The sequence below is a fragment of the Bisbaumannia pacifica genome (assembly GCF_007989625.1).
Taxonomy (GTDB): Bacteria; Pseudomonadota; Gammaproteobacteria; order Pseudomonadales; family Halomonadaceae; genus Bisbaumannia; species Bisbaumannia pacifica.
Genome location: NZ_BJUK01000005.1, coordinates 57,370 through 113,352 on the forward strand (window position 1 = coordinate 57,370; position 55,983 = coordinate 113,352).

Annotated in this window: 50 protein-coding genes and 2 tRNA genes (1 of these 52 only partly in view); 17 read left to right on the forward strand and 35 right to left on the reverse strand. The window is 67.6% G+C overall.

Annotation, left to right across the window (positions count from 1 at the left end):
* Positions 1-111: 111 nt before the first annotated feature.
* Genes nagE through HPA02_RS03075 form a run of 5 tightly spaced genes read right to left on the reverse strand, consistent with a single transcriptional unit; the run spans position 112 to position 7,312 of the window.
* Complete coding sequence (gene nagE / locus HPA02_RS03055) at positions 112-1,836, reverse strand: N-acetylglucosamine-specific PTS transporter subunit IIBC (protein ID WP_146801608.1); 1,725 nt, start codon at positions 1,834-1,836, stop codon at positions 112-114.
* A 1-nt stretch (position 1,837) separates the two neighbouring features.
* On the reverse strand, positions 1,838-4,405 hold the full coding sequence (gene ptsP / locus HPA02_RS03060) for a phosphoenolpyruvate--protein phosphotransferase (RefSeq protein ID WP_146801609.1): 2,568 nt from the start codon (positions 4,403-4,405) through the stop codon (positions 1,838-1,840).
* Between the two features lie 29 nt (positions 4,406-4,434).
* The gene (locus tag HPA02_RS03065) at positions 4,435-5,454 is read right to left on the reverse strand and encodes an SIS domain-containing protein (protein ID WP_146801610.1); all 1,020 of its coding nucleotides are present in this window, start codon (positions 5,452-5,454) and stop codon (positions 4,435-4,437) included.
* On the reverse strand, positions 5,445-6,569 hold the full coding sequence (gene nagA / locus HPA02_RS03070; RefSeq protein WP_146801611.1) for an N-acetylglucosamine-6-phosphate deacetylase: 1,125 nt from the start codon (positions 6,567-6,569) through the stop codon (positions 5,445-5,447). The genes HPA02_RS03065 and nagA overlap by 10 nt, the downstream gene beginning before the upstream one ends.
* An 8-nt stretch (positions 6,570-6,577) precedes the next feature.
* On the reverse strand, positions 6,578-7,312 hold the full coding sequence (locus HPA02_RS03075; RefSeq protein WP_146801612.1) for a GntR family transcriptional regulator: 735 nt from the start codon (positions 7,310-7,312) through the stop codon (positions 6,578-6,580).
* A gap of 279 nt (positions 7,313-7,591) precedes the next feature.
* On the opposite strand from HPA02_RS03075, the gene HPA02_RS03080 reads away from it, so the two are divergent.
* The 7 genes from HPA02_RS03080 (at position 7,592) to gpgF (ending at position 15,870) form a co-directional block, all read left to right on the forward strand.
* Entirely contained in the window at positions 7,592-9,532 is a 1,941-nt protein-coding gene (locus HPA02_RS03080) for an exoribonuclease II (protein WP_146801613.1), read from the forward strand.
* Between the two features lie 257 nt (positions 9,533-9,789).
* A complete protein-coding gene (gene siaA / locus HPA02_RS03085) occupies positions 9,790-11,853 on the forward strand; it encodes a biofilm regulation protein phosphatase SiaA (protein ID WP_146801614.1) in 2,064 nt (687 codons plus the stop codon).
* A gap of 13 nt (positions 11,854-11,866) precedes the next feature.
* A complete protein-coding gene (siaB, locus tag HPA02_RS03090; RefSeq protein WP_146801615.1) occupies positions 11,867-12,400 on the forward strand; it encodes a biofilm regulation protein kinase SiaB in 534 nt (177 codons plus the stop codon).
* Positions 12,401-12,408: 8 nt separating this feature from the next.
* Positions 12,409-12,804 (forward strand): biofilm regulation phosphoprotein SiaC, encoded by a 396-nt coding sequence (gene siaC, locus HPA02_RS03095; RefSeq protein WP_276508197.1) that lies wholly within the window; start codon positions 12,409-12,411, stop codon positions 12,802-12,804.
* Positions 12,801-13,583, forward strand: coding sequence for a biofilm regulation diguanylate cyclase SiaD (siaD, locus tag HPA02_RS03100; RefSeq protein ID WP_146801616.1), 783 nt, complete (start codon positions 12,801-12,803; stop codon positions 13,581-13,583). The genes siaC and siaD overlap by 4 nt, the downstream gene beginning before the upstream one ends.
* Before the next feature lie 74 nt (positions 13,584-13,657).
* Positions 13,658-14,782 (forward strand): N-acetylglucosaminyl phosphatidylglycerol synthase, encoded by a 1,125-nt coding sequence (gene gpgS, locus HPA02_RS03105; protein ID WP_146801617.1) that lies wholly within the window; start codon positions 13,658-13,660, stop codon positions 14,780-14,782.
* Positions 14,779-15,870 carry a glucosaminyl phosphatidylglycerol flippase gene (gene gpgF / locus HPA02_RS03110; protein WP_146801618.1) on the forward strand — a complete coding sequence of 364 codons (1,092 nt, stop codon included), beginning with the start codon at positions 14,779-14,781 and terminating at the stop codon, positions 15,868-15,870. The genes gpgS and gpgF overlap by 4 nt, the downstream gene beginning before the upstream one ends.
* 62 nt (positions 15,871-15,932) lie before the next feature.
* Here the strand turns inward: gpgF and sucD are convergent, their stop codons facing one another.
* The 9 genes from sucD to sdhC form a co-directional block, all read right to left on the reverse strand.
* A complete protein-coding gene (gene sucD, locus HPA02_RS03115; protein ID WP_146801619.1) occupies positions 15,933-16,805 on the reverse strand; it encodes a succinate--CoA ligase subunit alpha in 873 nt (290 codons plus the stop codon).
* The gene (gene sucC / locus HPA02_RS03120) at positions 16,805-17,971 is read right to left on the reverse strand and encodes an ADP-forming succinate--CoA ligase subunit beta (RefSeq protein ID WP_146801620.1); all 1,167 of its coding nucleotides are present in this window, start codon (positions 17,969-17,971) and stop codon (positions 16,805-16,807) included. Before sucC ends, sucD begins: the two co-directional genes overlap by 1 nt.
* 137 nt (positions 17,972-18,108) lie before the next feature.
* Positions 18,109-19,545: a dihydrolipoyl dehydrogenase gene (lpdA, locus tag HPA02_RS03125; RefSeq protein ID WP_146801621.1), complete on the reverse strand. Its 1,437-nt coding sequence runs from the start codon at positions 19,543-19,545 to the stop codon at positions 18,109-18,111.
* A gap of 48 nt (positions 19,546-19,593) precedes the next feature.
* Positions 19,594-21,117, reverse strand: a complete 1,524-nt coding sequence (odhB, locus tag HPA02_RS03130) for a 2-oxoglutarate dehydrogenase complex dihydrolipoyllysine-residue succinyltransferase (protein WP_146801622.1) — start codon at positions 21,115-21,117, stop codon at positions 19,594-19,596.
* Between the two features lie 42 nt (positions 21,118-21,159).
* Positions 21,160-23,997: a 2-oxoglutarate dehydrogenase E1 component gene (locus tag HPA02_RS03135; RefSeq protein ID WP_146801623.1), complete on the reverse strand. Its 2,838-nt coding sequence runs from the start codon at positions 23,995-23,997 to the stop codon at positions 21,160-21,162.
* A 276-nt stretch (positions 23,998-24,273) separates the two neighbouring features.
* Entirely contained in the window at positions 24,274-24,978 is a 705-nt protein-coding gene (locus tag HPA02_RS03140) for a succinate dehydrogenase iron-sulfur subunit (RefSeq protein ID WP_146801624.1), read from the reverse strand.
* A 15-nt stretch (positions 24,979-24,993) separates the two neighbouring features.
* Entirely contained in the window at positions 24,994-26,766 is a 1,773-nt protein-coding gene (gene sdhA / locus HPA02_RS03145; RefSeq protein ID WP_146801625.1) for a succinate dehydrogenase flavoprotein subunit, read from the reverse strand.
* 3 nt (positions 26,767-26,769) lie between these two features.
* Positions 26,770-27,117, reverse strand: a complete 348-nt coding sequence (gene sdhD / locus HPA02_RS03150; RefSeq protein ID WP_146801626.1) for a succinate dehydrogenase, hydrophobic membrane anchor protein — start codon at positions 27,115-27,117, stop codon at positions 26,770-26,772.
* Positions 27,111-27,488 (reverse strand): succinate dehydrogenase, cytochrome b556 subunit, encoded by a 378-nt coding sequence (gene sdhC, locus HPA02_RS03155; protein WP_198057509.1) that lies wholly within the window; start codon positions 27,486-27,488, stop codon positions 27,111-27,113. The genes sdhD and sdhC overlap by 7 nt, the downstream gene beginning before the upstream one ends.
* A gap of 399 nt (positions 27,489-27,887) precedes the next feature.
* Between sdhC and gltA the strand changes: the two genes are divergently transcribed.
* Together gltA and HPA02_RS03165 are read left to right on the forward strand one after the other, a co-directional pair.
* On the forward strand, positions 27,888-29,174 hold the full coding sequence (gene gltA, locus HPA02_RS03160; RefSeq protein WP_146801628.1) for a citrate synthase: 1,287 nt from the start codon (positions 27,888-27,890) through the stop codon (positions 29,172-29,174).
* Between the two features lie 86 nt (positions 29,175-29,260).
* Complete coding sequence (locus tag HPA02_RS03165; RefSeq protein ID WP_146801629.1) at positions 29,261-30,142, forward strand: NAD(P)-dependent oxidoreductase; 882 nt, start codon at positions 29,261-29,263, stop codon at positions 30,140-30,142.
* A gap of 467 nt (positions 30,143-30,609) precedes the next feature.
* On the opposite strand, the gene HPA02_RS03170 is transcribed toward HPA02_RS03165, so the two are convergent.
* The 3 genes from HPA02_RS03170 to gltX all read right to left on the reverse strand — a co-directional run bounded on the left by HPA02_RS03170 (position 30,610) and on the right by gltX (position 32,493).
* A tRNA-Glu gene (locus HPA02_RS03170) sits at positions 30,610-30,685 on the reverse strand.
* 24 nt (positions 30,686-30,709) lie between these two features.
* Positions 30,710-30,785 (reverse strand) — tRNA-Ala (locus HPA02_RS03175).
* A 226-nt stretch (positions 30,786-31,011) separates the two neighbouring features.
* Complete coding sequence (gltX, locus tag HPA02_RS03180) at positions 31,012-32,493, reverse strand: glutamate--tRNA ligase (protein ID WP_146801630.1); 1,482 nt, start codon at positions 32,491-32,493, stop codon at positions 31,012-31,014.
* Positions 32,494-32,625: 132 nt separating this feature from the next.
* Between gltX and HPA02_RS03185 the strand changes: the two genes are divergently transcribed.
* The gene (locus tag HPA02_RS03185; RefSeq protein ID WP_146801631.1) at positions 32,626-33,366 is read left to right on the forward strand and encodes an SDR family NAD(P)-dependent oxidoreductase; all 741 of its coding nucleotides are present in this window, start codon (positions 32,626-32,628) and stop codon (positions 33,364-33,366) included.
* Positions 33,367-33,378: 12 nt separating this feature from the next.
* On the opposite strand, the gene HPA02_RS03190 is transcribed toward HPA02_RS03185, so the two are convergent.
* Positions 33,379-34,278: a LysR family transcriptional regulator gene (locus HPA02_RS03190; protein ID WP_146801632.1), complete on the reverse strand. Its 900-nt coding sequence runs from the start codon at positions 34,276-34,278 to the stop codon at positions 33,379-33,381.
* A gap of 419 nt (positions 34,279-34,697) precedes the next feature.
* Here HPA02_RS03190 and HPA02_RS18375 point away from each other — a divergent pair, with 419 nt between their 5' ends.
* The gene (locus HPA02_RS18375; RefSeq protein ID WP_232341026.1) at positions 34,698-35,213 is read left to right on the forward strand and encodes a helix-turn-helix domain-containing protein; all 516 of its coding nucleotides are present in this window, start codon (positions 34,698-34,700) and stop codon (positions 35,211-35,213) included.
* Between the two features lie 9 nt (positions 35,214-35,222).
* On the opposite strand, the gene HPA02_RS03200 is transcribed toward HPA02_RS18375, so the two are convergent.
* From HPA02_RS03200 to HPA02_RS03210, 3 genes are all read right to left on the reverse strand, one after another.
* On the reverse strand, positions 35,223-35,780 hold the full coding sequence (locus tag HPA02_RS03200; RefSeq protein ID WP_146801633.1) for a hypothetical protein: 558 nt from the start codon (positions 35,778-35,780) through the stop codon (positions 35,223-35,225).
* A gap of 90 nt (positions 35,781-35,870) precedes the next feature.
* The gene (locus HPA02_RS03205; protein WP_146801634.1) at positions 35,871-36,182 is read right to left on the reverse strand and encodes a TraR/DksA family transcriptional regulator; all 312 of its coding nucleotides are present in this window, start codon (positions 36,180-36,182) and stop codon (positions 35,871-35,873) included.
* Positions 36,183-36,255: 73 nt separating this feature from the next.
* Positions 36,256-36,450 (reverse strand): hypothetical protein, encoded by a 195-nt coding sequence (locus tag HPA02_RS03210; RefSeq protein ID WP_146801635.1) that lies wholly within the window; start codon positions 36,448-36,450, stop codon positions 36,256-36,258.
* Between the two features lie 230 nt (positions 36,451-36,680).
* Here HPA02_RS03210 and dusA point away from each other — a divergent pair, with 230 nt between their 5' ends.
* Entirely contained in the window at positions 36,681-37,688 is a 1,008-nt protein-coding gene (gene dusA / locus HPA02_RS03215; protein ID WP_146801636.1) for a tRNA dihydrouridine(20/20a) synthase DusA, read from the forward strand.
* Here the strand turns inward: dusA and HPA02_RS03220 are convergent.
* Complete coding sequence (locus HPA02_RS03220) at positions 37,681-38,718, reverse strand: succinylglutamate desuccinylase/aspartoacylase family protein (RefSeq protein WP_146801637.1); 1,038 nt, start codon at positions 38,716-38,718, stop codon at positions 37,681-37,683. The genes dusA and HPA02_RS03220 overlap by 8 nt on opposite strands.
* 166 nt (positions 38,719-38,884) lie before the next feature.
* Between HPA02_RS03220 and HPA02_RS03225 the strand changes: the two genes are divergently transcribed.
* Positions 38,885-39,499 (forward strand): TetR family transcriptional regulator, encoded by a 615-nt coding sequence (locus HPA02_RS03225; RefSeq protein ID WP_146801638.1) that lies wholly within the window; start codon positions 38,885-38,887, stop codon positions 39,497-39,499.
* Positions 39,500-39,506: 7 nt separating this feature from the next.
* Here the strand turns inward: HPA02_RS03225 and HPA02_RS03230 are convergent, their stop codons facing one another.
* The 5 genes from HPA02_RS03230 to HPA02_RS03250 form a co-directional block, all read right to left on the reverse strand.
* Positions 39,507-40,181: a hypothetical protein gene (locus HPA02_RS03230; RefSeq protein WP_146801639.1), complete on the reverse strand. Its 675-nt coding sequence runs from the start codon at positions 40,179-40,181 to the stop codon at positions 39,507-39,509.
* Positions 40,182-40,310: 129 nt separating this feature from the next.
* Positions 40,311-43,487 carry an efflux RND transporter permease subunit gene (locus HPA02_RS03235; RefSeq protein ID WP_146801640.1) on the reverse strand — a complete coding sequence of 1,059 codons (3,177 nt, stop codon included), beginning with the start codon at positions 43,485-43,487 and terminating at the stop codon, positions 40,311-40,313.
* On the reverse strand, positions 43,484-44,668 hold the full coding sequence (locus HPA02_RS03240) for an efflux RND transporter periplasmic adaptor subunit (RefSeq protein ID WP_232341025.1): 1,185 nt from the start codon (positions 44,666-44,668) through the stop codon (positions 43,484-43,486). The genes HPA02_RS03235 and HPA02_RS03240 overlap by 4 nt, the downstream gene beginning before the upstream one ends.
* A 121-nt stretch (positions 44,669-44,789) precedes the next feature.
* Positions 44,790-46,208, reverse strand: coding sequence for a TolC family outer membrane protein (locus HPA02_RS03245; RefSeq protein ID WP_146801642.1), 1,419 nt, complete (start codon positions 46,206-46,208; stop codon positions 44,790-44,792).
* A gap of 218 nt (positions 46,209-46,426) precedes the next feature.
* Entirely contained in the window at positions 46,427-46,927 is a 501-nt protein-coding gene (locus tag HPA02_RS03250; RefSeq protein ID WP_146801643.1) for a fasciclin domain-containing protein, read from the reverse strand.
* A 191-nt stretch (positions 46,928-47,118) separates the two neighbouring features.
* Here HPA02_RS03250 and HPA02_RS03255 point away from each other — a divergent pair, with 191 nt between their 5' ends.
* Positions 47,119-47,430 (forward strand): YqfO family protein, encoded by a 312-nt coding sequence (locus tag HPA02_RS03255; protein WP_146801644.1) that lies wholly within the window; start codon positions 47,119-47,121, stop codon positions 47,428-47,430.
* Positions 47,431-47,465: 35 nt separating this feature from the next.
* Here HPA02_RS03255 and HPA02_RS03260 read toward each other — a convergent pair whose 3' ends face one another.
* From HPA02_RS03260 to HPA02_RS03275, 4 genes are all read right to left on the reverse strand, one after another.
* On the reverse strand, positions 47,466-48,764 hold the full coding sequence (locus HPA02_RS03260) for a TRAP transporter large permease (protein ID WP_146801645.1): 1,299 nt from the start codon (positions 48,762-48,764) through the stop codon (positions 47,466-47,468).
* A complete protein-coding gene (locus HPA02_RS03265; RefSeq protein ID WP_146801646.1) occupies positions 48,764-49,291 on the reverse strand; it encodes a TRAP transporter small permease in 528 nt (175 codons plus the stop codon). The genes HPA02_RS03260 and HPA02_RS03265 overlap by 1 nt, the downstream gene beginning before the upstream one ends.
* Positions 49,292-49,353: 62 nt before the next feature.
* The gene (gene dctP / locus HPA02_RS03270; RefSeq protein WP_146801647.1) at positions 49,354-50,364 is read right to left on the reverse strand and encodes a TRAP transporter substrate-binding protein DctP; all 1,011 of its coding nucleotides are present in this window, start codon (positions 50,362-50,364) and stop codon (positions 49,354-49,356) included.
* Positions 50,365-50,674: 310 nt separating this feature from the next.
* The gene (locus tag HPA02_RS03275) at positions 50,675-51,232 is read right to left on the reverse strand and encodes an NUDIX hydrolase (RefSeq protein WP_146801648.1); all 558 of its coding nucleotides are present in this window, start codon (positions 51,230-51,232) and stop codon (positions 50,675-50,677) included.
* Between the two features lie 101 nt (positions 51,233-51,333).
* Here HPA02_RS03275 and HPA02_RS03280 point away from each other — a divergent pair, with 101 nt between their 5' ends.
* Both HPA02_RS03280 and HPA02_RS03285 read left to right on the forward strand, forming a co-directional pair.
* On the forward strand, positions 51,334-51,957 hold the full coding sequence (locus HPA02_RS03280) for a CoA pyrophosphatase (RefSeq protein WP_146801649.1): 624 nt from the start codon (positions 51,334-51,336) through the stop codon (positions 51,955-51,957).
* Positions 51,954-52,610: a 2OG-Fe(II) oxygenase gene (locus HPA02_RS03285; RefSeq protein WP_146801650.1), complete on the forward strand. Its 657-nt coding sequence runs from the start codon at positions 51,954-51,956 to the stop codon at positions 52,608-52,610. Before HPA02_RS03280 ends, HPA02_RS03285 begins: the two co-directional genes overlap by 4 nt.
* A 95-nt stretch (positions 52,611-52,705) precedes the next feature.
* Here HPA02_RS03285 and HPA02_RS03290 read toward each other — a convergent pair whose 3' ends face one another.
* Positions 52,706-53,152 carry a universal stress protein gene (locus HPA02_RS03290; protein ID WP_146801651.1) on the reverse strand — a complete coding sequence of 149 codons (447 nt, stop codon included), beginning with the start codon at positions 53,150-53,152 and terminating at the stop codon, positions 52,706-52,708.
* A 107-nt stretch (positions 53,153-53,259) separates the two neighbouring features.
* Positions 53,260-54,339 carry an NAD(P)-dependent alcohol dehydrogenase gene (locus tag HPA02_RS03295; RefSeq protein ID WP_146801652.1) on the reverse strand — a complete coding sequence of 360 codons (1,080 nt, stop codon included), beginning with the start codon at positions 54,337-54,339 and terminating at the stop codon, positions 53,260-53,262.
* Positions 54,340-54,491: 152 nt separating this feature from the next.
* Here HPA02_RS03295 and HPA02_RS03300 point away from each other — a divergent pair, with 152 nt between their 5' ends.
* On the forward strand, positions 54,492-54,971 hold the full coding sequence (locus HPA02_RS03300; protein WP_186809910.1) for a nucleoside deaminase: 480 nt from the start codon (positions 54,492-54,494) through the stop codon (positions 54,969-54,971).
* Between the two features lie 39 nt (positions 54,972-55,010).
* Here HPA02_RS03300 and HPA02_RS03305 read toward each other — a convergent pair whose 3' ends face one another.
* Together HPA02_RS03305 and HPA02_RS03310 are read right to left on the reverse strand one after the other, a co-directional pair.
* A complete protein-coding gene (locus tag HPA02_RS03305; protein ID WP_146801653.1) occupies positions 55,011-55,868 on the reverse strand; it encodes a hypothetical protein in 858 nt (285 codons plus the stop codon).
* Positions 55,869-55,952: 84 nt separating this feature from the next.
* Positions 55,953-55,983, reverse strand: partial view of a hypothetical protein gene (locus HPA02_RS03310; protein WP_146801654.1) — the 3' end only. Its footprint extends 290 nt past the window's final position; only the last 31 of its 321 coding nucleotides appear in the window; its start codon lies off the right edge, out of view; the stop codon is at positions 55,953-55,955.

The following is a 55,983-nucleotide window of genomic DNA, read 5'->3' on the forward strand; positions in this document are numbered from 1 at the left end:
TGAATCCCTCCCTGGAAGCTCGACTTTATCGTCCATGATAAAGACGCTTTGCTCCGCCCTGTCCCCAGCGCCCCTCGGCGATAGCTTTGGCGGCGCTGGGGGCAAGCCGACTTAGGCGTTGCCCAGCCCCCGGGCCACGGCGGCGGCCCGTTCGCCCAGTAGCACATGGATCACGCCCCGCTCCAGGCGCTGGATCGCCTGGGCGCCGAGGCCGGCCAGGGCCGCCTCGTCCAGGGCCTGGGCATCGGCCAGCTCCAGGCGTAGCCGGGTGGCGGCCACCGCCGTGGCGCTGCGCAGATTGGCCTCGCCGCCCAGGGCCCGATGCCAGGCCTGACGCGCCTGGGTATCGATGGCCGGGATGGCGTGGGGCCGGGGCGCCGTGGTTTCAGCGGGTGAGGCCTCGGGCGCCGGCGTCGGTGCGGCCACGGGTGTCGTGCCCTGGGCGACCATGGCGGCGCGGATTTCGTCGGCCACCCCATCCGCGATAGGACCGAGGATCACCTGGAGGCCGCCGCCCTTGAGGCGCAGGATACCCCGGGAGCCCAGGGCCTTGAGGGCCGCCTCGTCGATGGCCTCGGGGTGCTCCAGCACCAGGCGCAGCCGGGTGGTGCAGGCGCCGACGCTGCTGAGGTTGCCCGCCCCGCCCAGGGCGGCGACGAAGGCCGGGCCGCGCTCGCCGCTGGCCTGGGTGGCCGCCGGTGCCGCGGTCTCCGGCTCACGGCCCGGGGTCGGCAGGTCGAAGCGCAGGATGGCCCAGCGGAACACCGTGTAGTAGAGGGCGAAGTAGGCCAGGCCCACCGGCAGCATCAGCCAGCCATTAGTGGAGAGCCCATAGGAGAGGGCGAAGTCGAAGGCCCCGGCGGAGAAGGTGAAGCCCAGCTTGACGTCGAGCCAGTGCAGCAACGCCATCGAGACGCCGGTCAGCACCGCATGCAGGCCATAGAGCAGCGGCGCCAGGAACATAAAGGTGAACTCGATGGGCTCGGTGACCCCGGTGAGGAAGGCGGTCAGCGCCAGCGACAGCAAGAGGCCACCCACCTGGGCGCGGCGCCCCTTGGGGGCGGCGTGGTACATGGCCAGGGCCGCCGCCGGCAAACCGAACATCATCACCGGGAAGAAGCCCGCCATGAAACGTCCCGCCTCGGGGTCGCCGGCGAAGAAGCGGTTGAGGTCGCCACTGGCCACCACCCCGGAGGCCGCCTCGAAGCTGCCGAAGACGAACCACACCAGGCTGTTGAGCACATGGTGCAGGCCGGTGACGATCAGCAGGCGGTTGAGGGTGCCATAGACGAACAGGCCCAGCTCGCCGGCGTCGATCAGCCACTGGCCGAGGGCATCGATGCCATGCTGCACCGGCGGCCAGATCACCCCGAAACCTACCCCCAGGGCCACGGCGGCCAGCCCCGTGGCGATGGGCACGAAGCGCCGCCCGCCGAAGAAGGCCAGGTATTCCGGCAGCGCGATCGCGTGGTAGCGGTTATAGAGCAGGCCCGCCACGCTGCCGATGATGATCCCGGCCAGCACCCCCATGTCGATCTCGGGGTTGAGGGCGGTGAGCACGGCGTCCAGCACCAGGTAGCCGATCACCCCGGCGAGGCCGGCGGCGCCGTTGTTGTCATTGGCGAAGCCCACCGCCAGGCCGATGGCGAAGATCAGCGCCAGGTTGGCGAAGATCGCCTCGCCGGCACTGGCGATAAAGGCGATATCCAGCAGGTCGGGCTGGCCCAGGCGCAGCAGCAGGCCGGCGATGGGCAGTACCGCGATGGGCAGCATCAGGGAGCGACCGAGTCGCTGTAGCCCGCCCATCAGGCGGGATCCCAGGGTCGTGGTAGACATCTCAGCACCTCTCGAGGGTCGTTGTCGTTGTTGTGGTGTCGTCGGTCCGATCCAGCCAGGCGGTGAGGCGCTCGCGCACCGCGCCCGCATCGGCAAGGGCCAACAGCTCGGGCAGCTCGGCAGCCAGGGCGGCGGCGTCCAGGCGCCGCAGGGCGGCCTTCACCGCCGGCACCCGGGCCGGTTCCACGGAGAGCTCGTCGACCCCCAGCGCCACCAGCAGCGGCGCGGCCAGGTCGTCACCGGCGGCGGCGCCGCACACCCCCACCGGGCAGCGTCCCTTGGCGCCGGCCACCGTGGCCTGGATCAGCCGCAGCACCGCCGGGTGCAGCACGTCGGCCCGGGCGGTCAGGGCCGGGTCCTCGCGATCCATGGCCAGGGTGTACTGGGTCAGGTCGTTGGTGCCGATGGAGAGGAAGTCCGCCTCGGCGGCGAGGCTTGCGGCACAGAGGGCGGCGCTGGGCACCTCGATCATGGCGCCCAGGCGCGGCCGCGCGGCGAGGCCCAGCTCGGAGGCGATGGCCTCCAGGCGCTGGCGCACCTGGCGCAGCTCGCCGGCCTCGCTGACCATGGGCAGCATGATATGCAGGGCATCGAGGGGCGTGACGCCGAGCAGGGCCCGCAGTTGGGTCTCCAGCAGCTCGGGGTAACTGGCCCAGAGGCGGGCCCCGCGCACCCCCAGCGCCGGGTTGGGCACCGCCGGCAGGCGCAGGTAGGGCAACTGCTTGTCGGCGCCGATATCCAGGGTGCGGATGATCACCGGTTTGCCGCCCAGGGCCGCCAGGGCGGCCTGGTATTCGTCGCGCTGGGTGGTCTCGTCGGGGGCGCTGTCGCGCTCCAGGAAGAGGAACTCGCTGCGCAGCAGCCCCACCCCATCGGCGCCGGCCTCCGCGGCCAGGCGCGCCTCCTCGGCGCCGCCGATATTGGCGCACACCTCGACCTCGCGACCGTCCCGGGTGATGGCGGCCTCGAAGGCCGCCGCCCGGGCCGCCTCGGCCTCGCGGCGGCGGGCCTCGAGCCGCGCGGTCACCTCGACGACCCGGGCCTCCCCCGGCGCCACCATCAGGCGACCGCGCTCGGCATCCAGGATGGCGTCTGCGCCCGGGGCGTTATCGACCGCCGCCGGCAGGGCCGGCCCCATGGCCACCAGGCAGGGAAGGCCTCGGGCCCGGGCCAGGATCGCCACATGGGAGGTGGTGCCGCCGCCGGCCAGGCAGAGCCCGGCGGGACGGCGCGCGGCCACGGCCACCAGCTCCGAGGGGGTCAGCTCCTCGGCCACCAGCAGGGCGCCCTCGGGAAAGTCGGGCAGGGCAGGCTCCGCCGCCTCGCTGAGCTCCGCCATCACCCGCCGCTGCAGGTCGCGCAGGTCGGCGACCCGGGCGGCCAGCAGGGCATTGCCGGTGGCAGCGAGGCGCTCGGCCTCGGCGTCCAGGGCCTCCCGCCAGGCCTGGCCGGCGCCGCGACCGGCGCGGATGCGCTCGCCGGCCGCCGCCGCCAGGTCCGGGTCCGCCAGCCAGGCACCATGGGCGACGAAAATCTCCGCCTCGGCGGTCTGCCCGCCGCGGGTCGCCGCGGCCTCGTCCCGGGCCAGGGCCTCGCCGACTCGGGCCAGGGCCTCGCTCAGGCGTGGCGTTTCCACGGCCTCGCCCGCGCCGTCATAAGGCACGGCGGGCAGCGGCGGCCGATAATGCACCAGCGGCCCCAGGGCCAGGCCGGGGCTGGCCACCAGGCCGGCCAGCTCACCCTCCGCTAATTCCTCCAGCGCCTCGCTCGACGCCGCCTGGGGCGCGGCATGCGCTTCGGCCTCGGGGGTGGTCAGCAGCGCCTCGGCGGCGTCCAGGGCCGCCTCGGCGTTGTCGCCCCGGGCGATCACGCGTAGCGCCGCGCCCTCGGTGAGGCCCAGGTTCATCAGGGCGCTGACACTCTCGACGCTGGCGGACGCCTCCTTATGGTGCACCGCCAGGTCAACGCCATGCTCCCGGGCGATGGCCCGCAGCCGCGCCGCGGGGCGGGCATGCAGGCCCGCCGCCAGGGCCAGGCTCAGGTGCCGCTCGGCCTCGGGTCCATCGGCCAGCGTCTCATGGCTTTCCGTCCCCGCCGCCTCCAGCACCAGCAGCGGCTCGCCCAGGGCGACCCGGGCGCCGGCCGTGAGGATCGGCTCACGCAGCCGCCAGCCGGCGGCCTCGGTGATCACCAGAGGGGTGATCAGGGCGCTGGCGCCCCGGGCCAGGGCGTCGGCATCGAAGCGGCACAGCGGATCGCCGGCGCGTACCCGGTCACCCACGGCCACCAGGGGCTCGATGCCACGCCCCTGGAGTTCCACGGTATCCAGGCCCAGGTGAAGCAGCAGCTCCACCCCGGCCTCGGTTTTCAGGGTCAGGGCGTGGTGGGTGCGGGCGCACTGCACCACCTCGCCGTCGCAGGGGGCATGCAGGCACTCGCCGAGAGGATCGAGGGCGATGCCCTCGCCCAGGGCCTGGTCGGCGAAGACCGGGTCGGGCACCGCGGCGAGAGGCACCACCACCCCGGCCACCGGGGCCAGCAGGGTCAGGGCTTGGCTGGAATCGGACATGGGAAGACTCCCGATATTATTGTTAGGCGTTACAGGGTGCAGGTGACCTTGTTGAGGTGCCGGGGCCGGTCCGGGTCGCTGCCCCGGGCCGCCGCCAGGCCGGCCACCATGACGTAGAAGCTCTGGATCACCGACAGCGGCTGCAGGGCCTCGTGGCCGGCATCCACCAGGGTCAGTTGGCACGTCGCCACGCCCTCGTCGGCGGCCAGCAGCACCCGGGCGCCGACGCCTTCGAGCCACTCGGCCAGCTCCAGCAGCCCGGCCTGTTCCGGCCCAGGCGGGGCGAACACCAGTACCGGGTAGCCGGGGCCGATCAGCGCCATGGGGCCGTGACGCACCTCGGCGCCGCTGAAGGGCTCGGCCTGGATGGCACAGGTCTCCTTGAACTTCAGCGCCGCCTCCTGGGCCACGGCGAGGCCCGCGCCGCGGCCGATCACCATCAGCTTGTCGGCGCCGGTCAGGGCCTCGATGGCCGGTGACCAGTCCATCGCCAGCGCCCGGGTCAGGCGCTCGGGCAGGCCGTCCAGGGCATCGAGCAGGCCGCGATCCTCCTGCCAGTGGCCGATCAACTGGGCCATGGCGGAGAGGGTGGCCAGGTAGCTCTTGGTGGCGGCCACGCTCTTCTCCTCCCCGGCATAGAGGGGAATCTCGGTGTCGCTGGCCGCGCCCAGCGGCGACTGGGGGGTGTTGACCAGGGCCAGGGTGCGGGCGCCGGCGGCGGCCAGGGCCCGCTGGGTGGCCACCAGGTCGGGACTCTGCCCCGACTGGGAGACCGCCAGGGCCAGCTGACCATTAAGGCGCCAGGGGGCCTGGGCCAGGGTGGTCAGCGAGGGCGGCAGGGAGGCCACCGGGATGCCGCGGCGCTTCATGCACTGGTAGGCGAAGTAGCCGGCGGCGTGATCGGAACTGCCCCGGGCCACGGTGACCGCGGCGGCGGGCTCGGCGAGGCGTAAGCGCTCGCCCAGGTCGGCCAGCAGGGCCTGGTTGCGTTGCAGCTGGCCGCGGATGCGCTCCGGGGCGTTACGGGCTTCTTCGAGCATCAGGGACATGACGGGGCTCCTTGGACATTGCCAGAGACAGGGCGGCCCTCGACGAAGACCGCTTGGAGTTGGAGTCGGGGGTCGAGGACCACCAGGTCGGCCAGGGCGCCCTCCCGCAGGCGGCCGATCTCGTCGATCCCCAGGAAGTCGGCGGGGAAGCGCGACAGGCGATCCGAGGCCTCGGCCAGGGAGAGGCCCAGGCCGACGAAGTTGCGCAGCGCCTGATCCATGGTCAGGGTGCTGCCGGCCAGGGTGCCGTCGGCCAGGCGCACGCCGCCCAGGCACTTGGTGACGGTCTGCTCGCCCAGCCGGTAATCGCCGTCGGGCATGCCGGCGGCGGCGGTGGAATCGGTGACCGCATAGAGGTTGGGGATGCAGCGCAGGGCGGTGCGGATGGCGCCGGGGTGCACATGCAGCAGGTCGGGGATCAGCTCGGCGTACTGGGCATGGGCCAGGGCCGCGCCGACCATGCCCGGCTTGCGGTGGTGCAGGCCGGTCATGGCATTGAACAGATGGGTGAAGCCGCAGGCGCCATGGGCCAGGGCCTCGACCCCCTCCTCGTAGCTACCCAGGGTGTGGCCCAGTTGGACCCGCACGCCGCGCTCGCTGAGGTGGCGAATCAACGCGTGGTGGCCGGCCAGTTCCGGGGCCAGGGTGACCAGGCGGATCGGCGCCAGGGCGCAGAGCTCGTCCACCTCCTCGATCAATCCGCTGCGGGCATGGGCCGGCTGGGCGCCCAGCTTGCCGGGGTTGATATAGGGCCCCTCCAGGTGCACCCCCAGCACCCCGGCGGCCCGGGGATCGGGGTCGGCCATATAGGCGGCGGTCTCGCCCAGCACCCGGCGGATCTCGGCGTCCGGGGCGGTCATGGTGGTGGCCAGCAAGCGGGTGGTGCCGAAACGCACATGGGTGCGCGCCAGGGTGGCCAGGGCCGCGCCCCCCTCCATGGTGTCGGCGCCGCCGCCACCATGCACATGCAGGTCGATAAAGCCGGGCAAGAGCCGCGGATGGTCGTTGGACTCGGGGTCCACCGGCTCGCCGGTCAGGCGGGTGATGCGCCCGCCGTCCCAATCGATCTCCCCCAGGCGCCAGCCCTCGGGGGTGAGGATATTGCCGTACAGCATGGGGCCTCCTAACGGGTCAGCTCGACCATAAAGTCGTAGTAGTCGGTGCGGCAGTAGGTGACGGTGAGCTCCGCCGGGGTGCCGTCGGCGAGATAGCCCAGGCGCGTCACCTTGAGCAGCGCCTGGCCCTCGGGCACCTCGGCGAGTGCGGCCAGCTCGGCGTCGGCATTGATGGCGGTGACGTGCTGCAGGGCCCGGGCCACCCGCTTGCCGCCGGCCTCCAGCACCGCATAGAGGGAGGTCTCCACCGCTTGGGGATCGGGTAGCACCGCCGCCGGCAGGCAGCTCTCCTCCACCGCCATTACCACGTCGTCGGCCAGGCGCAGGCGCTTGAGCCGGGCCACCCGGGCATCGGCACCCAGCCCCAGGCGCATGCCCTCCTCCACGCTGGGATTGGCCAGGCCGCGCGCCAGCCAGTGGGAGCTGGGGGTGAAACCGCGCTGGGTGAGCAGCTCGGTAAAGCTGGAGAGCCGCGACAGGGATTGATTGAGCCGCGGGGTAATAAAGGTGCCGGAACCGCGGCTGCGGCGGATCAGCCCCAGCTCGGCCAGGCGATCCAGGGCCTTGCGGGCGGTGATCCGTGAGACCTCCAGGCTCTCGGCCAGGTTGCGCTCCGAGGGCAGCGCCTCGCCGGCCTGCCAGGCACCGGTTTCGATGGCCTGCTCCAGCTGGCGGGCCAGCTGTTGGTAGAGGGGCGTCGCGCCCTGGGGGTCGAGGCGCAACTGGGTAAAGCGTGGATCCATGGGTCTCTCCCTGTCTGGGGGGCAGCAGCCATACCAATCTAATACCACTATAGACCCACATTGGTACCAATCAAATACCACTTCACTACGACCTTGGTGGCATAGGGCCCCCTTGCCGTAACCGCATCGACGCTGTCTCTCTGGCGTAGGCGCCCGGTCGAGGAAGCGCAGGTTGTTGAGAAATCGGGACCAAAGCGAACTTCAGGAGGCGCGCGATTGGCGCCACGGGCGGGAATCCGTATAGTGGCAGCCTCTCACCCCGCCACCTGAAAGTGTCCGATGCTGCAGAACAACGCCATGCTTGCTCAGCTCAAGCAACAGATCCGCTCCAGTACGCCCCGCGTGGAGGGCGTGATCAAAGCCACCGACAAGGGCTTCGGCTTCCTGGAGACCGACGACGGCGACTCCTACTTCGTGCCGCCCCCCGCCATGAAGCAGGTGCTGCATGGCGACCGGGTGGAAGCCATCCTCCACGAGGAGGGCGAGAAGAAGTCGGTGGAACCGGACACCCTGATCGAGCAGGGACTCAACCGCTTTATCGCCCGGGTGCAGAAGCGCGAGGGGCGCCTGGCGGTGGTACCGGATCATCCCTCCATCAAGAATGTCCTCAAGGCGCGCATCAAGCGCAGCCTCGACGAGGAGAGCATCGGCGACGGCGACTGGGTCGTGGCCCGCCTGGTGCGCCACCCGCTCAAGGAGAACGATCGTGGCTTCTTCAGCCAGATCGACGAGCTGGTGGCCAAGGCCGACAACCCGGCGGTGCCTTGGCGGGTGACCCTGGCCCGCCACGCCCTGGAGCAGGAGTGCCCGGACGCCGGCAGCGACTGGCCGCTGCGCGACGAGGGCCTCGAGCGCGAGGACCTCAGCGCCGAGCCCTTCTTCACCATCGATGGCGAGAAGACCCGGGACATGGACGACGCCCTGCGCATCCGTGTCCGGGAGGACGGTGGCTGGGACCTGACGGTGGCCATCGCCGACCCCACCGCCTATGTGGAAGAGGGCCATGCGGCGGACCTCGAGGCGCGCACCCGCGCCTTCACCGTCTACCTGCCGGGCCAGAACGTCACCATGCTCCCCGAGCAGTTGGCCGATGACCTCTGCTCCCTGTGGGAGGGCCAGGAGCGCCCGGTGCTGGCCTGCACCCTGACCGTCCATGCCGACGGCAGCTTCGGCGACTACCGCTTTTTCGCCGCGACGGCCACCTCCCAGGCCAAGCTGGCCTACGACCGGGTCTCCGACTGGCTGGAAGGCCAGGGCGACTGGGCCCCGGAGGCGGTGATCGGCGAGCAGCTCAAGGCCCTGCGCGACCTGACCGAGGCGCGTAGCGCCTGGCGTGCCGAGCATGCCCTGGTGTTCAAGGATCGTCCCGACTACGTCTTCGACCTGGACGAGGCGGGCAATGTGCTGGATATCCGCACCGAGGAGCGGCGCATCGCCAACCGCATGATCGAGGAGTCGATGATCGCCGCCAACGCCTGCTGCGCCGACCTCCTGGCCCAGCAGGTGGGGCACGGCATCTTCAACGTGCACCGCGCCTTCGAGGACGACAAGGCCGAGGCCGCCCAAGAGTTCCTGGCCAGCCAGGCGATCGAGGTGGAGCGCGAGGCCCTCACCGAGCTATCCCGCTACAAGGAGCTCAAGCGCGAGCTGGAAGGCCGCGACGATGCCTGGCTGGATGCCCGCCTGCGTCGCTTCCAGGGCTTTACCAGCATGTCCGCCCGGCCCGGCCCCCACTTCGGCCTGGGGCTGCCCGCCTACGCCACCTGGACCTCGCCGATCCGCAAGTATGGCGATATGGTCAACCACCGCCTGATCAAGCGGGTGCTCAAGGGCGAGCAGGCCCCCGCCGAGGCCAGCCTCGAGCTCACCGAGCAGCTCACCGAGCGCCGCCGCCTCAATCGCATGGCCGAGCGCGACGTCAAGGACTGGCTCTATGTGCGCTACCTGACCCCCGCCGCCAAGGCCCAGGAGGCCTTCGACGCCGAGGTGATCGCCATCAACCGCGGCGGCATGCGGGTGCGCTTGGTCGCCAACGGCGCCACCGCCTTCGTGCCGGCGCCGCTGCTCCACAGCGACCGCACCAAGGTGGCCATCGACGACAAGGAGGGGCGCATCCAGGTCGAGGGAGAAGAGCGTTATAAGCTCGGCGATGCGGTACGCGTGGCGCTGACCGAGGCCCGGGAAGAGACCCGCTCCCTGGTCGCCCGCCCCAGCGAGTAGATCCTCCTCTCCGGGAGAAGCGATCGCTGAGAGGACTCACGACGAGCCCCTCCTCAGGTTGGTCGCCCGCCCCAGCGAATAAGCGTTACCCCCGGCGCCCCCTAGGCCCTGGAGTTTGACTCCAGGGCCTTTTTGTTGAGCTCTGTCACCTACCGTGACTCGCCCGTATCAACGCTTTATGGCAAAGTAAGCCGCATAACGATGATAACCGGGGCCGTCCCAGCGCGGGGGCGGCCGACGAGCAGGGATCTCACTCTATGGCGGCGCTTCTCGGCCTGCGCGGCAAGTCCGTGGTTACGCTTCTCTTCGCCTGTCTGCTGGCACTGCTGCCGGCGGCGCTGATCGGCTGGAAGGCCGTGGACGAGGTGCGGCGGCACTTCGCCAGCGCCTATGCCGAGCAGTACACCCTGCTGCAGATGCAGCGCATCATGGCCCCCCTGAGCCGCGAACTGGCGCTCTCCCGGCGCTTCGCCGACTCCATCGTGACCCGCGAATGGCTGCGTGCCCCCACCGACCCCGAACGCCGCCAACGCTTCTTCCGCGAGGCGGAGGGCTACCGCCAGCAGTTCACCAGCGGCGCCTTCTTCATCGTCGATCATGCCAGCGGCGACTACTACTTCAGCGACGGCGACGCCAGCAATGGTCAGCGGCCCCTGGCGAGGCCCACCTATCGCCTGTCGCCGCAGCGCGAGGAAGATGCCTGGTACTTCGCCACCATGGACAGCAGCGCCACCTACAATATCAACGTCAACGTCGACCGGGCCCTCGAGCGCACCATGATCTGGCTCAATATCAAGATCATGGACGACGGCGAACCGCTGGGGCTGGCCGGCGGCAGCATCGACCTGAGCGACTTCCTCGACCGTTTTATCCGCTCGGCGCCGGCGGGCCTCACGCCGATGATCATCGATAGCCGCGGCGCCCTCCAGGCCCATGCCGACCCCGAACGGATCGCCCTGAGCTCCGTCAATCTGTCCCAGGCCCTGAACGGCGACCTCGGCCTCTATGCCATGCTCGATGGCGCGACACAGCGCGAGGCGCTGCGCGCCGCCATCCAGCAGGCCACCCGGCGACCCGGCGAGATCGCCACCCTCGAGACCACCCTCGAAGGCGAACCCCGCCTGCTGACCCTGGGCTATATTCCCGAGCTGCGCTGGCTGATGGTCACCACCCTGGACCTCGGCGCCTATCCGCTCCTCGACAGCCGCTGGTTCTGGCCCATGGTGCTGGCCCTGGGGCTGATCCTGGCGATCCTGATGGGCGCCTTCGCCTATGCCACCCATCGCCTGATCCTGCGCCCCCTGCGCCGCCTGACCCTCTCGGCCCAGGCCATCGCCGGCGGCGACTACAGCCCGCGGCTGCCCACCGGCCGCGACGACGAGATCGGTGCCCTCTCCCAGGCCTTCTCGCGCATGGCCAACCAGGTAGAGCGCTACACCCGCGACCTGGAGGGGCAGGTGCGCGAGCGCACCCGGGCCCTGGAGACGGCCCACGCGGAGATGGCCGCCGCCCATCAGCAGCTCGGCGACTCCATCCAGTACGCCAGCATCATCCAACGCGCCATCCTCCCCGACAACCAGCTGGAACGGCACCTGGCTCACCATTACGGGGTGCTTTGGAAGCCCCGGGACACGGTGGGTGGCGACTTCTACGTGTTCCGCGCCAGCGGACGCGGCTACCTGCTGGGCGTCGTCGACTGCGCCGGCCACGGCGTCCCCGGCGCCATGATGACCATGCTGGCCCGGGCCCTGATCGATCAGGCCATCGCCCGGCACAGCGCCGATGATCCCGCCGCCCTGCTCACCGAGATCGATCGTCGCGGTCGCGAACTGCTGCCCGCCGAGCGCCTGCCCTCCTCCATCGCCACCAACATGGACCTGGGCCTGGTGTGGGTCGATCCCCACCGCGAGCGGCTCACCTATGCCGGGGCCAAGATCGACCTCTACGCCAGCGACGGCGAGACCCTGACCCGCCTCAAGGCCAACAAGCGCGCCATCGGCCACCGTCGCCCGGGCCACTACAGCAACCAACACCTGCCCCTCGCCGCGGGCCACAGCTACTATCTGTGCAGCGATGGCTTCCTCGACCAGGCCGGCGGCAGCCACGGTTTCGGCTTCGGCAACCCTCGCTTCGAGGCCCTGATCAAGGCCCAGGCGGGCCGCCCCCTGGGCGAGCAGATGCAGGCCTTCGAGGCGGCCCTCTCGGCCTATCGGGGCGAGCTGCCCCAGCGCGACGACATCACCCTGCTGGCCTTTCGTGCCGAGCCCACCGCGGGCCCGGCAACCCACTCGCCAACCGAGCCCCCGACGGGGTCTCGCTAGCCAAGGAGGCAACATGGACCTACTGAGCATGCGGGAGAGCTACCAGCGTGAGCGGGTCATGCTGTGTTTCAATGGCCCCATCTCGCGCAGCCTGATCGAGGAGATCGGCAAGGCGCTGCGCAACTACCTGGACACCCAACAGACCGCCCCCGCCGCGGCCATGGATGTCTTCGCCGCCTATATCGAGATGACCCAGAACATCCGCCACTACGCCCGCCGCCAGGGCTACAACGACGAACAGGCCGCGGCCACCGTGGTGGTCTCCCAGGATGATCAGGGACGTTATCAGGTCTCGGCGGGCAACCTGGTGGAGACCCCCGACGGCGAGCGCCTGGTGACCACCATCGAAGGCCTGGAAGCCCTCGACAAGGCCGAGCTCAAGGCCGCCTACAAACGCCAGCTGCGCCAGCCCCGGGATGAGGCCTCGCCCAGCGGGGCCGGCCTGGGCCTGCTGGATATCGCCCGCAAGTCGAGCCAGCCGATGCGCGCTTCGCTGCAGCCCTTGTCCGCGCAGCAAAGCTTCTTTAGCCTGACAGCCACCATTTGATGCCCGCCATGACCATGATTCCCGACCTCGATATCCCCGGCAGTCAGTCCACCCCGATCATTCGCAGCGACTGGGCCGCCGGCCGCCTGACCATGCAGGGCGACTCCTACCCGGAGAACTCCTACGACCTCTTCGACCAGGTGATCGCCTGGGTGCAGCGCTTCCTGAGCGACGAGCAGCGCCCCCTGGCCCTGGAACTCTCGCTGGTCTACCTCAACACCTCCTCGGTCAAGGCGATGATGGATATCTTCGACCTGCTGGAGGAGGCCCATGAGCGAGGCCGCCCGGTCGCCGTAACCTGGCACTATGACCCCCGCAACGAGCGCATCGCCGAGCTCGCCGAAGAGTTCAAGGAAGACTGCAGCTACCCCTTCGCGATCACCCCGGCCAAGGTGAACGCATGAAGGCCCGGGGCGAGGAGGGCCTGCTGGAGCGAGTCGCCGCGCTGCTCGACGAGCCCCGGCATGCCGAGCACCCCCTGCGCGAGGCGCTGGAGGAGCTCTACCTGAAATACCGCGACCAGCAGGAACAGCTCGATCGGCTGATGAATATCTCCGATCGTTACCAGGCCCTGGCCCGGGAGGCCCAGCAGGTGACCCAACAGCGCTACGAGCGGGCCCTGAAGCGCCAGAAGAAGCTGTCACGGATCTCCGATCGCTATCAGGCGCTGATGCGCGAGCGCAACCAGACGCTGCATCAGGAGGCGCATCACGACGCCCTCACCGAGCTGCCCAACCGGCGGCTGATCGACGAACGGCTCGCGCAACTGGACCAGAGCGGACGCCGCTACACCCTGGCGCTGCTGGATATCGACCACTTCAAGCAGGTCAACGACGAGCACGGCCACGACGTGGGCGACGAGCTGCTGGTGGCCATCACCCGCACCATGCGCCAGGGCCTGCGCGATCATGACCTCTGCGGCCGCTGGGGTGGCGAGGAGTTCCTGCTGCTGCTGGGCGACACCGCCCTGGACGAGGCCTCGCGCATCGTCGAGCGTTTGCGTGCCCGGCTGGCCCAGGTGCGGGTGCCCAGCGGCGACCGGTGGCTCTCGGTCACCCTGAGCGCCGGGCTCAGCCAGCACCGTGACGGCGAGGCCTACCTGACGACCCTGCAGCGCGCCGACCAGGCGCTGCTGGAGGCCAAGCGCGAGGGCCGCGACCGCAGCCAACTGGCCACGCGCTAGTCGGGCGCTGTCGCCGAACTGTCGTATCCCTGCCCTACCCTGGCCGTCAGGCATGACAGCGCCAGGAGGGCCCCTTGCATCTCGTCGATATCACCATGTTCCACGCCCCGGCCAGCGGCGGCGTGCGCACCTACCTCGAGGCCAAGCGGCGCGTGCTGGCCGGCCACCCCGACCTGCGCACCAGCCTGCTGGTGCCGGGGGCCGAGCGTAGCGCCCTGGGTGGCGTACACACCCTTCCCGCCCCACGCCTGCCCCTGGGCCAGGGCTACCGCTTCCCGCTACGCCGGGGCCCCTGGCGCGAGGCCCTGATCGAGATGCGTCCCGATCTGATCGAGGCGGGCGACCCCTATGTCACCGCCTGGGCGGCCCTGGAGGCCGGGCGTGCCCTGGATGTTCCGGTGGTGGGCTTCTACCACTCCGACCTACCGCGGCTGATGGGCGACCGCTTCGGTCCTCGGATCGGCCAACGCCTGCGGCGCTATGTGCGCGACCTCTATGGGCGCTTCGACAGCGTGCTGACGCCCTGTAGCGCCATGGCCCAGCGCCTCGACGACTGGGGGGTAAAGGGCGTGCGCCTGCAGCCCCTGGGAGTCGACCTGGCGGCCTTCCACCCCCGCCACCGCGACCCGGGGTTGCGCGAGCGCCTAGGGCTTCACGATGGTCAGCGCCTGCTGGTCTTCGCCGGGCGCTGCTCCCCCGAGAAGCAGGTGGACGTGCTGCTGGGCACCCTGGCCCGCCTGGGGGCCGACTACCACCTGCTGCTGATGGGTCCCGGCATGCCCCGCCGCGTCCCCGACAACGTCACGGTGGTGCCCCGCTACTGTCCGCCCGACGAGGTGGCGCGCGCCCTGGCCAGCGCCGATGCCATGCTGCATGCCGGCACCCGGGAGACCTTCGGCCTGGTGGCCCAGGAGGCCATGGCCAGCGGCCTGCCGGTGGTCGCCGCCCGCGCCGGCGCCCTCAAGGAGACCATTCCCCTGGGCGCCGGCATCCTCTGCCGCCCATGCGATCCGGCGGACATGGCCCGCGCCGTCGCGGAGCTGTTTCTCAATGATCCGGCGGCCATGGGGCGCCACGCGCGTCGCCATGTGGAGCGCCATTTCGACTGGGACAGGGTGATCGGCGACCTGAGCCGCCACTATGCGACCCTGGTCCGCGGAGAGGACCGTCCCGATGCCGCTCGGGTCGAGCGGGGATGACGGCACCGCGCCCACCCTGCGCCCCCGCTGCGCGACACGCCTCATACGACCGTCCGGGGCATGCGGGGACCACGACGCCGCGCCGGGCGACGGGCTGGCGTTGGTACCATCTCGGCCCGCTGGCCCTGGCACTGCTGACGCCCCTGCTGCTGCCCTGGTGGCTGGGAGGCGAGGGGACCCTGGCGGCGCTGGCCGCCTTCCCGCTCCCCCTGCTGGCGCTGATGACGGCCATCGCCGTGCTGTGCTGGAACCTCAATGCCGCCCGCTGGCGCCTGCTGTTCTCGGGCCGCGCCGGGCGCCTGGGCCAGGACGGCGCCCTGGCCCTCGAGATGGCCGCCAAGTTCGCCCTCTGCGCCACCCCGGGGGGCAGCGGCGGAGCCGCCACCTTCCTGCTGCTGCTGGCCCGTCGCGGCTACCCCCCGGCCCGCGCCTCGGCCATCTACCTGGTCGACCAGGCCTGCGACCTGCTGTTCTTCGCCCTGATGCTCGGCCTGCTGGTCACGGCGACCCTGACCGGCGCCATCGACTGGCCGCACCGCGCCCTGATGGCCGGCGCCCTGCTCGGCCTGGGTCTGCTGCTTGGCGGCCTGGGGCTGGCCCTGGCGGCGCTACCGCGGCTACTGCGCCGCACTCCGTGGCTCGCCTGGCCCGGCCCGCGACGCCGCCGCCGTCTCGCCCGCCAACTGCTCGCCGCCCGGCGCACCCTGATCGCCACCCTGCGCCTGCCGCCGCGGGTGCTGTCGGCGGTCTTCGCCCTCTGCGCCCTACACTGGCTGCTGCGCTATAGCCTGCTCTACCTGGCCGTGCTCGGCGTCGCCGGCCAGGGTGAGGCGCTGGCCGACTGGGCCTGGACCTTCCTGGTACAGATGCTGGCCATGGCGGCCAGCCAGCTCAGCGTGCTGCCCGGCGGCGCCGGCACCGCCGAGCTCAGCGTCGGCGCCCTGCTGTTGCCGCTGATGGAGCGCGACCAGGCCGCCGCCGCCGTGGTGATCTGGCGCCTGATCAGCTATCACCTCTACCTGCTCGCCGGGGCCCCGGTATTCGCCGTCCAGGCGAGCCGCTGGCTGGCACGCCCGGTCGCCTCCTGAGCGCCCACGAAAAAGGGCACCCCGAGGGGTGCCCTTTGCTGCGCGTCTGAGGCGGTGATGGCTTACCAGCCGGTCACTTCCTTCAGGGCATCGCCGATATGCGCCAGGGAGCGCACGGTCTTGACGCCGGCGTCTTCCAGGGCGGCGAACTTCTCGTCCGCGGTGCCCTTGCCACCGGAGATGATGGCGCCCGCATGGCCCATGCGCTTGCCCGGAGGAGCGGTCACGCCGGCGATGTAGGAGACCACCGGCTTGGAGACGTTGGCCTTGATAAAGGCGGCGGCCTCTTCCTCGGCGGTACCGCCGATCTCACCGATCATCACGATGGCTTCGGTCTGCGGGTCCTTCTCGAACATCTCGAGGATGTCGATGAAGTTGGAGCCCGGGATCGGGTCGCCACCGATGCCCACGCAGGTGGACTGGCCGAAGCCGTGGTCGGTGGTCTGCTTGACGGCTTCATAGGTCAGGGTGCCGGAGCGGGAGACGATACCCACCTTGCCCGGCTTGTGGATATGACCCGGCATGATGCCGATCTTGCACTCGCCCGGGGTGATCACGCCGGGGCAGTTCGGGCCGATCAGGCGCACGCCCAGCTCGTCGCACTTCACCTTGGCGTCGAGCATGTCGAGGGTGGGGATGCCCTCGGTGATGCAGACGATCAGCTTGATGCCGCCGTTGGCGGCTTCCAGGATGGAGTCCTTGCAGAACGGGGCCGGCACGTAGATCACGCTGGCCTCGGCGCCGGTGGCTTCCACGGCTTCCTTGACGGTGTTGAACACCGGCAGGCCCAGGTGGGTCTGGCCGCCCTTGCCCGGAGTCACGCCGCCGACCATCTGGGTGCCGTAGGCGATCGCCTGCTCGGAGTGGAAGGTCCCCTGGCCGCCGGTGAAGCCCTGGCAGATGACCTTGGTGTTCTTGTCGATCAGGATGCTCATTACTTGCCCTCCGCTGCCTTGACCACCTGCTGAGCGGCGTCGCTCAGGCTGGTCGCAGCGATGATGTTCAGACCGCTGGAGGCCAGCTTCTCGGCACCCAGCTCGGCGTTGGTGCCTTCCAGGCGCACCACGACCGGCACGTTGACGCCGACCTGCTCGACGGCACCGATGATGCCCTCGGCGATCATGTCACAGCGCACGATGCCGCCGAAGATGTTGACCAGTACCGCCTTGACGTTGTCGTCGGAGAGGATCAGCTTGAACGCCTCGGCGACCCGCTCCTTGGTGGCACCACCGCCCACGTCGAGGAAGTTGGCCGGCTTGCCGCCGTTGAGGTTGACGATGTCCATGGTGCCCATGGCCAGGCCGGCGCCGTTGACCATGCAGCCGATGTTGCCGTCGAGGGCCACGTAGTTCAGCTCCCACTTCGCCGCCTCGGCCTCGCGAGCGTCCTCCTGGGAGGGATCGCGCATCGCCTGCAGGTCCGGGTGACGGTAGAGGGCGTTGCTGTCCAGGTTGATCTTGGCGTCGAGGCAGTGCAGGTTGCCTTCGTCGGTGATCACCAGCGGGTTGATCTCGAGCAGTGCCAGATCCTTGTCGTGGAACAGCTTGGACAGGCCCAGGAAGATCTTGGTGAACTGCTTCACCTGGTTGCCGGACAGGCCCAGGGCGAAGGCCAGCTCACGGGCCTGGTAGGGCTGCGCGCCGACCAGCGGGTCGATCTCGGCCTTGAGGATCTTCTCGGGAGTCTCCTCGGCGACCTTCTCGATCTCCACGCCGCCTTCGGTGGAGGCCATGAAGACCACGCGACGGGTGGTACGGTCGACCACGGCGCCCAGGTAGAGCTCGGAGGCGATATCGGTGCAGTTCTCGACCAGGATCTTGGAGACCGGCTGACCGTTGGCGTCGGTCTGGTAGGTCACCAGGTTCTTGCCCAGCCACTGCTCGGCGAAGGCCTTGGCCTCGGCCGGGTCCTTGATCAGCTTGACGCCACCGGCCTTGCCGCGACCACCGGCGTGCACCTGGGCCTTGACGACCCACATGTCGCCACCGATCTTCTTGCAGGCCTCGGCGGCTTCCTCGGGAGTGTCCACGGCGAAGCCCTTGGACACCGGCAGACCATAGTCGGCAAACAGCTGTTTGCCCTGATACTCGTGAAGGTTCATCGTGTCATGCCATTGGTTGCATGTGACTCGAACGGTGACCACGGCGCTACGCCGAAACGACGCTGGCCGGGTCACCACCGATCGCGCCCGATACATCGCCGGGCGCGCCGCGCCGCCCGCGGGCGGCGCTTGTTGTCTTACTTGCGCTTCTTGCGGTTGGCCATGTGAATGGCGTGCCCTTCCACGGCGAGTGCCGCTTCATGGACCGCTTCCGACATAGTCGGGTGCGCATAACAGGTCAGCGCCAGGTCCTCGGCGCTGGAGCCGAACTCCATGGCGATCACGCCCTGGGCGATCATCTCGCCGGCATGCTGGCCGACGATATGCATGCCCAGGATGCGGTCGGTCTCAGCATCGGCGATGATCTTGGCCTGACCTTCGGTGGCGTTGTTGGCCATGGCGCGGCCGCTGGCGGCGAACGGGAAGGCGCCGGTCTTGACCTCGATGCCCTGGGCCTTGGCGTCCTGCTCGGTCATGCCGACCCAGGCCACTTCCGGGAAGGTGTAGATGACGCTGGGGATGGCGTCGTAGTTCATCTCGGCCTTATGGCCGGCGATGATATCGGCCACCATGATGCCCTCTTCGGAGGCCTTGTGGGCCAGCATCGGGCCGCGCACCACGTCACCGATGGCGTAGACGCCCGGCACGCTGGTGCGGCACTGGTCGTCGACGAAGATAAAGCCGCGCTCGTCGAGCTTGACGCCGGCGTCGTCGCCCAGCAGGCCCTGGGTATAGGGGCGGCGACCCACGCAGACGATCAGCTTGTCGAAGACCTGCTCCTGCTCGCCATTGGCGTCGGTGTACTTGACCACCACCTCGTCGCCCTTGACCTCGGAGCCGGTGACCCGGGCACCCAGCTTGATGTCCATGCCCTGCTTCTTGAGGAGCTTCTGGGTCTCCTTGGCGATGGCGCTATCGACCATCGGCAGGAAGGAGTCCATGGCCTCGAGCACGGTGACCTCGGAGCCCAGGCGGTTCCACACGCTACCCAGCTCCAGGCCGATCACGCCGGCGCCGATCACGCCGAGACGCTTGGGCGTTTCCTGGAACTCCAGGGCGCCGGTGGAATCGACGATCAGGCCCTCGGTGAGCGGGGTCGGCGGGATCTCTACCGGCACCGAGCCGGAGGCGATGACGATATGGTCGGCCTCGTAGACGGCGCTCTCGCCATCCTTGCTGACCTCGACCTGCTTGCCGGAGAGCACCTTGCCGGCGCCTTCAAGGGCGGTGACGCCATTGGCCTTGAACAGGCCGGCGATGCCGCCGGTCAGGTTCTTAACGATCTTGTCCTTGCGGGCCATCATCTTCTTGACGTCCATCTTGACGTCGCCGGCCTGGATGCCCATGTCGTCGAAGTCGTGCTGCGCCTCGACGAACTTGTGGGAGGCCTCGAGCAGCGCCTTGGACGGGATGCAGCCCACGTTCAGGCAGGTGCCGCCGTGGACGACATTGCCTTCCTTGCCGATCCACTTCTCGACACAGGCGGTCTTCAGCCCCAGCTGGGCGGCACGGATGGCGGCCACATAGCCGCCGGGGCCAGCACCGATGACGATCACATCAAATTTATCGGCCATTGAATCTTTCCTGTTGATCGGTTCGCGTTTGAGTCCGATGGTTGGCGCTTAGACGTCCAGCAGCAGGCGTGCCGGATCCTCCAGCAGATCCTTGACGGCGACCAGGAACTGTACCGCGTCCTTGCCGTCGATCATGCGGTGGTCGTAGGAGAGCGCCAGGTACATCATCGGACGAATTTCGACCTTGCCGTTCACCGCCATGGGTCGTTCCTGGATCTTGTGCATGCCCAGGATGGCGGTTTGCGGCGGATTCAGAATCGGCGTCGACATCAGTGAGCCGAAGATGCCCCCATTTGTAATTGTGAAGGTACCGCCCTGCATCTCGTCGATGCCCAGCTTGCCGTCGCGGGCGCGCTTGCCGAAATCGACGATGCCTTTCTCCACGTCGGCCAGCGACATGCTCGAGGTGTCACGCAGGACGGGAACCACCAGGCCACGCGGGGTGGACACCGCCACGCCGATGTCCTGGTAGCCGTGGTAGACGATATCGCTGCCATCGATGGAGGCGTTGACGTCCGGGAAGCGCTTGAGCGCCTCGGTGGCGGCCTTGACGAAGAAGCCCATGAAGCCGAGCTTGGTGTCGTGGGCCTTGAGGAAGGTGTCCTTGTACTGGGCACGCAGGCCCATCACCGCGCTCATGTCCACCTCGTTGTAGGTGGTCAGCATGGCGGCGGTCTGCTGGGCCTGGACCAGGCGCTTGGCGATGGTCTGGCGCAGGCGGCTCATCGGCACGCGCTTCTCGGGACGCTCGCCCTCGGCCACCGGGGCCGCGGCCGGAGCGGCCGGCGCCGCGGCGGCCTTGGCCTTCTTGGCGTTGCCGGCCTGGATGGCGCGCTGCACGTCTTCCTTGAGGATGCGACCGCCCTTGCCGGTGCCGTCGATCTTGGCCACGTCCAGGTCATGCTCGGCGACCAGCTTGCGGGCCGCCGGGGCGAGGATCTTGTCGCCGACCTTCTCGTCGGCCCCTTCGTCCGCGGCCGCGCTCGGCGCCTCGGCGGCCGGCGCGGCTTCGCCGCCGGCGCCCTCGGCGAAGACCGCCAGCACCTCTTCGGAGGCCACCTGGCTGCCCTCTTCGGCCTTGATCTCCACCAGGGCGCCGTCGGCCGGGGCGACCACTTCCAGCACCACCTTGTCGGTCTCGATCTCGGCCAGCACCTCGTCGCGCTTGACCGCCTCGCCGACCTGCTTGCTCCAGCCGGCCACGGTGCCTTCCTGGATCGATTCGGGGAAGGTCGGCGCCTTCACCTCGTGCTGCTTGCCGGAGGCGGCGGGCGCCTCGGTCTTGGCCGGGGCGGCGTCACTCTTGGCCTCGCTCTTCGCCTCGGCCTTGTCGCCGGCGGCGCCGAGTGTGCCCAGCACCTGCTCGGAGGCCACGGTGTCGCCCTCCTCGGCCTTGATCTCGGCCAGGGTGCCGGCCTCGGGAGCCAGCACTTCCAGCACCACCTTGTCGGTCTCGATCTCGACGATCAGCTCGTCGCGCTCGACGCTGTCCCCCGGCTGCTTGTGCCAGGCCGCCACGCTGCCTTCGGCAACGGACTCAGGAAAGGTAGGCGCTTTGATCTCGGTAGCCATCTTGGTCGTTTCCCTTGTGTATTCTCTCGTCCGGTGGGCGCCTTACAGGTTGAAGGCGTCGTCCACCAGTTGGCGCTGCTGTTCTACGTGTACCGACATATAGCCCGCGGCGGGAGCCGCCGAGGCCGGACGACCGGCGAACTTGAGGTCGCGGCCCAGGCCGTCCTTGAGCATGTCGGCGACGGCCCGCATATGGTGCTGACTGGAATACCAGGCGCCCTGGTTGAGGGGCTCCTCCTGACACCACACCACCTGTTCCAGGTTGGGGTAGGTCTTGAGGGCCTGATAGAGCTCCTCCTTGGGGAAGGGGTAGAGCTGCTCCAGGCGCACGATGGCGGTGTCGTCGCGCTCCTGGTCGACGCGGTAGCCGGCCAGGTCGTAGTAGACCTTGCCGGAACACAACACCACGCGCTTGACCTTCTCCGCCTCGAGCTTGCCCTGGTCGGGCAGCACCATCTGGAACTTGCCGTGGGCCAGCTCATCGAGGCTGGAGGTGGCTTCCTTGTGGCGCAGCAGGCTCTTCGGCGACATCACCACCAGGGGCTTGCGCAGCGGGCGGATCACCTGGCGACGCAGCAGATGGAAGATCTGTGCCGGGGTGGTGGGCACGCAGACCTGCATGTTGTGCTCGGCGCACAGCTGCAGGAAGCGCTCCAGGCGCGCCGAGGAGTGCTCGGGCCCCTGTCCCTCGTAGCCGTGGGGCAGCAGCAGGGTCAGGCCACACAGCCGGCCCCACTTGGTCTCGCCGGAGGAGATGAACTGATCCACCACCACCTGGGCGCCGTTGAAGAAGTCGCCGAACTGCGCCTCCCAGATATTCAGCGCATTGGGCATGGTGGTGGCATAGCCGTACTCGAAGGCCAGCACGGCTTCTTCCGAAAGGAAGGAGTCGTGGATGGTGAAGCGCGGCTGCCCGTCGGCGATATGCTCCAGCGGCACATAGGTGCTGCCGTCCTTCTGGTTATGCACCACCGCATGGCGGTGGGAGAAGGTGCCGCGGCCCACGTCCTGGCCGGTGATGCGGATCGGATGCCCCTGATCGAGCAGGGTGGCGTAGGCCAGGGTCTCGGCGAAGCCCCAGTTCAGGGCCATGCCGCCGGCCTGCATCTTGCGACGATCCTCATAGATCTTGGCCACCTGGCGCTGCACGGCGACGCCATCGGGGATCTCGCACATCTTGGCGGCCAGCTGCTGCAGGCGCTTCATGTCCACGGTGGTATCGGCGTCGCCGGTCCACTCATGGCCCAGGTAGGGGGCCCAGTCGACGAACAGCGACTTGTTGGGCTCCTTGACCAGGGCGTTGGCCACGTGATTGCCGGCCAGCAGGTCTTCCCGGTAGGTCTCGACCAGTTGCTTGGCCGCCTCCTCGGAGAGCACGCCCTGCTCCACCAGGCGCTTGGCGTAGATCGCCCGGGAGCTGGGGTGGTTCTTGATCTTGCCGTACATCATCGGCTGGGTGCCGGAGGGCTCGTCGGCCTCGTTATGGCCGCGGCGACGGTAGCACACCAGGTCGATGACCACGTCCTTCTTGAACTGCATGCGGTAGTCCAGGGCGACCTGGGCGGCATGCAGCACGGCGTCGGGATCGTCGCCGTTGACGTGGAAGATCGGCGCCTGGACCATCTTGGCGATGTCGGTGCAGTACTCGGTGGAGCGGGTGTCCAGGGGGTTGGAGGTGGTGAAGCCGACCTGGTTGTTGATCACCAGGTGGAGGGTGCCACCGGTCTTGTAGGCGCGGGTCTGGGACATCTGGAAGGTCTCCATGACCACGCCCTGACCGGCGAAGGCCGCATCCCCGTGCACATTGATCGGCAGCACCTTGGTGCCGTCGCCGTCGTTGCGGCGGTCCTGGCGGGCACGCACCGAGCCCTCCACCACCGGCGAGACGATTTCCAGATGCGAGGGGTTGAAGGCCAGCGCCAGGTGCACCTCGCCACCCGGCGTCATGACGTTGGAGCTGAAGCCCTGGTGGTACTTGACGTCGCCGGAGCCGTGCTCGATGACCTTCTTGCCGTCGAACTCCTCGATCAGCTCGGAGGGGCTCTTGCCGAGGATATTGACCAGCAGGTTGAGGCGGCCGCGGTGGGCCATGCCGATCACCACTTCCTTGGTGCCGTAGCCGCCGGCACGCTGGATCAGCTCGTCCATCATCGGGATGAAGGACTCGCCGCCCTCCAGGCCGAAGCGCTTGGTGCCCGGGTACTTGGAGGCCAGGTAGTTCTCCAGGCCCTCGGCGGCGGTCAACCGCTCGAGCACGTGCTTGCGCACCTCGGGGCTGAACTTGGGCGCGCTGCGCACCGACTCGAAGCGCTGCTGCAGCCAGCGTTTCTCCTCGGTATCGACGATATGCATGAACTCACAGCCGATGGCGCGGCAGTAAGTCTGCTCCAGGGACTCGACGATCTCCTTGAGGGGCGCCTTGTCCTTGCCGATAAACAGCGAGCCGGTCTGGAACTCGCTGTCCAGGTCCGCGGGGGTCAGCTGGTGGAAGGCCAGATCCAGGTCGGGAACCGGGGTCGGGCTGCGCAGATCGAGGGGATCGATCTTGGCGCGCTGATGGCCACGGAAGCGGTAGGCGTTGATCAGCTGGAGGACCTTGACCTGCTTCTTGCTGTCGCCGCTGTCACCGCCGGCGACGGCGCCCTGGGCGGGGCGACGGGTCTTGGCTAGCTGATAGAACTGGTCACGAATCGGACTAAGGGGGACGTCTTGGGAGGAGCTGCCTTCGGGGCGGGGCAACTGGTCGAAATAGTTGCGCCACTCATCGGGGACAGCATTGGGATCGACGAGGTACTGCTCGTAGAGCGCTTCCACATAGTGGACATTGCCACCACTCATGTGGGAAGTGCGCCACATCAACTCCATTATGCCTTCTTGCATCTCTCGGTCACCCTGCACTGATGGGGTGTTGTCGGCGCCTGACACGGGGGTCGCCGCATCGGCGTTCCTGGTGCCCTGCCGGCGGGCGGTTCATCCATCCGGCGCTTTAGCTTGCAAACAGGCCACTTATTCTTGTACCCGGCGCGATCTGCCTGATGATCGTTCGAAGAAAGCCGGCGCACTAGGCACCGGCTGACCTCGACGGGGCCGGGGCAACTGCGACACTGGGTCGCAGTTGCCGGGCGGCGCCCATGATACCAAGCAAGCCACGAGGATTTAAGTGGCATTGGCCAGCAACATCTCGCGAATCTTGCCGATGGCCCGCGTCGGGTTGAGCCCCTTGGGACACACCGAGACGCAGTTCATGATGCCGCGGCAGCGGAACACGGAGAACGGGTCCTCCAGCTCGGCCAGGCGCTCGCGGGTCGCCTCGTCCCGGGAGTCGGCCAGGAAGCGGTAGGCCTGGAGCAGGCCGGCCGGGCCCACGAACTTGTCCGGGTTCCACCAGAAGGAGGGGCAGGAGGTGGAGCAGCAGGCGCACAGGATGCACTCGTAGAGGCCGTCGAGCTTGTCGCGATCCTCCGGCGACTGCAGGCGCTCGATGGCCGGCGCCGGGGTGTCGTTCTGCAGGTACGGCTGGATGCGTTCGTACTGCTTGTAGAACAGCCCCATGTCGACCACCAGGTCGCGCACCACCGGCAGGCCCGGCAGCGGGCGCAGCGTCAGCTTGCCGTTCTTGACCACCTCGGAGAGCGGCGTGATGCAGGCCAGGCCGTTCTTGCCGTTCATGTTCATGCCGTCGGAGCCACACACCCCCTCGCGGCAGCTGCGACGATAGGCCAGGCCGTTGTCCTGCTCCTTCATCATGTGCAGGACGTCCAGCACCATGACGTCACGGCCCTGGGTGTCGACCTGGAACTCCTGCATATAGGGCGCGGAGTCGGTCTCCGGGTTGTAGCGGTATACGGATACCTGAAGCATGGATCGTGGCTCCCCTTAGTAGGTACGGACTTTCGGCTCGAAGGTGTCGACGGTCTTGGGCGCGAAGTTGACGTCGCGCTTGCCAAGCCGCTTCTCGGCCGGGAAGTAGAGCGAGTGCTTCAGCCAGTTGGCGTCGTCACGGTCCGGGTAGTCGTAGCGGGAGTGCGCGCCGCGACTCTCCTTGCGCTCCAGGGCGGAGATCGCCGTGGCCTCGGCCACTTCCATCAGGTTATCCAGCTCCAGGGCCTCGACACGCGCGGTGTTGAAGGCGTTGGACTTGTCCTCCAGGTGCGCGTTGGCGATGCGCCCACGCAGCTCGGCCAGCTGCTTGACCCCTTCCTGCATGTTGTCTTCCTGACGGAAGACGCCGAAGGAGTTCTGCATGATGCCCTGCAGCTCGCGCTTGAGCTCGGCCACGGACTCGCCGCCGCTGGACTCGTTCCAGCGGTTCATGCGCGCCATGGCGGAGTCGATATCGGAGTCGGAGGCGTCCAGGTAGTCGATGCCTTCGTTCAGGGCGTTCTCGATAAACATGCCGGCGGCGCGACCGAAGACCACCAGGTCGAGCAGCGAGTTGCCGCCCAGGCGGTTGGCGCCATGCACCGAGACGCAGGCCGCCTCGCCACAGGCGAACAGGCCGTTGACGATCTGGTCGTTGCCGTCGGCGTCCTGCATGATCGCCTGGCCATGAACGTTGGTGGGGATGCCGCCCATCATGTAGTGACAGGTGGGCACCACCGGGATCGGCTCCTTGGCCGGATCCACGTGGGCGAAGGTCTTGGAGAGCTCGACGATGCCGGGCAGGCGCTTGCCGAGGACTTCCTCGCCGAGGTGATCCAGCTTGAGGAAGACGTGATCGCCGTCTTCGCCGCAACCACGGCCCTCGAGGATCTCCATGACCATGGAGCGCGCGACCACGTCGCGGCCGGCCAGGTCCTTGGCGTTGGGGGCATAACGCTCCATGAAGCGCTCGCCGTCCTTGTTGATCAGGTAGCCACCCTCGCCGCGGCACCCCTCGGTGACCAGGGTACCGGCGCCGTAGATACCGGTGGGGTGGAACTGCCACATCTCCATGTCCTGCATCGGGAAGCCGGCACGCAGGGCCATGCCGATGCCGTCACCGGTGTTGATCAGGGCATTGGTGGTGGAGGCGTAGATGCGGCCGGCGCCGCCGGTGGCCAGCACGGTGGCCTTGGACTTCACATGCACCACTTCGCCGGTCTCGATGCACATGGCGATGCAGCCCACCACGTCGCCGTTGGCGTTCTTGACCAGATCCACCGCGAACCACTCATTGAGGAAGGTGGTGTTGTTCTTCAGGTTGTTCTGGTAGAGGGTGTGCAGCAGGGCATGACCGGTACGGTCGGCGGCGGCACAGGTCCGCGCCGCCTGGCCGCCCTTGCCGAAGTCCTTGGACTGGCCGCCGAAGGGGCGCTGGTAGATGCGACCGTTATCGAAGCGCGAGAACGGCAGGCCCATGTGCTCGAGTTCGAAGACCGCTTTGGGGCCCTCGGAACACATGTACTCGGCGGCGTCCTGGTCGGTGATGTAGTCACCGCCCTTGACGGTGTCATACATGTGCCAGCGCCAGTCATCGTTGGGATCGGCGGAGGCGATGGCGCAGGTGATACCGCCCTGGGCGGAAACGGTGTGGGAGCGGGTCGGGAAGACCTTGGAGAGGACCGCGGTCTTCTTGCCGGACTTGGCCAGTTCCAGGGCGGCTCGCAGGCCGGAGCCACCGCCACCGATGATGATTGCGTCGAAGGTCAGGCTACGCATGTTAGACATGAATCAGGCTCCCCACAGGACTTGAATGCCCCACACCAGAAAAACGAAGATGGCCAGGATAACGACAAGCTGCACGGCGATACGCACGGCGGTGGGCTTGAGGTAGTCGGTGGTCACGGTCCACAGGCCGACCCAGGCGTGGGCCGCCAGGGAGACGAAGGCCAGCAGCGAGAAGATACGCATCCAGGTGGCGGAGAAGAGCCCGCTCCAGGCCGCGTAGTCCAGGCCCGGATTGAACAGCAGATAGCCGACCATAAAGAGTGTGTAGACGGCCAGGATCAGCGCGGAGACGCGCTGGATCAGCCAGTCGGAGAGGCCGCTGCGGCCGAAGCTTGTAATGTTGGTTACCATACCCAGACTCCCGCCAGAATGATCAGAACGGCACTGATGACCACGGTGGCCTGTGCCTTCTTCAAGCCGCCCTCGAGGGTGACGCCGATGTTCATGTCCATCAGCAGGTGCTTGATGCCGGCCACGAAGTGGTAGGCCAAGGCCGACAGCAGCCCCCAAGCGATGAGCTTGACGAGAACGTTGTGGGAGAGGGCATGACTGACGGCGTCGAATCCTTCGGGAGAAGAGAGCGACGTATCCAGCGCCCAGAAGGCAAAGATCAGCCCAATGAAGAGAAGGATGCCAGTGATGCGGTGGGTGATCGACGTCAATGCCGGCAGCGGCATCTTGATCGTCGTCAGGTCGAGGTTTACGGGTCGTTTGCTATTCACGGCTCTATACACACTCTCTTGGCCCGCTTCCTGGTTGGGGCAAGGCCCAAGCGGGCGGTGGTTTTGAGGAAGGGCTCGGCCGTTTGCCAAGTCGGCACGACTCCATTCCTACCAGTCGCGCGGGGTGGATTATAGGGACAAGGGCTAATCATGACAAACCTAAGCGTGTCGAACACGACCATGGTTTAGCCTTGACCGTCACCACCAGAAGCGCACAATGATGCAGGGCAGCAACATCTATACAGATATCATACAAAAACAACTTTATGTATAGCCAAGGGGCCTTTCGGCTAATTGACAATCCCCGACACGCTTCTATAGTGGGCGAACTTTTTACGCCAGCATGGCAAGCGAGACAACGACTTATCGTCCGAAACGAAAGAGATAGAGGAGGCCGGCATGGCTGACAGGAAAGCGCAGTTGACGATCGAAGGGCTGGACAAGGTAATCGAGCTGCCTGTCTATTCCGGCACCGTCGGCCCCGACGTGGTCGATGTCCGCGGCCTGGGGGCCGAGGGCGTTTTCACCTATGACCCCGGCTTCATGGCCACATCCTCCTGCCAATCCGCCATCACCTATATCGATGGCGCCAAGGGCGTGTTGCTGCACCGCGGCTACCCCATCGACCAGCTGGCCAAGCACTCCAACTACGTGGAGCTCTGCTACCTGCTGCTCAACGGCGAGCGCCCCTCGAAGGAGGAGTACCAGACCTTCGAGCGCACCATCCGCAACCACACCATGGTCCACGAGCAGCTGGCCAACTTCTACAAGGGCTTCCGTCGCGACGCCCACCCCATGTCGATCCTATGCGGCGTGGTCGGCGGCCTGGCGGCCTTCTATCACGACCACCTGGACATCACCCGCGAGGAGGACCGGCAGATCAGTGCCATTCGCCTGATCGCCAAGATGCCGACGCTGGCGGCCATGTGCTACAAGTACAACATCGGCCAGCCCTTCAACTATCCGCGTAACGATATGAGCTACGCGGAAAACTTCCTCTACATGATGTTCAGCAACCCCTGCGAGGAGTACCAGATCAATCCGGTCTTCGCCAAGGCCATGGATCGCATTTTCATGCTCCACGCGGACCACGAGCAGAACGCCTCCACCTCCACGGTGCGCCTGGCCGGCTCCACCGGCGCCAACCCCTTCGCCTGCATCAGCGCCGGCATCGCCGCCCTCTGGGGCCCCGCCCACGGCGGCGCCAACGAGGCGGTGCTGAACATGCTCGACGAGATCGGCGACGACTCCGAGGAGAACATCCAGCGCTTTATCGACAAGGCCAAGGACAAGGACGACCCCTTCCGCCTGATGGGCTTCGGTCACCGGGTCTACCGCAACTTCGACCCCCGCGCCAAGGTGATGAAGGAGACTTGCGACGAGGTGCTGGGACAGCTGGGCCTGGCCGACGACCCGCAGCTGCGCATCGCCAAGCGCCTGGAGGAGATCGCCTTGGAGGACGAGTACTTCGTCAAGCGCAAGCTCTACCCCAATGTCGACTTCTACTCCGGCATCATCCTCAAGGCGATCGGCATCCCCACCAACATGTTCACGGTAATCTTCGCCATGTCGCGCACCATCGGCTGGATCTCCCACTGGCACGAGATGATCAGCGGCGACTACAAGATCGGCCGCCCGCGTCAGCTCTATATCGGTCATCCGCAACGCGATTACCCCACCGAGTAAGCGCCAGCGCAGCACGCACCACGGAAGGCCGCCCCAAGGGCGGCCTTCTGTGTTTTACCCCACCAACCACGAAAAGGAGTCGCCCGATGGCGTCCACCCCCTCCACCGTCGCCTTTATCGGCCTGGGCGTGATGGGTTACCCCATGGCCGGGCATCTGGCCAGGGCGGGCCTAGAGGTCCGCGTTTACAACCGCAGCGCGGCCAAGGCCGAGGCCTTCGTCGCCGAACATGGCGGCAGTCACCACGCCACCCCCCGCGACGCCGCCATTGGCGCCGACCTGGTACTGGTCTGCGTCGGCAATGACGACGACGTGCGCCAGGTCACTCGCGGCGAGCAGGGCGCCCTCGAGGGCATGGCGCCGGGCAGCCTGCTGGTGGATCACACCACCGCCTCGGCGAGCCTGGCCCAGGAGCTCGACGCCGCCTGCCGCGAGGCCGGCGTCGACTTCCTCGACGCCCCGGTCTCGGGGGGCCAGCAGGGCGCCGAGAACGGCGCCCTGACCATCATGTGCGGTGGCGAGGCCGAGGCCTTCGCCCGGGTCGAGACGACCCTAGCCCACTACGCCAAGGCGGTGACCCATATGGGCCCCGCCGGCAGCGGTCAGCTCACCAAGATGGTCAACCAGATCTGCGTGGCCGGCGTCGTCCAGGGCCTGGCGGAGGGCCTCCACCTGGCCGAGAAGGCGGACCTGGACCCGCAGCGGGTGATCGAGGTGATCTCCCAGGGCGCCGCCGGCTCCTGGCAGATGGACCACCGCCACCGCACCATGATCGAGGGCGACTACGACCACGGCTTCGCGGTGGACTGGATGCGCAAAGACCTGGCCATCTGCCTCGACCAGGCCCGGGAACTGGGGGCTCGCCTGCCGCTGACCGCCCTGGTGGATCAGTTCTATGGCGACGTTCAGGCGATGGGCGGTGGCCGCTGGGATACCTCGTCGCTACTCAAGCGATTGCAGCGCGACTGACTCGCTCCTCAGGGGCCATCCGCCGCCCCGCGGGGCGGCGGATGGCAGCGCCCCGCCCGGGGCCTGAGATCCCACGCCCTTCTCACGCACCGGCCCTTATCCCCAGGCCACGGCTTTTCCACACAAACTGTGGATAAGGCTGTTCAAAACCTTGAGAAAAGAGCCAGCAGGCGCCATGACAAGGGGGTTACGCTTAGATTGATCAATTTTTATCCATTTATAAGCTATTGATTTTAAAAGGATAAAATAAGAATCCCCGCAACCATGCGGCTCGATGCCGGGTTGTGCACAGGGTGACAGAAGGATGACAGCCGAGGTGGACAACTCAAGAGGGTTGTCAAGCCCGAGCAGGGAGAATTCGAGGAGAAGCCGGCTGGAAAGCTCCCGCATGGATCGGGGCCGACCCGGAATCGAGAGACAAAAAAAACGCCTTTCGGCGCCGGTCTTGCTTGGAGTGATGTGGAAAGTGGCGTCCCATAGGGGGTTCGAACCCCTGTTACCGCCGTGAAAGGGCGGTGTCCTAGACCACTAGACGAATGGGACGCATCTTCCAGACTCTCGAGATGGTGGTGGAGCCTAGCGGGATCGAACCGCTGACCTCAACACTGCCAGTGTTGCGCTCTCCCAGCTGAGCTAAGGCCCCGCATCTCGTGAAGACGAGGCGTATAGTACTGATCTCCCTCGCCTTCGTCAACAGTAAAACGTCAATTTCCTGCTGCGCTCGCGCCCTTTGTGAAAAGCTGGCCGCCGGCGGTGCCGGTGCGCCGGCCCGGTCGTCTCCCATGTAGCGGGCTACACTCCGGGAGCTGCGCTCCGGCGGCGACCAGCCTAACTTCGCTCGCGACGGAAATATGACGCCTTCCCGTCCTTTACTTGAGCTCGCGGAATTCCTTCTCCAGGCGCTTGGCCTGCTTCTTGGAGACGCCCCCCAGCACGGCGATGGCGTGGCGCAGCCGGGCGCGGGTCATGTCCGAGCCGAGGATCGCCATGGCATCCAGTACCGAGGTGGAAGTGGCGGAGCCGGTCACGGCGATAAACACCGGCGCCAGGAAGGCCTTCATCTTCAGCTCGAAGACCTCGGCCAGGGCCTTGACCTCCACCAGCAGGCTCTCCTTGTCCCAGCGCGAGACGCCTTCCAGGCGCCACACCAGGAACTGCAGCAGGCGCACCAGCTCGTCGCGCTCCAGCTTGACGCTCGCGAAGCTGGACTCATCGATGGCCGGCAGGCCGGAGAAGAAGTGGCCGGCCAGCGGCATCACCTCGGAGAGGGTCTCCACCCGCGGGCGCACCTGGGGCAGGATCTCGCGTACATAGGCCTCGTTGAAGGCCCAGTCGCGTAGCGCCTGGAGGAAGGCGTCGTCGTCCAGGTCCTCGCGAATATAGAGGCCGTTGAGCCAGGTCAGCTTCTCCAGGTCGAAGACCGGCCCGCCCAGGGAGACCCGCTCGACATCGAAGTGGGCCATCATCTCATCGAGGGAGAACTTCTCCCGCTCGTCGGGCATCGACCAGCCCATGCGGCCCAGGTAGTTGGTCACCGCCTGGGGCAGGAAACCCATGCGCCGGTAGTAGTTGATGGAGGTCGGGTTCTTGCGCTTGGAGAGCTTCGACTTGTCCGGGTTGCGCAGCAGCGGCATATGGCACAGCTCCGGCATCTCCCAGCCGAAGTACTCGTAGAGCAGCTGATGCTTGGGGGCGGAGTTGATCCACTCCTCGCCACGCAGCACATGGGTGATGCCCATCAGGTGGTCGTCCACCACGTTGGCCAGGTGGTAGGTGGGCATGCCGTCGGACTTGAGCAGGATCTGGGCATCCACCTGGGCCCAGTCCACCTCGATCACCCCGCGCAGGCGATCCTTGACCCGGCAGGTGCCCTCGGTGGGGACCCGCATGCGCACCACATAGGGCCAGCCCTCCCGCTCGCGGCGCGCCGCCTCTTCCTCGGGCAGGGCCAGGTCGGCGGGCTTGAGGGCCATCTGCAGGCCGGCGGCCTTGCGCGTCTCGCGCAGCTCGTCGAGCTCCTCGCTGGTGCGGTAGCACTTGAAGGCGTGGCCGGCGTCGAGCAACTGGCGGGCGTACTCGGCGTAGATATCGCCCCGCTCGCTCTGCCGATAGGGCCCATGGGGGCCGCCCACGTCGGGCCCCTCGTCCCACTCCAGGCCCAGCCAGCGCAGGGAATCGAGGATCATCTGCTCCGACTCGGGGGTGGAGCGCTCGCGGTCGGTGTCCTCGATGCGCAGGATGAACTGTCCGCCCTGCTGGCGGGCGAAGCAGAGGTTGAACAGGGCGATATAGGCGGTGCCCACATGGGGGTCGCCGGTGGGGGACGGCGCGATACGGGTACGTACGGTCATCTCGGAATCCATTGGCTAGAGAGGTGATGTCCTGGAGGGCGATTATACGCACTCGTCCCCTCTCCAGCAGCCATCGGAACCCGGCCCCGCCGCGGCGGTCTCCACAGGAGTCCACTGCCACGAGGAACACCTATGCTAGCCAACCTGCCCGACGGCTTCACCGCCCTGGTGACCGGCGCCTCGGGGGCCATCGGCGGCGCCGTGATTCGGGCGCTGCTGGCCGATTCCCGCCCCGCTCGGGTGATCGCCGTCAGCCGCCGGCCCGCCCCCCACACCCTCGCCGATGCCCGCCTGACCTGGGTCGAGGCCGAGGTGGCGAGCGAAGCGGGACGCCGGGCCATCGCCGAGGCCCTGGGCGATATGCCCCTGCACCTCTGGTTCAATGCCATCGGTATCCTGCACGAGGGCGAGACCTTTCCGGAAAAGCGCCTGGAGGAGCTCGATGAAGCCGCCTTGCAGCACCTCTATCGGGTCAATGCGATCACCCCGGCGCTGCTGCTCAAGACGCTGCACCCGCACCTCAAGGGAGATCACCCGGCCATCGTCGCCAGCCTCTCGGCGCGGGTCGGCTCCATCGCGGACAACCGCTTGGGGGGATGGTATGGCTACCGGGCCAGCAAGGCCGCCCATAACATGCTGATGCGCACCGCCGCCGTGGAGCTCAAGCGGCTGAATGCGCAGAGTTGTGTGCTCTGCCTGCACCCCGGCACCACCGACAGCGCCCTCTCCCGCCCCTTCCAGGCCCGGGTGCCCGAGGGCAAGCTGTTCACTCCCGACTTCGTCGCCGAGCGGCTGCTCGAGGTCATCGGTCAGCGCCGCGCCGAGGAGAGCGGCAGCTTCTGGGACTGGGCCGGCGAGCCCATCCCCTGGTAGGAGCGGAGTGCCCTACAGCACCAGGTGCTCGTGGAACCAGTCGGTGATGAAATCCAGGTAGGCCCGGGTCTTGTCGGGGAGGTACTTGCGGGAGCGGAACAACACCAGCATGCTGCCGTGCTCGTTCCAGTAGGGCTGCAACAGCGGCACCAGGCGCCCCTCCTCCACCGCGGCGCGCGCCGCGAAGGTCGGCAGGTAGGCCAGGCCGAAGCCCGCCTTGGCGGCCTCCACCACCCCCAGCAGGTTATTGATCACCAGCCGCGAATGGGGCTCCACGTCCAGGGGCTGCCCATTGAGCGAGAAGCGCCAATGGGCGCCCAGGTCGTAGTTGCCGTAGAAGACGGTGTCATGCCGGGCGATATCCTGGGGGTGGTGCAGCGGCTGGTGGATTCGCGCCAGGTAATCCGGCGCCGCATAGAGGCCATAGACCACCTTGCATAGCGGCCGCGAGACCAGACTGGAAGGCGGCAGCGGGCCCATGCGGATGGCCAGGTCCACGGCGTCGTCGATGGGCTCGAAACGCTGATCCTCGAGCAGGATCTCCACCGCCACGTCCGGATAACGGCGCATGAAAGCGGTGGTCGGCTCGGCCAGGTACATGAACCCGAAGCTGACCTGGGCACTTACCTTGAGCTGGCCGCGGGGCCGCGCCGTCACCGACTGTACCTGGGCCTCCGCGGCGGCCAGCTCCTCGCGGATGCGCAGGCCGTGCTCGTAGTAGATCTGTCCCGCCTCGGTCAGGTGCAGTGAGCGGGTGGAACGGTTGAGCAGGCTAACGCCCAGCTCCTCTTCCAGGGCCGCCACCCGCTTGGAGGCCAGCGACTTGGAGATGCCCAGGCGGCGTGCCGCGGCGGTAAAACTGCCGCTACGCACGACCTCCACGAAAACCTTGAGCGCATCCAGGGTCGCCACCGCGGCCTCTCCTCTATCGGGCTCCCACCGAGCCTGTGTTCAGGAAATGTTTCCATTATGGAAACACTAGTTTTCGATTGTACCCACTTATTCCGCAAATGCCGACTGACTATACTGGCCCTGCCTGCCGAGACGAGCCGCTGCTCCCTCGACGGGTCAACGCCATCGGGCCGGTCACGGCCGGCCTGGATGACGCCTTCAGTGCATATTTGCTTTGCGCGCTGCCGGATGTTGATCGACAACCGGCGCGCTTTTCTTTTTGCTCCTGCCCCCTGTCCAGCCCCCCGGAACAAACGCAACTTAACGCATCCGTCGTTGTCACAGCAGCGGTGTCGACTTATCGTTGACCCTTCGTGGTCGGCCCCCTGGGCCCCGATACGCCGCAACCTTCCCCCTTTTCACGCTGACGAGAGACTTCGATGGAATCGCTCGGTCCCCGAATCAAGCAGCTTCGTTTACACGCCCAGCTCAACAAGGCCGCCCTGGCTCGCCGGGTCGGCGTCTCCGATGTCACCATCTCCTACTGGGAATCGGGTGCCATCAAGCAGATCGGTCACGAGCGCCTGGTAGCCCTGGCCGAGGCCCTGGGCTGTCCGTTGAGCCAGTTGCTGGATGATGGCGCCCTCGGTGGCCAGCAGCCGCTGCGCCTCTCCCACCACCTGCCGCTACCCTGGAGCGCTCAGGGCGCCCCGACCCTGATGCTCGACGGCGAGAAGGCCGCCGCTTACCTGGTCGCAGCGGCCGGCGACGAGGCCTTCGAGGCCCTACCTGCCGGCGCACTGGCCGCCATCCGGCCACTCAGCCTCTTTCAGGGAGCGGGACTCTATCTGGTGGAAGTCGAGGGACGACTGGACCTGTATCGCCTGGAGGCCGAGCCCGAGGGACTCGACCTGCATGGCAAGGTGGTAGCGCGCTGGGCCCGCCTCGAGGAGTGACCCCCGCACTCAGCGATGGCTCAGCTCATAGGGGACCTGGTATTCGATGACTCGCCCCAGCCCATGACCGGACTCCCGCACCCAGTCACCACTGAGGTGTTCGCCCCGCTCGCCGATTAGCGCCCGAACCTCGGGAGGCTGCACGCTGGCCGGGGACATGCTCAGCTGCAGGGTATAGCGGCCCGCCGCCAGGCCGCTGCCGGGCCCGAGGGGCCCCGCCTCGAAGTTGCCGTCTTCGCCGACCTGGAGGCGCTGACGCCAGCTGACACCGCTGGCCTCGCGAATCACCACCAACTGGAGGCGAGAGCCCTCGGGCAGGTTGGTCGCCCCGGAAACATCTAGCCGCCGGTCGTCCCGGGGCAGCGCCGAGAGGCTGACACGAATCGGCTCGTCCAGCACCGCGACCGGCTCCGCGGGATCGCGGGCGTCGGTCGCCCTAGGGGCCGCGCCTTCACCACCGCCGGCAGTGGATGAAGATGCCGGAGGCTCTGCCTCGCCACCACAACCGGCCACGCTCAGCAGCAAGGCCATCGCCGCTAGCCAGGACAATCGGCGCCTCGCCTCCATGAAATACCTCCCGAGAGTTCAGTGCCTCTCTAGACTACCACCGCCCCCGGTCGTTCGTTCCAACGCCCCGCGTCGCCGAGCCCCGGGGGCTCAGGCATCGGCGCACGCCAGACAGCGGGTGGTATAGGGCAGGGCCATCAGGCGACGCGGATCGATGGCTCCACCGCAGCGCTCGCAGGTCTCGCCTTCCCCCGCGTCGAGGCGCGCCAGGGCATGCAGGACCTGCGCCAGCTCATCGCGGGCCTCCCGATCCAGGGCCTCCACCACCTCATCGTTCTGTACCTCCCCCGCCTGCTCGCGGCTGTCCTTGTCCAGTACCCGCCGCTGATGGGTCTGATAGCGCGCCAGGCGCGCCTCCAGGTCATCCCGCAACCGCCTGAGGACCTCGTATCGCTCGCTCATGCTGACCTCGCACTCTCTGGGTTCCTTGTGGTGATAGCACAACGGCACCGCATCGATCCTGTCCTGAGTCAACTCAAGCGGGATCGCCGATCACGCCCAGCCACAGCAACACGGCCACGAAGGCCATGGCCAGCCCGAAGGCCAGGCCCATGGCCAGCAGTTGACGTAACAGCCAGGGCTGGCCCCGCCGCCCCAGGGCGATGGAGATACCCAACCAGGCAGCCACGAAGATCACGAACATAGCGGCACTCGCCAGGGACTCGGCCATCTCTCGTCTCCTCAATCATTCCACGGAGGCGCCGTTATACCCAGCCGGCTCCGCCCAAGCCAGCCGCCGTCGCCCATAGCCCCTATCCGCCCACGGCATACGCCGGCCGGTGATGTCCGTCCCTGGGGCAGGCCCCGGCCCTCGCGCCCCGGCAAGCGCTGACTCACCCCTCGCATCCCGCGGCGGGGCTGGTAGAATGGCTGCCTCTCCCGCTCGACCCCGTGATGCCGATGCCCCGACTCGACCGTACCTTCTCCGTCGCCCCGATGATGGAATGGACCACCCGCGACTATCGCGCCTTCGCTCGCACCCTGAGCCGGCGCGCGCTGCTCTATACCGAGATGGTCACCAGCGGGGCCATCCTGCATGGCAGCCCCCGGGAACGCTTCCTGGGCCATGACCCGGTGGAGCATCCGCTGGCCCTGCAGCTAGGCGGCAGCGATGCCGGCGAACTCGCCGAGTGTGCGGCCATCGCCGAGGCCTGGGGCTATGATGAGGTCAACCTCAACGTGGGCTGCCCCAGCGATCGCGTCCAGAACAACCTGATCGGCGCCTGCCTGATGGGCCACCCCGACAAGGTGGCCGCGGCGGTCAAGGCGATGCGCGAGGCGGTGTCGATTCCGGTCACGGTGAAGTGCCGCATCGGCATCGACGATCAGGACGAGGACGCCGACCTGGCGCACTTTATCGATGTCGTGGCCGATGCCGGCTGTGACACCTTTATCGTGCATGCCCGCAAGGCCTGGCTGCAGGGGCTCTCCCCCAAGGAGAACCGCGATATTCCGCCCCTCAACTACCCCCGGGTGCACCGCCTCAAGGCCGAGCGGCCGGCACTGCATATCGGCATCAACGGCGGCATCAAGACCCTCGATGAGTGCCGCGAGCAGCTCGCGCACGTGGATAGCGTGATGGTGGGCCGCGAGGCCTACCAGAACCCCTGGCTGCTGGCCGGCGTGGACGCGGCCCTCTATGGCGAGCCTGGCCCCGCGGCGAGTCGCCACGCCGCGGCCCGGGCCTTCCGTCCCTATATCGCCCGGCGCCTCGCGGAGGGTGCCAGGCTCAATCACCTGACCCGCCATCTGCTAGGACTCTTCCAGGGCTGCCCGGGAGGGCGCAAGTTCCGCCGCCACCTCTCCGAGCATGCCCATCGCGACGGCGCGGGCCTGGCGGTCTTCGACGATGCCCTGGGCCTGGTCCCGGAAGGCACAGCGGCGCCCGCCACCGCCCTGGCTACTTGAGGTTGAGGCCCTCGGGCAGCGATTCGTAGTCGGACTGGAAGGTCTCGATGGCGCTCTCCGCCTCCTCGATGGCATCGAAGCGAGCCACATGGAAGAGCGCCTCCCCCTCGTTGGCCAGGGGCAGGTTGCTCATGCCGATCACGATACCGTCGGCATTGGCCAGCACTTCCCCCTCCACGTTGCCGAAGGGATCCGCCACCACCCCCAGCAGCTCGCCCTTGCCCACTCGGGCGCCGAGACGCACCTTGGGACGCAGGATGCCGTCGATAGGGGCCCGGGCCCAGCTGGAACCATTGGCGACCTCGGCGGCGGGGGGCGTGGCCCGACGCCGGTCGCTGCTCAGCATGCCGATACTGCGCATCACCCGACGCACGCCGCGCACCCCGGGGGCAATCGCCCACTCGTCGAAGCGCAGCGCCTCGCCGGCTTCATAGGTAAGCACCGGCACGCCATTACCCTGGGCATAGTGACGCAGGCTGCCCTCGCGCAGCTCGGCATTGAGGATCACCGGCACGCCGAAGGCCATGGCCATGGCCTCGGTCTCCCCTCCCGGGGTCAGCTGAGCGCGGATCTGCGGCAGGTTGGTGCGGTGAATGGCGCCGGTATGCAGGTCGATGATATGGGTCGCCAGGTCGACGATCTGCTCGCGGAACAGCGCCGCCACCCGGGAGCCCAGGGAGCCCGCCTCGCTCCCCGGGAAGCAGCGGTTGAGATCACGGCGATCGGGCAGGTAGCGGCTGTGCTGGACGAAGCCGAAGACATTGACGATGGGCACGGCGATCAGGGTACCGCGCAGGCCGCGCACGGCACTGGAGCGCAGCAGGCGGCGTACGATCTCCACGCCATTGATCTCGTCGCCATGAATGGCCCCGCACACCAGCAGTACCGGCCCGCTCTGGCGGCCGTGAATCACCTCCACCGGAATATGCAGGGGGGCATGGGTATAGAGCTTGGCCACGGGGACATCGATCTGGGCCCGGGCGCCGGGGGCGACCCGTACGCCGGCGAGTTCGAAGGGGGCACGCGCCATGGAACACTTCCTATCTCAAGAGGCTGGCTTCCTTATACGCCTCCTCGCCCGCCGACACGAGCCTTGGCCATCAACGCCGGCAACTCCTTATATATACAACCATGAATGTAAGTTTACCGGGGCCTAGGGTAAACTGGAGCGACTCCCCGCTCCCTCGAGACCCATTATGGCCCGAAAGACCAAAGCCGAAGCCGAAGCCACCCGCGAGGCCCTGCTGGACGCCGCCGAGGCGGTATTCTACGCCAAGGGGGTGGCCCGCACCTCTCTGGAGGAAATCGCCCGCCAGGCCGGCATGACCCGGGGTGCCCTCTACTGGCACTTCAAGAACAAGGGCGACCTCTTCACCGCCCTGTTGGATCGCGTGCGCCTACCCTTTCAGGAACTGGTGGAAGAGGTCGGTACCGAGAGCCATGGCGACTCGCCCCTGGAGGCGATCCGCCTGGCCTGCCACAAGGGCTTCGTGCGCCTGGCACGACCCCGCTACCAGCGGGTCTATTCGATCCTGGTGCATCGTTGCGAGTTCTTCGGCGATATCGATCCCATCGCCATGCAGAACAGCATGGTCGACGAGTCCTGCGGTGCCCTGGAGGAGTATTTCCAGTGTGCCGCCGCCCGGGGCCAGCTGCGCGAGGACATCACCCCCGCGCTCGCCGCCCAGCTACTGCAGGCGGCCCTGGGTGGCCTCTTCCACGACTGGCTGCGCAATCCCGAGGAGTTCTCCATCGAGGCCCGTGGCGGCGAACTGGTGGATACCCTGCTGCGCCTGCTGAAAGGCGCCTGAGGTCACCTCAATGGGAGGCGGCCCGGCCACCATTCGGCCGCCGCCCGCGACGCAGTCGCCGCAGCCGCGCCCGGGCCTCCTCGAACTCCTGTAATGGCACGCTGCGGTAGCGCTCCTCGTCGGCCAGGTACTTCACCAGCACCCGGCGCTCCCCGGCCCGGGGCAGGCCTTCCGCCTTGCCGTGCAGGCGCACCTCATGGGCCGGATCATCCACCAGGGTCGCCCGGGTACAGCCATCCTCGTCGCAGTCGGCGCCGACCACCACCGTCTCCCCCAACAGGCAGCGTTTGCCTCCATGGCGGTGGAACCAGGGGTGCAGGGCGCGGCAGAGCCCGGCGGCCAGCGGCGAGGCCAGGGCCAGGGCCCCCCATAGCACCGCCACCCCGACCGGAATGCGCAACAGCCCCAAGGGCAGCCAGCGCAGGACCAGCAGTTCCAGGGCCAGGGTCAGGGCTCCGGCGATCGCCAGCAACACCGTCAGGGCGACGCTGGCCGGGACGCCGGCGAAGCCCAGCGCCACCAGGGTACTGGCCAGGTGATCCCCCTTGAGGCTGTCGTGCTCGAAGCACTCCAGGGGCACCAGGCGCAGGATCACCAGCAGCCAATAGAGAAGCAGTAGCCCCAGGGCCAGGGTAAAGACCCCCAGGGGGAAGCCGAGCAGGACGTGAATCAGGGCATCCATGGCGCGCTCCTTGGTCGGTACTTAGCCGACAAAGTAGTTTTCTCTAATTAGCGTAGACCATGCCCGCGGGCGGCCCATAAAAAAACGCGGGCCCCACCGGGGCCCGCGTCGTCGCTGGCGATACTCGCCTCAAGGGGAGGACTTCTCCTCCAGGGCCGGCGGTGCTTCTTGCCCGAAGAAGCGCTCCCGCAGCCAGGTGGAGACGCTGGCAATCATGGCGTAGAAGCTGGGCACGAAGCAGCTGCCCAATACCGCCACCGCGGCCATGCCCACCGCCACCGTGGTACCGATATGGTGGCTGCTGACATCACTGGCACCGGTGGCCAGGGCCAGCGGCAGGGTCCCCAGGATAAACGCCAGGGAGGTCATCACGATGGGGCGGAAACGCAGCTGCGCCGCGGTGATCGCCGCCTCGCGAATCGACTTACCGTGGCGCCGCTGCAGCTCGGCGAACTCGACGATCAGGATGGCGTTCTTGGCCGCCAGGCCCACCACCACCAGCATGCCGATCTCCACATAGACGCTGGTATCGAGCCCGCGCAGGGCGATGCCGGCGATGCCCCCCAGGAAGGCGAAGGGCGTCGAGGTCAGCACCGCCAGCGGCAGCGACCAGCTCTCGTACTGGGCGGCGAGGATCAGGAACACCATCAGGATACCGAAGACGATGGCCAGCGCGGCGGTGTTGCCCAGCTGGCTCTCCTGATAGGCGGTGCCGGTCCAGCCCATGCCCCAGCCACTGCCCAGGGTCTCGTCCACCACCTCCTCCATGGCGGCGATGGCCTGGGTGGAGCTGTAGCCCGGCGCGGCGCCGCCCTGGAACTGGGCCCCCAGGTAGACGCCGAAGCGCGACACCACCGCCGGAGCGGTCTGGCGCTCCAGGGTCACGAATTCGGAGAGCGGGATGCGCTCGCCGTTGCCGCCGCGCACATAGACACTGCCCAGGTCATCCGGGGTGCGTCGGAACTCGTCCTCATTCTGCAGGTAGACCTGGAAGTTGCGGTTCTGGTAGCTGAAGAAGTTGACGAAGCCGTTGCCGAAGGTGTTCGACAGGGTGGCATTCAGGTCCTCCAGGGCCACGCCATAGCTCAGCGCCTTCTGCTGATCGATCTCGGCGCGGAAGGAGGGCACATTGACGTTGAAGGTGGTGAACACCTGTTGCAGCACCGGATGCTCGTTGGCCGCCTGCATCACCTGCAGCGACGCCTGGAACAGCTCCTGGGGCGAGGCCCCCTCGAAGGACTGCAGGTAACCGGTGAAGCCACCGGTGGTCGACAGCCCCATGATCGGCGGCATATTGAAGGCCATCGCCGAGCCCCCCTCGATCTGGGCCCCCAGCTGCATGATGCGCCCCACCAGCTCGTCGGCGGTCAGCTCGCGCTCGTCCCAGGGCAGCATGTTGACGAAAATGATGCCGCGGGCGGTATTCACCGAGCTGGAGAGGATGTCGTAGCCGGCCACCGCCGAGGAGTACTGCACCCCGGGGATCTCCTCGATCCGCTCGCTGAGCTCGGCCATATAGGCCCGGGTACGCGCCAGCGAGGCGGCATCCGGCAGCTGCACCGCGGCCAGCACGATGCCCTGATCGGTCTCCGGCACCAGGGTCGCCGGGGTCTTCTGATAGAGCCACCAGGAGCCCGCCCCCACCAGGACGGTGAGCAGCAGTGCCAGGCCCCAGAAGCGCACCAGGCCCTTGACCACCCACATGTAGGCGGCGGTGATGCCGGCGAAGAGCCGATCGAAGAGGCGCAGCGGCGTATGCAGGGCCCGCATCAACGGCGACTGCGCCAACTGCGGCTTGTGCTTGATGAAGATCGCCGACAGCGCCGGGGTGAAGGTCAGCGCCATCAGCGCCGAGAAGGCCACCGAGACCGCCACGGTGATGGCGAACTGCTGGTAGATCTGCCCGGTGAAGCCGCCCAGGAAGGCCACCGGCACGAAGACCGCGGCCATGATCAGGGAGGTGGCGATGACCGGCCCGCCGACCTCCTTCATGGCCTGGATGGTGGCCTGGCGCACGCTGATCTCGTCGTCTTCGCCCAGCACCCGCTCGACGTTCTCCACGACCAGGATGGCGTCATCCACCACGATGCCGATGGAGAGCACCAGGGCGAAGAGGGTCAGCAGGTTGATCGAGAAGCCGAACAGGTAGAAGCCGGCGAAGGTGGCCAGCACCGAGACCGGCACCACCGACATGGCGATCACCGTGAAGCGCCAGTTCTGCAGGAAGATAAACAGGATCACGCCGACGATCAGGAAGGCTTCGATAAAGACGCCCTTGACCGTCTCCACCGAGGCATCGATGAACTGGGTGGTGTCATAGGGCACCACCTGCTCGAGTCCCGGCGGGAAGCGCGAGGCCAGTTCGGCCATGGTAACGCGCACCGCCTCGGCGGTCTCCAGGGCATTGGCTCCGGGCTGCTGGTTGATGATGATCGGCGTCATGGTGCCGCCGTTGAGACGCGCCTCCACCCCGTAGAAGGAGGCCCCCAATTCGATACGCGCCACATCCGCCAGGCGCAGCGCCGAGCCATCCGGGTTGGTGCGCAGGAAGATCTCGCGGAAGTCGTCGACGCTGGAGAGGCGTCCACCGGCGGTGATGGTATAGGTGTAGGCCCGCGGCTCGCCCTGCGGCGTGGCCGCCAGGCTACCCGCCGGCACCTCGGTGTTCTGGGCACGAATCGCCCGGGCCACCTCGCTGGGCGTCAGGTCGTACTGGGCCAGCTTGTCGGGATCCATCCACACCCGCATGGCGAACTCACCGCCCCCCAGCACCTCGGCGCTGCCGACGCCAGGCACCTGGCGCAGCTCGTCGAGGATATTGAGGGTGGCGTAGTTCTGCATGTAGATGCGGTCGTAATCCTCCTCGGGGGAGATCAACGCCACCAGCATCAGGATCGAGCTGGAGCGCAGCTCCACCGTCACGCCCTGGGCCTGCACCGCCTCGGGCAGCCGCGACAAGGCCCCCTGCACCCGGTTGTTGACGTTGATGGTGTTGATATCGCCATCGGTGCCGATATCGAAGGCCACGTCCAGGCTCATGGAACCATTGTCGGCGCTGTTCGAGGTCATGTAGAGCATGTTCTCGACGCCGTTGATGGCCTCCGCCAGGGGCGCGGCCACCGTCTGCGCCACCGTCTCGGCATTGGCCCCGGGGAAGCTGGCCTGCACCGAGACGGTGGGCGGCACCACGCTGGGGTACTGCTCGATGGGCAGCACCCGCATGCTCATCACCCCGATCACGGTGAGGATGATCGCCAGCACGCTGGCGAAGATCGGCCGCTTGATAAAGAAGTTGGAGAAGGTCATGAGGCGCCGTCCTCGGCGGCCGCGGCCGGCTCGGACGGTGCCTCATCCGCGCTCGCCTCGAGCCCCGTGAAGGATTGCGGGTCGATGGGCGTGCCCGGCTGCAGGCCGGCGGGGTCCCCCACCACCACCCGATCGCCGGGTTCGAGGCCCTCGCGAATGATCTGCCAGGGACCCGCCGCCTCGCCCAGGGTCACGGTGCGTGCCCGGGTCAGGTTCTGCTCGTCCAGCACGAAGACCTGGGGCCCCATCAGGCCCTGGGTCACGGCGATCTCGGGCACCGCCATCACCTCGAAGCGCTTGAGCCCCTCGATGCGCACCCGCACGAACTGCCCCGGCAGCACCGCCGCCTGGGCGTTGGCGAAGACCGCCGCGGCCTGGACGGTGCTGGTGCCCTCGTCGACCCGCGACCCCAGGAAGCTCATGCGCCCGCGCAAGGCGTCCTGCCCCGGCACGGCCAGGCTCGCCTCGACGCTATCGAGGGGCTGGTCCGCGAGCTGACGGCGCAGCTCCAGGGCCTCCCGCTGGGGCAGCTGGAAGCGCACCTCGAGGGGGTCCAACGGGGTGATGGTGGCCAGCTCGGTGCCGGCATTGACCAGGTTGCCCACATTGACCTGGCTGAGCCCGATCTGTCCCGCCACCGGCGCGGTGACCTCGGCGTAGTCCAGGTCGATGGTGGCGCTGGCCAGGGCGGCCTCGGCCTGAGCCACGCCGGCGCGGGCCACGCCCAGCTCGGCGCGCGCCTGATCCACCTGCTGGCGGCTCACCGAATTCTGGCTCAGCAGGCGCTCGAAGCGCTCGGCATCGCGCTGGGCACGGGCCAGTTCGGCCCGGGCGCTCTGCAGGTCGGCCTCGCGCTGATTGACCTGGGCCTGGTAGAGGTCCGGCTCGATGGTGAAGAGGCGCTGCCCCGCCTCCACTCGTTCCCCGGGCTCGAAATGCCGGGCCTCCAGGAAGCCGGTGACCCGGGCCACCAGGGTCACCTCATCGTCGCTGCGCAGCAGCGCCGGATAGGACTTCTCCAGGGGCAGGTCGCGGTAGGCCATTTCCATGACCGGCTTGGGCTGCGGCGGACGCTCGCCGGCCCCGTCCTGCGGCGGAGCCTGCTCCTGGCCACAGGCGGTCAACAGCAGCAGTGACGCCGCCAATAGGCCAAGCAGGCCATGACGCGTGAATCGTTGCATGACGTGGTTCATCCCTGTGTCAACGGAAAGATGCGCGAAGATTACATTCATCCATGTATGGATGTAAATGTTAGAGGACTAATCATTCGTTTCGTGGGCGCTCGCCGATCTCCATGGCCCCCTAGTAGGCGCCCTCCTCGGGCAGGCTGAGGCGAACGCTCTCGTCCTTCAGCCAGCCGTTGAGTTCCTCCAGGGTAGCGAGGTCGAGCACCCCGGACTGCTGGCGCAGGCTCAGGAGGTTGAGCACATAGTCGTAGCGCGCCTCGGCATGATTGGCGATGGCATCGAAGAGGCTGCGCTCGGCATTGAGGACATCGACGATATTGCGCGTCCCTACCTCATAGCCGGCGCGGGTCGCCTCCAGGGCGCTGCGATTGGAGACGATGGCCTGGGCCCGCGCCTCCACGGTGGCCACGTCGTTGCTGACCTGGGTATAGAGGGAGCGCACCCGCTGCACGGTCTCGCGGCGCTGGGCCTCGAAGTCGTACTGGCTCGCCTCCAGCTGGAAACTGCTCTGACGCACGCCGGCCTGGGTTCGTCCCCCGGTATAGAGCGGCAGATTGACGGCGAGCCCCACCTGGGCCTGGGAGTCGTGACCGCTGACGTTGTCCCGGTCGCTGTCGGCGTACTGGTAGTTGGCGAAGGCGTTGAGGGTCGGCAGGTGACCGGCACGGGCCACCTCCACGGTGCTGCGGGAGACCTCGACGCCGGCCAGGCTGGCCAGCACCAGGGGGCTGTTCTCCATGGCCAGGGTGACCCAGTGGTCACGATCGCCGGGGGTCGGCGGCGCGATGGGCATAGCCTCGCCCAGGGCGTCCACCTCGCCATAACGCTGGCCGGTCAGGCGCTCCAGGGCCTCGAAGCTGACCTGCAGGTTGCTCTCGGCGGTAATGCGCTCGGCGCGGGCCTGGTCGAAGCTGGCCTGGGCCTCCTGCACCTCGGTGATGGCGATCAGCCCCACCTCGAACTGCTCACGGGCCTGCTCCAGCTGGCGACCGATGGCCCGCTCCTGGGCGCGACGCGCCTCGAGGATCTCGTGGGCGCGGAGAATGTCGAAATAGGCGGTGGCCACGTCGATCAGCACCTGCTGCTCGGTGGCCGCCAGGCGATAGAGCTGCTGGTCGATCTCACGCTCGGCGCGTGCCACCTCGCGGCTGTTGCGGGCATCGAACAGGGCCTGGGTGGCCTCCAGGGTGATCCCCGCGCTATTGAAGCGATCATCCCCGGTGAGCCCCGATGCGCCGCCACCCGTGCCCGTCTGGCTCTCGAACTGGTGAGTGTGGGTTAGGTTGCCCTGGGCATTGAGTTGCGGCAGCAGGTCGCCCCGCTCCACGTCACGCCCCGCCTCGACGCTACTCGACTGGGCACGGGCCGAGGCCAGCTCGGCGTTGTTGGTCAGGGCATCCCGGGTGATGGTCAGCAGGTCCGCCGCCGAGGCCGTGGCGCTGAATAGCGAGGCCAGCAGGGCAGGCAGCAGCGCACGGCGCAAGTGGTGGTGACGAGGCTGGGCGGGAAAACGGCGCGTCGGCGATGGCTTCATCGGCTCATCCTTGATGGCTGGACAGGGTATATACATACATTGTCGCATGTTTCTTTAGTGAATCCACTCCCTCGGCGTCAGGATGCGCGTTTTTTCCATCCTGCCCGAGGCTGACTCACAGCATATGACAAGATCGCGCCGCGCTCCGACTCGGGACACAAAAAAACCGCCCCTCGGGGCGGTGGTGAACGTCGAGTCACCCAAGGCTTGCCATAGTCCTATTCCGGCATCAGCACCGCATCGATCACATGGATCACGCCGTTGCTGGCCTCGATATCGGCTTGAATCACGCTGGCCTCGTCGATCATCAGACTGCCGTCGCTGGTGGTGATGGTCAGCTCTTGTCCTTGGACGGTGGTGGCGCTGTCCAGGGACATGGCCTGCTCGGCCATCACGCTGCCCGGCACCACGTGATAGGTCAGGATGGATTGCAGCTGCTCGCGGTTCTCCTCCATCAGCAGCGACTCGACGGTGCCCTCCGGCAGGGCCGCGAAGGCCTCGTCGGTGGGGGCGAAGACGGTGAAGGGTCCCTCGCCCTTGAGGGTCTCGACCAGGCCAGCGGCCTCCACCGCGGCGACCAGGGTCTGGAACTGGCCCGCCTCGACGGCGGTATCGACGATGTCCTTGCTCATCTCGCCATGGTGATCGGCCTGGACGGCGCCGGCCAGCATCAGGCCGGTGACGCCGGCGGCGAGTGTCAGGGGAAGGCGGGTACGCATGCTAGTTCTCCTTCGGGCCCCATCAGGGACCGCTTGGTGGAAAGCGGGTCGAGGGCGCTCGCCTCAACCTATACGCAATGTAGTTTGTGTATAGGATATGAACAAGAAAAATCTTTCCGACGCCGCCTCGGGCTGACGCCGTCCCCCGGCTATGGCACAAAGACCACTCCCCCACGCGAAGGAGAACGACGATGTACAAGCTGGCCTTTTTCGTCCCCGTGGAGGACGCCGAGGCGGTCAAGGAGGCGGTCTTCGCTTCCGGTGCCGGACGCATCGGCGACTACGAGGCATGCTGCTTCCAGACCCCGGGCACCGGGCAGTTTCGCCCCCTGGCCGGCGCCAATCCGCATATCGGCCGGGTCGGTGACCTGGAGAAGGTGGAGGAGCTCAGGGTCGAGCTGGTCTGCGAGGACGCCCTGATCCGCCAGGCGGTGGCGGCGCTGAAGGCCGCCCACCCCTACGAGGAGCCCGCCTATGACGTCTGGCGACTGGAAACCTTCTGAGAAGGAGCGCCGCGGCTCGGCCGCGGCGTCCGATGTCAGCGGATAAAGCCCAGCTGGCGCGGCAGGAAGAGCGACAGCTCCGGCACGAAGGTGGTGATCAGCATCACCGGCAGGCCCACCAGGGCGATCAGCAGAAACGCCGGCGAGAAGGTCTTGTGGATCGACACCCGCCCGATGCGGCAGGCCATGTAGAGGATCGGCGCCACCGGCGGGCTATTGGCCCCGATCACCACCGAGCAGGCGACGATGGCGGCGTAGTGCACCGGGTTCACCCCGGTCTCCACCATCAGCGGCAGGAAGAGCGGCGCGATCACCACCGTGACCGAGACATCGTCGAGGATGGCCCCGGCGAGGATCAGGAACACATTCACCGCGATCAGGATCATCAGCGGATCGGTGATCATCAGCGAGATCAGCTCGGTCAGCTCCTGGGGCACCCGCTCGGCGGCCAGTATCCGCCCGATCATAAAGGAGAACAGCAGGATCAGGATGATCGAGCCGGTGGTCTCCGAGGCGGCGATCACGCTGCGGTAGAAGTTGCCCGGGGTCTGATCCCGGTAGACCAGGAAGCCGATGACGATGGCGGCGAAGGCGGCCACGGCGGCGGCCTCGGTGGGGGTGAAGACCCCGCCGTAGATGCCGCCCAGGATGATCACCGGCAGGCACAGCGCCGGGAAGGCGCGCAGGGCCGCACGCCGCCGACTGACCCGGGCGGCCCCCTCGGGCGGCTCGCCCACCACCTCCTGGAAGAGCCGCCCGCAGGCCAGGCGATTGACCAGGATCAGCCCCACGATCAGCAGCAGCGCCGGCCCCACGGTGGCGGCGAAGAGCGCGGCCACCGACTGGCGGGTCACCACCGCGAAGAGGATCATGGTGATCGACGGCGGGATCAGGATGCCCAGCAGCGAGGAGATGCCCAGCAGCGCCGAGGAGTAACCGCGGGGATAGCCGCGCTGCTCCAGGGGGCCGACCATGATGGTGCCGATGGAGGCCACGGCGGCGGTGGCGGTGCCGGCGATGGCGCCAAAGATCCCCGAGGCCAGCACCATGGAGGCGCCCATGCCGCCGCGGCGGCGCCCCACCAGGGTCTCGATAAAGGTCACCAGGCGGCTGGCGATGCCGCCGCTCTGCATCAGGTAGCCGGTGAGCACGAACAGCGGCAGGGCGATCAGGATCACCGAGTCCACCGAGCGGAAGCCCTGCATCATCAGGGTATTGAAGTTGGCGTCATAGATCAGCGCCAGATAGGCCAGGACGCCGGCGAAGGACCAGGCGATGGGCACGCCCAGGCCCATCAGCACCAGCAGGATCAGAATCGCGAACAAGCCTTCCATCAGTGCTCTCCTTGGGAGGCCAGGGCCCCCGGGGTCTTGCCGCTCAGCGCCCGCAGGCCGCCGATCAAGTCACGCAGGGCATAGGCCAGGCAGCCGACGCTGGCCACCATGATCGAGGCCTGGGAGATCCATAACGGAATCGACAGCGCCGGCGTGCGCTGCGGCCGTACCAGGCCCCAGGCCAGCATCTTGTAGGCCCAGAACACGAAGCAGGCACAGATCAGGGTGACGATGAAGGCCACCAGGCTCTTGTGCAGGGCGCGCAGCCGCGCATCGCGGATCTGCAGTTCGAGGAAGTCCACCACCAGGTGCTCGTTGCGGCGGCTGGCGATCAGCGCGCCGGTCATGTAGAGCCACATGCCGGCCAGCATCACCAGCTCCAGGGTCCCCACCACCGACCAGCCGAAGACGTAGCGGGCCAGGATCAGGAACAGCATCAGCCCCACCACGGCCACGCTGGCGACGAACACGATCAGGTTCAACAGGCGCCCGACCCAGTGGTCCAGGGCGCACATCACATCAGACATGGTGCGTTCTCCACGGCAGCGGCCGGCCCAGGGGGCCGGCCGTTATCATGCAAGCAAGGGAATCAGAGCGGGGTGGCGTTGGCGCGGATCACGTCCATGATCTCCTCGCCGATCTCCTCGCCCATCAGCGGCCACACCTGCTCGCGGGCCAGGCGGGCGAACTCGCGGAGCTGCTCGTCGGAGAGCTCGAAGTACTCCATGCCATCCTCCTGGGCCTTGGCGATGTAGTACTCGTCCTGCTCCCGGGCGGCCACGAACTGCTGGTTCATGACCTCCTCGGCGGCCGCGGTCACGGCCTGCTGGTGCGCCTCGCTAAGCCCCTCGAAGGTCTCCATGTTCATGGTCAGGATGCCGGTCATGAAGAAGTGCTTGGTGTGCACGTAGTAGTCGAGGATGTCGCGGAAGTATTCATAGGGCCAGTAGATGACGTTGCCCGCCTCGCCATCCACCACGCCGGTCTGCAGGGCGGTGTAGACCTCGCCCCAGTCGATGGCGGCGGTCTGGTAGCCCAGCGCCTGCATGGTCTGGGGCGCCGGGAAGACGGTCATGGTACGCACCGCCAGGTCGCCGGCCTCTTCGGTGGTCAGGGCATAGCTGCCCCGGGAAGCCACGCCATTGAAGCCTTCCGGCCAGGGACCGAAGAACTTCAGGCCGATATCGGCGTAGATATCGCCGAGCAGTTCATTGACCCAGCCACCGGGGCTGTAGGCCTCCATGGCCTCTTCCCAGGAGAGGGTCATATAGGGGGTGTAGATGACGCCGATACGCCGATCGTAGGAGGTCATCGGCCAGTTGAGCATCAGGTGCACGTCTCCGGAGACCAGCAGGTCGAAGACCTCCTGCTGCCCACCCAGTTCGTTCTGATAGTAGACGTTGACGTCGATCTCGCCGTCGGAATGCTCCTCGATCAGGCGGGCCCAGGTCTCCAGGGCATCCCCCGCCGGCGACCCCTGAGTGCCGGAATCGGTGGCCAGGCGCAGGGTCACGGCCTCGGCGGCCAGGGCGCTGCCCATCAGGCAGGTTCCCAGGGTCAGGGCGGTCAGGCGCGGCAGGGTCTTGTGGGTCGCGGACATCTCGGCTCTCTCGGTTGTTGTGGTTGGCAAGCCACTGTTTACCGAGCCGAACCAAGGCGGTCAATGTGCCATGTCAAGGAGAAAAATAAGCAATAGCCACTGACATATACTTCATCAATGGCACTAAAAACCAAAGAAATAATATTTTTCAAACCTTTTCCCCAACAAGCACACTAGCGCCCATCTATGTCTCCAACGGGCAGGCCAGGGCAACCGTCGCCGAGACTCGGGTAGGGGTCGCAACCGGATAGGGTCGCGACCCGGGCGCCATAACCCTGATCTGGATCATGGATTTTCCGACATGCCAGGGTTAGGCGGAACCGAAGTAGCGCTCGCGATCCTCGGCGGTGATATCGCTGATATGCAGGGGAAAGGCCTCGCCGCGGCGGTCGGCGTAGAAGTGATGCAGGGTGCGCTCGATGGTGGGGAAGGCAAGCTCGTCCCAGGGGATCTCTTCCTCTTCGAAGAGCGCCACCTCCAGGCTCTCGGGGCCGGCGTCGAAACCGCCTTCGAGGTCGGCGAGGAAGATCATATAGACCTGGTTGATATGGGGCAGGTTGATCAGGGTGTAGAGTCCATGGATGGCCACCTCGGCGCAGGCCTCCTCGCGGGTCTCCCGGGCCGCCGCCTGGACGGTGGTCTCGGCGTTCTCCATGAAACCGGCGGGCAGGGTCCAGAAGCCCTTGCGCGGGGCGATGGCGCGCCGACAGAGCAGGATCTTCGAGCCCCGCACCGGCAGGGTGCCGGCGACGATACGCGGGTTCTGGTAATGGATGGTGCCGCAGGCGTCACAGAGGTAGCGGGGACGGTCATCGCCCTCGGGAATGGCGAAGCGAACGGTATGGCCACAGTGGCTACAGAAATTCATCGGCTCCTCGCGGGATGCTCGGCTTGCCCTTGACGCCTTTCCGGGGCCCTTGACGCCTTCCCCGGCGCTAAGTACAAGAAGATAAATTGTGTGGGAGTCCCATGTTAGAGAAACTTCGCGAGCGCCTGCAAGCACACCGCCCCGGGCGCCTCACCCTGGACCTGCCCCAGGCCGCGGTCCTGTTGCCCATCGTCGACCGCCCCGAGCCGACCCTACTGTTTACTCGTCGCGCCGCCCACCTCAACACCCACCGTGGCCAGGTGGCCTTCCCCGGCGGCAAGCGCGAACGGCACGACCCGGACCTACTGAGCACCGCCCTGCGCGAGGCCGAGGAGGAGATCGCCTTGGCCCGGGGACAGGTCGAGCTGCTGGGTCGCCTCAGCGACGTCATCTCCCTGCACGGGATCCGGGTCACCCCCTTCGTGGGGCGCATCCCGCCGGATCTGCCGCTGATCCCCGACCCCGGCGAGCTGGATACCATCTTCGAGGTACCGCTGCGACTGTTCCTGGAGGACCGCCGCCACCATACCGATGTCATCACCGTCGAGGGGCGCCCCCACTATGTGCCCAGCTACCATGTGCAGGGCCAGGTGATCTGGGGCCTGTCGGCGATGATGCTGGTGGAGCTGCTGGCGGAGGGCTTCGAGCGCCCCATCAGTCTCTTTCGTCCCCCCGCCGACGGGCGCCTCTGTTACTATCCCCCGCGCCGTCTGGAGCACCCATGAGCCTGGTCATTCCCTCCCTCTCCCCCGCCACCCTCACCGAGCTGGTGGATGCCCTGGTCGAGCGTGGCTGGTATCTCGGCGAGGGGGTCGTCGACGCCGGCCTGTGCCGGGCCCTGTACGACGAACTGGAGGAACGCGTCGCTCACCGGGCCATGCAGGCCGCCGGGATCGGCCGCGGCGAAGAACACAGCCTGCGCCGCGATATCCGCGGCGACACCATCCACTGGCTGGATCGTGCCACCCTGGCCCAACGCCACTACCTGGGCGCCATGGCCGAGCTTCAGCAGGAACTCAACCAGGCCCTCTACCTGGGACTCTTCGAGTTCGAGGCCCACTTCGCCCATTACGGCCCCGGCACCTTCTACAAGAAGCATCGCGACAGTTTTCGCGGCCGTGCTAACCGGGTGGTCTCCACGGTCTGCTACCTCAACCCCGACTGGGGCCCGGCGGATGGCGGCGAGATGGTGCTCTATGACCCCGAGGACGAGACCCGCGAGGTGGCTCGGGTCGTGCCCCGGGCGGGCAGCTTCGCCTGCTTCCTCGCCGACCGGGTGCCCCACGAGGTGCTGCCCACCGCCCGCCCCCGGGCCAGCATCGCCGGCTGGTTCCGCCGCAACGCCTCCCTCAACGGCGTTATCGACCCGGCCTACTGAGGAGACCGCCACAACGCAGCGAGGCGCCGACTGGCGCCTCGCGAGGGCAAGAGTGGTAGAGCCAAGAGCCCCTATGAGAGCCCTTACGTAAGCCCCTAGTTGACGGTGATCACCGTGCAGTGGGCGGTATGCCCGACCCGGTGGGAGACGCTACCGATCACCATGCCCTTGAGATCGCTCATGCCACGACTGCCCATGACGATGGCCTCCACCTTGAGGGCCTGCGCTTCGGCGACGATCGCCTCCGCCGGCCGCCCCTTGGCGATCACCTCCTCCACCTCGAGCCCCTCCAGGGCCGCCGCCGCCCGCGCCTTGTCGAGGACCCGGCGCGCCTCTTCCTCGCGCTCCTCGACCAGTTTCTGGATTACCTCATCGCTGACCGGCATGCCGCTGCCGCCCACCAGCAGGCCGATATCATCCGGCGGTTGCTGCACATTGATCAGATAGAGCTTGCCCGGCCGGGACGCCAGCTGCGCCGCCACCTTGAGGGCCTTCTCCGCGTGCGTGGAACCATCCACGGGAACGAGTATCGACTGGTACATGCTGAACCCCTGCTGCGTTACGTGGGACGCCGGCGGCGTCATGTTGAGGGAAGCGGCGCCTCTCGACGCCCCTATCCTCGACTATAGGCAATAGCGCGCGAGTCGGCTCAACCGGCCTGGATCGCCACCTTGAGCACGCCATCGCGCTGATGGGAGAAGAGCTCATAAGCCTCAACGATGTTCTCCAGCGCATAGCGGTGGGTGACCATGGGGCCCAGGTCGAGGCGCTCGCTATCGATGATCTGCATCAGCCGGCGCATACGCTCCTTGCCGCCGGGACACAGCGAGGTGACGATGCGGTGGTCGCCCAGGCCGGCACAGAAGGCATCCAGGGGAATCGTCAGATTTTCGGAATAGACCCCCAGGCTGGAGAGGGTGCCGCCGGGCTTGAGCACCCGCAGTGCCGCCTCGAAGGAGGATTGCAGGCCTAGCGCCTCAATAGAGGCATCCACGCCGCGCCCGCCGGTGAGCCTGAGGATCTCGGAGACCACGTCCACCTTGCGGAAATCGATCACCACATCGGCGCCCAGTTGCTTGGCCATGGCCAGGCGCTCATCGACGCCATCCACGGCGATGATCAGGCCGGCACCGCGCAGACGGGCCCCGGCGGTGGCACATAGCCCGATCGGTCCCTGGGCGAAGACCGCCACGCTGTCGCCGATCTTGATAGCGGCCGCCTCGGCCCCGGCGAAGCCGGTAGACATGATGTCCGGACACATCAGCACCTGCTCGTCGCTGAGGCCATCCGGCACCGGCGAGAGGTTGGCCTGGGCGTCCGGCACCCGCAGATACTCGGCCTGAGCGCCATCGATGGTGTTGCCGAAGCGCCAGCCGCCCATCGGCTTGTAACCGTGGGCATGGTGCCCCCCATCCTGGGCGCTGCACCCGTCCTGGCAGGCGTAGGAGGTAAAGCTGGGGCAGATGGCCCCGGCGATCACCCGCTGCCCCTCCCGGTAGCCTTGCACATTGGCGCCCAGCTTCTCGATGACGCCCACCGGCTCGTGGCCGATGGTCAGCCCCTTCTCCACCGGGTACTCGCCCTTGAGAATATGCACGTCGGTGCCGCAGATGGTGGTGGTGGTCACCCGGATCAGGGCGTCGTTGGGACCGATCTCGGGAATCGGCTTGTCATCGATCTCGATGCGGCCGGGTTCGACGAAGATGGCGGCTTTCATCATGGCGGGCATGGGGCTCTCCTTGGCAGAGTCGGCGGTAACCGTGGGCCATATCCACTTCAGTTCAGCACAAGAATCGCCGGCGCGAATTGAGTTGGATCAAGCTTTGCTCCAAGGAGGCCCGCGAGTGGCTTACACTCGAGTGGAGATTCGAGGAGGACGCCATGCCGACAGATCACGACCTGCCCCATCTGCAACGCTGCCTGACCCTCGCCGAGGAGGCCCTGGCCGCCGGCGACGAGCCCTTCGGCTCGGTGCTGGTCTCCGCCGAGGGCGAGGTGCTGTTCGAAGACCGCAATCGCATCGCCGGAGGCGATGCCACCCGCCACCCGGAGTTCGCCATCGCCCGCTGGGCCGCCGAGCACCTGAGTCCCGAGCAGCGCGCCGCGGCCACCGTCTACACTTCCGGCGAGCACTGCCCCATGTGCGCCGCCGCCCACGGCTGGGTCGGCCTGGGGCGCATCGTCTATATCAGCTCGTCCGCCCAGCTTGGCACCTGGTTGGAGGCCATGGGCGTGCCCCTGGCCCCGGTGGCGCCGCTGCCGATCCGCCAGGTCGTGCCGCACCTCGCGGTGGAGGGCCCGGTGGCGGGCCTCGATGACCGGGTGCATGCCCTGCACCGCCGCCGCCACGGCCACGACTAACGCGCGGCACCTCGGGGTCACGCCCAGCCCCGGCCCTCGCTATCCTCGCGGATCGCCGGGTAGGTAGCGCCCGGTGACTCGCCGATAGGCCGCCGAGGTGTGCTCCCCGGGGATCCCGTCCGCACGCAGGAAGAGGCCGGGAAAGGTATTCAGCCAACGCTGCAGATGCTCCGCCTTCTGCGCCTCGGAGGCGCGCCCCCGGCGCATGGCGTATCGCGAGACCAATGGCACCGGCGCCGTGGCGCCCACCGCCGGCGCATCGAGTGCCTCGCCATGATCCGCCCCACCTTCTCCCGGCCGCGACACCGTCGCCTCGTCCAGGTCGATCTCGCCCAGCTCGGCCAGACGGCGCAGCAGCACCGCCGCACCGATCTGCCTGGACACTGCACTCTCCGACCAGCGCCCGTCGGCCACGTACTTGCCGCGCTCGTAGTGCACCGAGCCGCTCCACAGGTAGGGGGACAACACATGGGGGTGATAGCGGCGGTATCCCCAGCCGTTGTAGCGCTCGAGCTGATAGAGCAGCCCCGCCAGGCTCCAGTCGGTGTTCCCGCCCAGGCGTTTGAGGGCCAGGGCGTCGGCGGCGCTCTCCTCCCAGGTGAAAGGCGGCGCGCCATGCCTGGGGCGTCCCGCCGGCACCCGCACGGTACGCGCGCTCAGCGGATCGCCGTTATGCAGATGACGGCGGAAGTCGCCGCCGGACTCCAGCTGGTGTACCGCCGCCACGAAGGCCCAGGGCACCTCCTGGCGGGCGCTCACCGCCGCATAGCGGGAGCGGTCCCGGACCAGTCGCCGACAGGTCCGCTCCACCAGGGCCCGCTGCCCGGGACGAATATCGCAGCCCTCGAAGAGTCGCTCGTATTCGCGGCGCAGGGCCACGCTCAGGGAAATCGCCATGCCGCCCTCCCCGACGCCGGGACCAGGCTCGGCGTCCTATCTCCTCAGCATAGGCGGCCCCCTCGCGAGCAGGCACGGCAGGGACTACTGGCCGGCGCCGAGGGTCAGCCGCAGG

Excerpts from the sequence above, each read along its gene's own strand:
- HPA02_RS03260 (WP_146801645.1), bottom strand. The coding sequence starts at position 48,764 with ATGGAAGGCTTGTTCGCGATTCTGATCCTGCTGGTGCTGATGGGCCTG.
- HPA02_RS03080 (WP_146801613.1), top strand. The coding sequence starts at position 7,592 with ATGCTGCAGAACAACGCCATGCTTGCTCAGCTCAAGCAACAGATCCGC.
- HPA02_RS03245 (WP_146801642.1), bottom strand. The coding sequence starts at position 46,208 with ATGAAGCCATCGCCGACGCGCCGTTTTCCCGCCCAGCCTCGTCACCAC.
- sucC (WP_146801620.1), bottom strand. The coding sequence starts at position 17,971 with ATGAACCTTCACGAGTATCAGGGCAAACAGCTGTTTGCCGACTATGGT.
- nagE (WP_146801608.1), bottom strand. The coding sequence starts at position 1,836 with ATGTCTACCACGACCCTGGGATCCCGCCTGATGGGCGGGCTACAGCGA.
- HPA02_RS03165 (WP_146801629.1), top strand. The coding sequence starts at position 29,261 with ATGGCGTCCACCCCCTCCACCGTCGCCTTTATCGGCCTGGGCGTGATG.
- dctP (WP_146801647.1), bottom strand. The coding sequence starts at position 50,364 with ATGTCCGCGACCCACAAGACCCTGCCGCGCCTGACCGCCCTGACCCTG.
- HPA02_RS03280 (WP_146801649.1), top strand. The coding sequence starts at position 51,334 with ATGTTAGAGAAACTTCGCGAGCGCCTGCAAGCACACCGCCCCGGGCGC.
- HPA02_RS03295 (WP_146801652.1), bottom strand. The coding sequence starts at position 54,339 with ATGCCCGCCATGATGAAAGCCGCCATCTTCGTCGAACCCGGCCGCATC.
- HPA02_RS03135 (WP_146801623.1), bottom strand. The coding sequence starts at position 23,997 with ATGCAAGAAGGCATAATGGAGTTGATGTGGCGCACTTCCCACATGAGT.
- HPA02_RS03225 (WP_146801638.1), top strand. The coding sequence starts at position 38,885 with ATGGCCCGAAAGACCAAAGCCGAAGCCGAAGCCACCCGCGAGGCCCTG.
- HPA02_RS03255 (WP_146801644.1), top strand. The coding sequence starts at position 47,119 with ATGTACAAGCTGGCCTTTTTCGTCCCCGTGGAGGACGCCGAGGCGGTC.
- HPA02_RS03200 (WP_146801633.1), bottom strand. The coding sequence starts at position 35,780 with ATGGAGGCGAGGCGCCGATTGTCCTGGCTAGCGGCGATGGCCTTGCTG.
- HPA02_RS03275 (WP_146801648.1), bottom strand. The coding sequence starts at position 51,232 with ATGAATTTCTGTAGCCACTGTGGCCATACCGTTCGCTTCGCCATTCCC.
- siaA (WP_146801614.1), top strand. The coding sequence starts at position 9,790 with ATGGCGGCGCTTCTCGGCCTGCGCGGCAAGTCCGTGGTTACGCTTCTC.
- HPA02_RS03265 (WP_146801646.1), bottom strand. The coding sequence starts at position 49,291 with ATGTCTGATGTGATGTGCGCCCTGGACCACTGGGTCGGGCGCCTGTTG.
- HPA02_RS03140 (WP_146801624.1), bottom strand. The coding sequence starts at position 24,978 with ATGCTTCAGGTATCCGTATACCGCTACAACCCGGAGACCGACTCCGCG.
- HPA02_RS03235 (WP_146801640.1), bottom strand. The coding sequence starts at position 43,487 with ATGACCTTCTCCAACTTCTTTATCAAGCGGCCGATCTTCGCCAGCGTG.
- sdhA (WP_146801625.1), bottom strand. The coding sequence starts at position 26,766 with ATGTCTAACATGCGTAGCCTGACCTTCGACGCAATCATCATCGGTGGC.
- sdhD (WP_146801626.1), bottom strand. The coding sequence starts at position 27,117 with ATGGTAACCAACATTACAAGCTTCGGCCGCAGCGGCCTCTCCGACTGG.
- gltX (WP_146801630.1), bottom strand. The coding sequence starts at position 32,493 with ATGACCGTACGTACCCGTATCGCGCCGTCCCCCACCGGCGACCCCCAT.
- siaC (WP_276508197.1), top strand. The coding sequence starts at position 12,409 with ATGACCATGATTCCCGACCTCGATATCCCCGGCAGTCAGTCCACCCCG.
- HPA02_RS03250 (WP_146801643.1), bottom strand. The coding sequence starts at position 46,927 with ATGCGTACCCGCCTTCCCCTGACACTCGCCGCCGGCGTCACCGGCCTG.
- HPA02_RS03305 (WP_146801653.1), bottom strand. The coding sequence starts at position 55,868 with ATGGCGATTTCCCTGAGCGTGGCCCTGCGCCGCGAATACGAGCGACTC.
- HPA02_RS03210 (WP_146801635.1), bottom strand. The coding sequence starts at position 36,450 with ATGGCCGAGTCCCTGGCGAGTGCCGCTATGTTCGTGATCTTCGTGGCT.
- nagA (WP_146801611.1), bottom strand. The coding sequence starts at position 6,569 with ATGCTGTACGGCAATATCCTCACCCCCGAGGGCTGGCGCCTGGGGGAG.
- gpgF (WP_146801618.1), top strand. The coding sequence starts at position 14,779 with ATGACGGCACCGCGCCCACCCTGCGCCCCCGCTGCGCGACACGCCTCA.
- siaB (WP_146801615.1), top strand. The coding sequence starts at position 11,867 with ATGGACCTACTGAGCATGCGGGAGAGCTACCAGCGTGAGCGGGTCATG.
- HPA02_RS03240 (WP_232341025.1), bottom strand. The coding sequence starts at position 44,668 with ATGCAACGATTCACGCGTCATGGCCTGCTTGGCCTATTGGCGGCGTCA.
- HPA02_RS03220 (WP_146801637.1), bottom strand. The coding sequence starts at position 38,718 with ATGGCGCGTGCCCCCTTCGAACTCGCCGGCGTACGGGTCGCCCCCGGC.
- HPA02_RS03185 (WP_146801631.1), top strand. The coding sequence starts at position 32,626 with ATGCTAGCCAACCTGCCCGACGGCTTCACCGCCCTGGTGACCGGCGCC.
- HPA02_RS03290 (WP_146801651.1), bottom strand. The coding sequence starts at position 53,152 with ATGTACCAGTCGATACTCGTTCCCGTGGATGGTTCCACGCACGCGGAG.
- HPA02_RS03230 (WP_146801639.1), bottom strand. The coding sequence starts at position 40,181 with ATGGATGCCCTGATTCACGTCCTGCTCGGCTTCCCCCTGGGGGTCTTT.
- siaD (WP_146801616.1), top strand. The coding sequence starts at position 12,801 with ATGAAGGCCCGGGGCGAGGAGGGCCTGCTGGAGCGAGTCGCCGCGCTG.
- dusA (WP_146801636.1), top strand. The coding sequence starts at position 36,681 with ATGCCCCGACTCGACCGTACCTTCTCCGTCGCCCCGATGATGGAATGG.
- lpdA (WP_146801621.1), bottom strand. The coding sequence starts at position 19,545 with ATGGCCGATAAATTTGATGTGATCGTCATCGGTGCTGGCCCCGGCGGC.
- HPA02_RS03205 (WP_146801634.1), bottom strand. The coding sequence starts at position 36,182 with ATGAGCGAGCGATACGAGGTCCTCAGGCGGTTGCGGGATGACCTGGAG.
- HPA02_RS18375 (WP_232341026.1), top strand. The coding sequence starts at position 34,698 with ATGGAATCGCTCGGTCCCCGAATCAAGCAGCTTCGTTTACACGCCCAG.
- HPA02_RS03065 (WP_146801610.1), bottom strand. The coding sequence starts at position 5,454 with ATGTCCCTGATGCTCGAAGAAGCCCGTAACGCCCCGGAGCGCATCCGC.
- gltA (WP_146801628.1), top strand. The coding sequence starts at position 27,888 with ATGGCTGACAGGAAAGCGCAGTTGACGATCGAAGGGCTGGACAAGGTA.
- HPA02_RS03075 (WP_146801612.1), bottom strand. The coding sequence starts at position 7,312 with ATGGATCCACGCTTTACCCAGTTGCGCCTCGACCCCCAGGGCGCGACG.
- odhB (WP_146801622.1), bottom strand. The coding sequence starts at position 21,117 with ATGGCTACCGAGATCAAAGCGCCTACCTTTCCTGAGTCCGTTGCCGAA.
- ptsP (WP_146801609.1), bottom strand. The coding sequence starts at position 4,405 with ATGTCCGATTCCAGCCAAGCCCTGACCCTGCTGGCCCCGGTGGCCGGG.
- sucD (WP_146801619.1), bottom strand. The coding sequence starts at position 16,805 with ATGAGCATCCTGATCGACAAGAACACCAAGGTCATCTGCCAGGGCTTC.
- HPA02_RS03285 (WP_146801650.1), top strand. The coding sequence starts at position 51,954 with ATGAGCCTGGTCATTCCCTCCCTCTCCCCCGCCACCCTCACCGAGCTG.
- HPA02_RS03300 (WP_186809910.1), top strand. The coding sequence starts at position 54,492 with ATGCCGACAGATCACGACCTGCCCCATCTGCAACGCTGCCTGACCCTC.